Source organism: Sporacetigenium mesophilum DSM 16796 (assembly GCF_059569055.1).
The window spans coordinates 1-57,671 of sequence record NZ_JCANUR010000015.1; the positions used below are offsets into that span (position 1 = coordinate 1).

The window sequence follows — 57,671 nt, forward strand, 5'->3', positions numbered from 1 at the left end:
ATTATGTGGTTACTATAGCAAAGAGGATACACCTGTTCCCATTCCGAACACAGAAGTTAAGCTCTTTAGCGCCGATGGTACTTGGTGGGAAGCTGCCTGGGAGAGTAGGACGTAGCCGCGTAATTTTTTTTTGCGTGTAAAAAAATATTTACAAGCTGTCACTATTTTAAGATATTTTTAATAAAATAATTAAAAGGCCTAAATTTATAGGTTGAGTAGAAGGTGACAGCATGGTAAAGATATTAGACATAGGTGGAAACTTATTTTTTAGAATAGTAGAGTTGATATGTTTAGCAACAATATATTTTTATGTATTTCCAGCTAGTTCTATTATGATCAACATTGGTTTTATATTTGCAATAGCATTTTACAGTATGTTTTTCTATTACGGATACAAATCTAAAATGGGATTTAAAAAAGGAATATTAATTGGAGCAGTAGGATCTTTAGTTGCATTTACATTTGGTTTCTTTGCTTTATACCTTTATTTAGTTTCAGAACAACCATCAACTGCTATATGGCTTATGGGTCCATGGATAACTCCAACAATATCAATAACTAAAATGTTACCTAATAATATAAATAATTTTTATCCTGTAATATCTACTTTTATAACTATATTATTAACTGGTATAGGAAGTTGGATAGGAAAAATAAAATATAAAAATACCTAGGCTCTTTAAAAAGGGCTTAGGTATTTTTTATTGTAAAATAGTGGTAATATATAGATATTATGAAAAAATTATAAATTCTATTAAATAAAAAGAGTTCTATAAACCGAAAGTATGTTCTGGTAGTATGTTATAATTAAATAAGACAATAATCAATATAGGTGATAATAATGAAATGTATAATAGAAGGAAAAACAAGAAGTGGCAAAACAAGAAATGCCATAAACAAATATAAAGAGCTTATAGATAATAAAGTTCCAAGTGAAGATATACTAGTATTAATAAATAATAGAAACTCAAAGTTAAGATGGAGTAGAGAATTTGACTTTGAAATTTCTAGTGCTTTAAATGTATATACATACACAGGTTTTATTCAAAAAGAGGTAGTTAAATATTGGCCTATAATATGTTCTAATTGTAACTTAATAAAAAAACATAATATAAGACCTAAGTTTATATCAAACAATTTGAGTGAATATATAGTGCAAAGTTATATTGAAAATCACAGAGATTTAAAAGGATATTTTGGAGAAGTTACAGCTTCAAACTACCATATAACCAATAGTATATTGTTTAATATAAATAAAGCTTCACAAGGACAAATACCATTTGAAGAAATAGGAGACAGAATATATTACTCTAAAGAAAATAAAGAAACTATATCAAAGTCTACTTATAGAGAAATGGATGAGATGATAAACTTATATATTGAAGAAATGCTAAGAAATGGAATAATAGATTATTCTCTTAGTGTTTATTTGTATAACAATTATTTATTAGAAAATGAAATATATAAGATCAATTTAAATAAAGATGTAAAGTATCTTATAGTAGATGACTTAGAAACATCTTCAGTATCTCAAGTAGATTTTATAAATAGCATTATGGATAATTTAAAGGTCGCATATATGTATATAAATCCAATGGGAGACTATACAAGTTTTAGCGGTGTAGATATTAACTATATAAATAAAACATTATATAGTAAATGTGAATTAATGAAGTTAGAAGATGTAGATGATAAAGTTTTTAATAATATATCAAAGATATCATATGAATTAGCATTAAAAGAAGATATAGACTATGAATTATTTAAAAATATAGATATACAAAACTATATAGAATTAGATGTATCTAACCAATTACATAGCGAAATGGTATCTAATATATGTTCTAAAGTTATAGAATTAATAAGCAATGGTACAAATCCAAATGATATAGCTATAATATCTCCAGTCAATGATATAACCCTAGACTATCAATTAGAAAATACTTTAGCCAAAAACAATATAAATTTACACAATACTAAAAAGGATAGAAGAATAATAGATTATCCTTATGCTCATGCATTAATGGTAGGGGGTTGTCTATTTTATAATTGTGAGGACTTATTAAATGAACAAGATTTAATAAACTTTTATTCCTTAATATTTAATATAAATAAAATTAAAGCTTCAAAGATTATTAGAGGCGAATTAAATATAAAAGAATATGATGATTTTAAAACTTGGATTGAAAATAAGAAAAGTGATGATTTAAATATATATGAATTTCTAAGACGATTTTACTTAGAAAAACTAATTATGCTTAAAGATGGTAGAAATAACATAGAAGTTTGTAAAAAGTTAATAGAAGAAAGCGAAAAGTTTATAAGTATATTAAAAAATTTAAATATAAAACAAAACAATAGTTATGAGTATATTTTTATAGATTGTTTAAAGCGAAATATAAAGGATTATTATACAATTAGCGATATTGAAGAATTAGAAACTAAGGAATGTGTTATTTTAACCACTCCATATAGTTACTTGAGCTCTAATATAAATAGCGATATTCAAATATGGGTTGATATAACTAACAATACATGGAATATGAAAAATGAAAAAGAATTATCTAATGTTCATGTATTAATGAAAACTCATAAAGAAAAATCTGTTTATAGTGAAGAAATGGAAAATGAATATAAAAGATACTATTTAGCCAATACATTAAATTGTTTGCTAAGAAAATGTAATAAAAAAGTATATGCCTATGGAAGTGAATATACAGTAAATGGGTATGTGCAAGAAAGCTTATTATATACAGTTTTACTAAGACTTATAAATAAAGGTGAGTAATATGAGTGTTATAAATTATAGAGAAGATCAAATACCAATTATTAATTATAAAGGTGGAACTATGGCAGTTCCAGCTGTTCCTGGCGCTGGAAAAACATTTATAGTTACAAACTTAGTAGCTAAACTTATAGAAGAAAAAAAGCATAAACCTGGTAAAATACTTATACTTACTTATATGAATAGTGCGGTTAATAACTTTAAGGGTAGAATAGCTAAAATACTTAATGAAAGAGATATAAAAGAAAGTAACTCCTATGAAGTAATGACTATACACTCCTTAGCAGTTAAGATAATAAAAGAAAAACCAGATACAGTTATGTTAAATGAAGAGTTTAGCATAGTTGATGATCTTAAGAAGTATTTGATACTAAATGAATGTATCCAAAATTGGAGAAGTAACGGTGGAGATAGAATATTTAAATGGTTTCTCAAAGAGCAAAAAGATGCTAAATGGGTACAGATATCTTATGAAAGTTGGGAAAAGGGGTTTTTCGATGTAGTAGGTGCTATTATAAGTGCTCTTAAATACAAAGACATATCACCTCAAACACTAAAAGAAATAGCGTGGGATGATAATAGTTATAAGGGATTTTTAAGATGTATAGCACCTATTTATTATGAATACGATAAAAAGTTAAAATCTCAGGGATTACTAGATTATGATGACTTACTTATGTTAGGATACAAGGCATTAAAAAATGATAGTGCACTTCTAGAAAAATTCCAAAAAAGGTATACATATATATTTGAAGATGAGTGTCAGGACTCTAATGAAATACAAGGGAAAATATTAAAGTTAATATATGAAAAGAATAACAACTTAGTTAGAGTTGGAGATGTAAATCAAAGTATAAACGGAACATTTTCATCATCAGATCCAAAATTTTTCAAAGAATTTATGGAAAAGGCAGATGTTTGCTATAAGATGGATATGTCTAATAGAAGCTCAAAAGACATAATAGAACTTGCCAACAATCTTGTAACTTATGTTAGAAGTAGTTTGCCTGAAATAAAATGTAGTGATGCGCTTCAGGATATGAACATAAGAACTGTACCTAAAGGTATGGGGTATAAAGAAAATCCTGAGCCAACGCGATATGGAGTAAACTACAAGTGGTACAAGTCATGGGAAGATGAAATAATAAAAACTGTTAAAAATATAAAGTGGCTTAAAGAAAACTATGAAACTAAAAGTATAGGGATATTGGTTCCTTATAACTCGCAAATAAAAGAAATCGGAGAAATTTTGACCAATGAAAATATTGAATTTGATGAACTATCATCAAGTTCTGCCGGGAGAAGAAAAGTAATAAATTATGTTGGATATATACTAGATTTTGTATATAACTGCTATAACATAGAAAAATTACTTTGGGTTCTAGATAAAATATTTATAAATACTGAAAACAAAATAAGCAAAGAAGAATTATTAAAATTTTTAAATGAATATAGTACTGAAGATATATTATATGATTTAGATAATATACTAAAAAACATAGTATTAGATCCAAATGAAGAAATATATAAAGACTTAGTAAATGGAGTAAATATATTACGTGATATATTAGAATATCCTTCAATAAAGATAGATGAATTTGTCCTTTATATAGGAAGCAAATTAGATATAAATATACAAGAAAAGGCTATGGTTGATTATTTATCTTATTATGTTAAGTATTTAAGCTTAGACAACTTAAATATAAGTATTAAAGATGTTTATGAAATACTTTTAGATGATAGAAATAGGGTATTTAATTATATAAGCGATATAATATATGAAATGAATGGGTATGAGCCTAAGCCTGGTGGAATAACTGTTTGCACATATCATAAATCAAAGGGAATGGAATGGGACTGTGTATTTCTATTGGACTTAACAGAATTTAAATTCCCTGATAATACTAATCAAAAATTCCAAGGAGAACATTGGTATCTAAAAGATAAGTGGAAAAACCCTGTTGCCATAGGTAAGTCAGAAATAGACTCTATAAACACAGGGGATAGCCATGAGGATTACTTACAAAAACACAAAATAGAAATAATAAGTGAAAAAATAAGACTTTTATATGTAGGGATAACAAGGGCAAAGGAATTTTTAATATTGTCAGGCCATGAGCTAAGCAACCAAAAGAAAAAACAAAACCCTTGTATATACTATAGAAACTTAAGTAGATATATAAACATAAAAAGAGGGGGCGCTAATAATGGATAAAAGAAAATTAAACAGTTTTTATTATAGCCAAAATTCAATTAACACATTTAAAAGCTGTCCTCTTAAGTTCAAATATAAGTATATAGAAAACATAAATTGGAAAAGTGATGATATAGAAAATAGAGATTACTATGAAAGTTTGGAAATGGGAACTGAATTTCACCTTGTTTGTGAAAGATACTTTAGCAATATACCTACAGGACTAAACAATGAGGATAAATATAAAAAGTTCAATGAATGGTTAAACAAAATAAAAGAACTTATTCCAATAGATGATAGTAATAAATATATACCTGAATATGAAATAAGATACAAAAAAGATGATATAAAATTACAGGCAAAATACGATTTAATAGTTATAAAAGAAAATGAAATAGAGATTTGGGATTGGAAAACAGAAAGCAGAAAACTAACATATAAAAATGCCGAAAGTAGAATTCAAACTATTGTATATTTATATGTTTTAGGAGAGTCATTAAAAAGTTTGTTTAATATTAATATACCCTATGAAAATATAACTATGAACTATTACCAGCCTGATTATATGGACGAACCTATATCAATAAAATATAGTTTACAAAAAAGAAAATTTTATGAAGATAAACTTAAATTTTATCTAAATACAATAACATATAGCGATTTTTATATCCAAGATAATGAACTTCAAAATAATAAACATTGTAGTTTTTGTGAATTTAATAAACTTTGTAATAATCAAGATATAAGTTACAACTATAGTGAGGATGTGATAGAGTGAGTTTGAAATTTATATATGGTAGATCGGGAAGCGGAAAAACTACATATTGTATAGAAGAAATAAAAAATAAATTAAAAGAAGATAAAAAAACACCTTTAATATTATTAGTTCCGGAACAATACACATTTCAAGCAGAAAAAAGGCTTAGTGAGCATATAGATAAAGATCCTTATTTTAGAGCTAGAGTACTTAGTTTTAAGACAATGAGCAATATTGTATTTACTGAATGTGGTGGATTAACACATGTATATATGGAACCTGGTGGAAGGGTTATGCTTATATACAAAATAATAGAAAAGTTAAAAGATGAATTAAAAATATTTTCAACTGCTGCATCTCAACAAGGATTTGTAAGCAATATATCAGATATTATATCAGAACTTAAGCAATATAAAATAAGTCCTGAAGAATTAAGAATTGCATCTGCTGATATGGAAAATGAATTTTTAAAATCAAAATTACAAGATATAAGTAAAATATATGAGGAATTTGAAAATAGATTACATGAAAAATATATAGATTCCCAAGATGCATTAGATATGTTGGCTAAAAAATTAGAGGACTGCACTTACTTTAATAATGCAGAAATCTATATAGATGAGTTCACTGGATTTACTCCAAGTCAGTATAGTGTAGTGGAAAAATTACTACAAAAAACCGATGTAAATATGACATTAGTAACAGATGCACTACATAATGGGGCAAGTTATGATAAAACTGAAGTTTTTGCTCGTACAAATTTTACTGAAGAAAAACTAGTGAAGCTTTGTTCTAAAATAAATGTAAAAATTGAAAAACCTATAAACTTAAATGAAAACTCTTTAAAAAGATTTAAAGATAATATAGAACTTAGTCATTTAGAAAAATACTATCATGCTTATCCATATAAAGCATATAAAAATGAAACAAATAATATATGTATATTCGAGTCTACGAACTTATATAGCGAAGTAGAGGAAACTGCAAAGGATATAATAAGACTTGTTAGAGAAAAAAACATAAGATACAGAGATATAACTGTTGCCACTAGAGATTTAAATAGATACTCAAATCTTATAGAATCAATATTTAATGAATATGATATACCTTCATTTATAGATGAAAAAAGAGAAGTAAAAAGCAATCCAATAGTAGTTATTATTGTATCAGCTTTAGAGATGTATTCTAAAAGGTATAACTATGAATCTGTATTTAGATATCTAAAAAGTGGACTTATAGGTATTGATAGAGACGACATAAGTTTAATAGAAAATTATGTACTTGCAAATGACATAAAAGGTAAAAAGTGGCTTGAAGATAAGTGGAATTATAGACTAGATTATAACCTAGAAAATGATATAAGTGAATATGAATCATATGTTATAGAAAAGGTAAATGAAACAAAAAGCCAAATAATGCCTCCAATACTCAAGTTCCATGGGAAACTAAAAGGAAGAAACAAAGTAAAGGATATATGTAGATATGTATATGAATTTTTAATAGATGCAGATATTCCCAATATACTAGAGTTAACTATTGAATATCTAAAAAGTAAAGATGAACTAGATACAGCAAACCAGTATTCACAAGTTTGGGATATTGTTGTAGACATATTAGACCAAATGGTTGAAATAATGGGAGATGAATGGATACCACTAGATCAATACATAAAAATTATAACTTCAGGATTTGAAGAATATGAAATAGGGGTTGTACCTCCTACACTAGACCAAGTACTTGTAAGTAGTGTAGATAGAATGAAAAACACTAATACAAAATACTTTTACTTATTAGGAACTAACGATGGTATTTTTCCACTTGCAGCAAAGGACAATGGGTTATTAAACGATATGGACAGAGAAAGACTAAGTCAAGCTGGAGTTGAAGTAGATATAGACAGCAAGACAAAAACCTTTGAAGAACAATTCTTAGTATATAAAGCGCTGACATTAAGTAGTGAATATATGAGAATTAGTTATCCTATAGCTGACCATGAAGGAAAAACCCTAAGACCATCTATAATAATATCTAGGCTTAAGAAGCTGTTTCCAAATATAAAAATAGAAACAGATATAATAAAACCAGATATAAATAAAGATGAAGATATACTAAAACTTATTACTAGAGAACTACCTACTTTTAATGAAATGATAAAATCTATAAAGTCATGGGATGAAACTGATTATATAAATAATATATGGTTAGACGTTTATAAGTACTATATAGACAGCGAAAAATACAGTGATTTAACTAGTAGAATTATTGAGGGAATATATTATACAAATCAAGTTGAAAGTGTAGATGTAGAAAAACTAAAGAAATTATATGGAGATAAAATGTACTTTAGTGTATCAAGACTTGAAAAATACGCTCAATGCCCATTTGCTTATTTTGTTCAATATGGGCTTAAGGCAAAAGAAAGAAAAGTATATTCATTTTCAGCACCTGATTTAGGTACATTTATGCACAATGTATTAGATAAATTCTCAAACTCAATTAAAGAAGACAATTCATCTTGGAAGGATATAGACAATAAATATATAGAAAATAAAATATCAGATATAGTAGATACAATGATATCCAAAATACCTGGATATATTTTAGAAAGCTCAGCTAGATATAAATACTTATCTCGTAGACTAAAGACAATATTGATAAGTGCCATACAAATAATAGCAGAGCAAATTAAAAAGGGATCATTTGAGCCATTAGATTATGAGGTTGGATTTGGATATGAGGAAAAATACCCTCCTATAAAAATAGTGCTAGAAACAGGAGAAGAAATAGACCTAAGGGGTAGGATAGATAGAGTTGATATATTTGAGAAAGAAGATGAAAGTTATATAAGAATAGTTGATTATAAAACAGGTAACAAATCATTAAGTTTATCTGATATATACTATGGACTTCAATTACAGCTATTGGTATATTTAGATGCAATAATTGAAGGTGCAAAAGAAGAGGAAAATAACTTAAACCCAGCTGCAATATTATACTTTAGAATAGATGACCCTATCATAACTGCAAAAGAAAACATGGAAGATGAATCTATAAAAGAAGCTATAATGAAAAAGTTAAAAATGAAGGGGTTAGTAGTTAAAGATGCTGACATAGTAAAGGAAATGGACCACGATTTAGAAGAAAATTCGTCTACGTCATCAATAATACCAGCATCTATAAAAAAGGACGGAACTTTAAGTAGTAAAACCCATGGAGCAACTTATGAAGAGTTTGACATACTTAGAAAATATGTAAAATCAACTATAAAAGATTTATGTGAAGAAATGTTAAGTGGAAATATTATGATAAAACCATATAAGAAAAATAAATCCACATCTTGTGAGTACTGTGAGTATTCAGCTATATGCCAATTTGATGGATCAATAAAAGATAATAAATATAGAAATATGAATGATAAAAAAGACGATGAAGTGCTAGAACTTATGAGAAAGGCGGTTGAGTGCTAATGAGTGCCCCTAAATGGACAAGAGAACAACAAATGGCTATAGATGCTAGAAACAGCAACTTATTAGTAGCAGCTGCTGCTGGTTCTGGTAAAACAGCAGTATTGGTTGAAAGAATAATAAAAATAATAACTGACACTGATAATTTAGTTGATATAGACAAGCTTTTAGTTGTGACATTTACTAATTCAGCAGCATCAGAAATGAGAGAAAGAGTAGGAAATGCTATATCAAAGGAATTAGACAAAAACCCAGAAAGTAGACATTTACAAAATCAACTTGTTTTACTTAATAAAGCAAATATAACTACTATACATTCATTTTGTCTAGAGGTTATAAGATCTAACTTTCATAAAACAAATTTAGATCCTAATTTTAGAATAGGAGATGAAACTGAAAATACTTTATTAAGGCAAGAAGCAATATCAGAGCTATTTGAAGAATATTACGAAATAGAAGATGAAGATTTCTTAAACTTAGTTGAAAGCTATGCAGAAAGAAGAGGAGATAGTGGCCTTCAAGAAATGGTACTTAGTATATACAACTTTGCAATGGCATCTCCATATCCTGAACAATGGCTAACTGAATCTGCAGAGAAATTTAATATAAATGATGATTTCGATTTTGGAAAATCAATTTGGGCAGAAAATATAATTGAAAATATTAAGATGGAAATATACGGTATAGAAGCTCAAATGTCAAAGGCCTTAAGATTTATAGAAAATATAGAAGAACTAGAAAAGTATATAGTTAAATTTAGATCTGAACTTGAAGGAATAAGAAGTATACTTAGAAGTTGTGATATATCTTGGGATAGTTTATATGATTCTATGACAGATATGAAGTTTGAGAACTTTAGGGGTGTTAGACTTCCATCTGATACATCAGAATATATAAAAGAAATTAGAGATAAAGCAACTGCAATAAGAAAAAGAGTAAAAGAAAAATTAGAAAAAACAATAAAAGATACATTTAATAGAGATAAAGAAGAAATAAAAAAAGAAATACAACATCTTTATCCACTTATGAAGACTATTAGCAAGGTAGTACTAGGATTTAATGAAAAGTACTCAAGTAAGAAAAGAGAAAGAGGAATAATAGACTTTAACGATATAGAACATTTTGCTCTAAAAATACTTATAAATAACGATGAAGAAGAAAGTAAGCCATCAGACATTGCACTTCAATATAGAGAAAAATTTGAAGAAATATTTATAGATGAATATCAAGATAGTAACCTAGTACAAGAAGTATTATTAGGTACTATTGCTAAAATAGATATTCCAAATAGATTTATGGTTGGAGATGTTAAACAAAGTATTTATAGATTTAGACAGGCAAAACCAGAGATATTCTTAGATAAATACAATAGATACAGTGAAGATGAAAGTGCTGACAGTAAAAAAATAATGCTTTATAAAAACTTTAGAAGTAGAAAAGAAGTTATACAAAGTGTAAATTATATATTTGAAAATATAATGAGTAAAAATGTAGGAGAACTTGAGTACACAGAAAATGAAAGATTAAATCTAGGCGCAAGTTTTAAAGAAATAGATGATACATATACAATAGTAGGAGGGCCTACTGAAATACATATAATAGAAAAAACTAAGGGTAAAGGCAGTAACGATGAAGAATCTAAGGTCGATGCAGAAGATAGTATAGATGAAAATTTAGATGAAAACGAAGATGAAGAAATAGACAATATGCAACTTGAAGCTAGAATGATAGGAAATATAATAAAGGACTTAATGAAATCAAAAGAAGATGGAAAGATATTTAAAGTATATGATAAGAAAATAGATAACTATAGACCTGTTCAATATAAAGATATAGTTATACTTCTACGTGCTACATCTAACTGGGCTCAGGTATTTGTAGAAGAACTTACAGCACTTGATATACCTACTTATGCAGATACATCAATAGGTTACTTTGACACTATAGAAATAAAGACTATAATATCATTACTTCAAGTTATAGACAATCCTATGCAAGATATACCTCTACTTTCTATATTAAAATCACCTATATTTGCATTTACTCTTGAAGATATGATTGATATAAGAGTTGAAGTACCAGAAAAGAGTTTTTATGAGGCTATTTTAAGTTTTTCACAAGGTGAAGACGATAGAGCTTATAAATCAAGGGAATTTATATCTAAAATAAAAACTTGGCAAGAAAAGTCACTTTACATGGATACAGATGAATTCTTATGGCATCTTTATAAAGAAACTGGGTACTTTGGATATGTAGGGGCATTGCCTGGTGGATCTCAAAGACAAGCTAATTTAAAAGTATTATTTGAAAGAGCTAAACAATTTGAAGAGACAAGCTTCAAGGGATTGTTTAACTTTATAAACTTTATAAATAAGCTAAAAAATGTAAGTGGAGATATGGGTAGTGCTAAAACATTAGGAGAAAATGCAGACGTTGTTAGAATAATGAGTATACATAAAAGTAAAGGTCTTGAATTCCCAGTTGTAATATGTGCGGGAATGGGAAAAAACTTCAACCTTCAAGATATAAGAAAAAATATTTTATACCATCATAAATTAGGATACGGTCCACAGTTTGTAGACTTTGAAAGAAGAATAGCTTATCCTAGTATAGCTAAAGAAGCTCTTAAGAAAAGATTAAACGTAGAGAGTTTATCTGAAGAAATGAGAATATTATACGTTGCATTTACTAGGGCAAAAGAAAAGCTTATAATGACTGGTTCTGTTAGAGATATACAAAAAAGTGTAGACAAATGGTCTGAAAATGCAGAAAGTAAAAATCCGCTTCCAGAATATGAAATATTAAAAGGTAGAAACTTCTTAGACTGGATTGGGCCTTCAATAATGAAGCACAAAGACTGTAACAAGCTTAGAACTATGGCAAATTTAGATTGTAATGAGTCTATTCACGAGTCTAGATGGGAAGCTAGGTTATGGTATCCTGATGAATTAATAAAAATTGAAAAAACAAAAGAAGAAGAAAAAAAGGATATAATTGAAATTTTAGATAATATGGACTTTAGTAATGACAAAAGTGACTACGGAGATATTATAAGAACTAGATTGTCATATGAGTATCCATATAAAGAAGCTATAGATCTTCCTACATCACTTGCAGCTACTGAAATAAAAAGGATACAAGAAAGTGAAGACACTGTTGAATATAAAAACATGTTTAATAAAGTTACAAAACTTAAAAAGCCATTGTTCATACAAGAAGGTGAGGCAATAAGTAAAATAAGTGGTATGGAAAGAGGTACTATAACCCATTTAATTATGCAAAAGTTAGACTTAACTAAAGTAGGAAATATAAGTGATATTAAAGATCAATTAGATAATTTAGTAAAAAATGAAATAATAACAAAAATACAAAGTGAAGTTATAAATCCATTTAAAATATATAATTTCTTTAAATCAAACATTGGAAAGAGAATGTTAAATGCAGAGTTTTTAAAAAGAGAGCAAGCTTTTTATATTCAATTTAGAGCTAATGAAATATACAAAGAACTAGAAGAAAAATATGAAGATGAGTATATAATGGTCAGGGGTATAATAGATGCTTATTTTGAAGAAAATGAAGAGATAGTTCTAATAGACTATAAAACAGATTATGTAGATTCTAGTAGCAAAACGGAAATTATAAATAAATACAAAAAACAACTAGATTTATATTCAAATGCACTACAAAATCTTACAGGAAAAAAAGTAAAAGAAAAATATATATATTTATTTGGAATTGATGAAGAAGTAAAATATTAGATTTGTTGGAGGATATAATGAAATTTATTCATACATCAGATTGGCATCTAGGGAAACACCTAGAAGGCCATTCAAGATTACCTGAACAAGAAATGTTTTTAGAAGACTTTGTAAATACAGTAGAAGAAAAAAATATAGATATGGTTATAATAGCTGGAGATATTTACGATACTAGTAATCCTCCAGCTCAAGCTGAGAAATTGTTTTATAAAACTATAAAAAGACTATCTAACAACGGAAAAAGACCAGTTTTGATAATAGCTGGAAATCATGATAATCCTGAAAGGCTTGCAGCTGCAAGTCCTTTAGCATATGAACATGGAATAATGATAATGGGAAATCCTAAAAGCAAGGTAGAAACTGGAGGATATGAAGGGTTCAGCATATTAGAAAGTGGAGAAGGATATATAGAAGTAGATATAAAGAATGAAAGGGCAGTAATTTTAACCCTTCCTTATCCAAGTGAAAAAAGGTTAAATGAAGTTTTAAGTGAATCCACTGACGATGAATCTAGACAAATAGGATACTCACAAAAAATAGGACAAATATTTGATACACTATCATCTAAATTTAGGGACGATACTATAAACATAGCAGTATCACATTTATTTGTATTAGGTGGAGAGGGGTCAGATTCAGAAAGACCTATAGAGCTAGGTGGGAGCTTGATTGTAAACAAAGAACATTTACCACAAAATGCTCAATATATAGCACTTGGACATTTACATAAACCACAAAAAATATCTGAAAGATTAAATATATATTATTCTGGATCACCACTTCAATACAGCAAAAGTGAAATAAATTATTCAAAGTGTTCTTATATAGTAGACATACATCCTAAGGAAAAAGCAAATGTAGAAGAAGTATACTTTAAAAACTACAAACCTATAGAAGTATTTAAATGTAACTCTATAGATGAAGCAATAAGTAAATGTGAAGAAAATAAGGATAGAGATATATGGGCTTATTTTGAAATAAAAACTGATGAAGTAATACCTCAGTCTATAATTAAAAAAATGAAAGAATTACTTCCAGACATAATAGAAATAAAACCTATAATAGATGGTATTGAAGACTTTGAAGAAGATATAGATATAAAAGAAAGATCAATGGCTGAGTTATTTAAAGAGTTTTATAAAAATACAAGAGAACTAGAACCAAAGGGCGAATTAATGGATTTGTTTTTAGATATAACTAACGAAGAAGGAAGTGAATAGAATGAAGCCCATTAAACTAAGCTTAAGTGGATTGAATAGCTATATAGAAAATCAAGAAGTTGACTTTGAAAAGCTTATAGAAAGAGGTCTGTTTGGAATATTTGGGGCTACAGGTAGCGGTAAGTCTACAATATTAGATGCTATAACTATAGCTATGTATGGTCAAATACCTAGAAATACAAAGGAATTTATAAATTCATTGGCTGATACTGCAAGTGTTAGTTATGAATTTGAAATAGGTAGAGGAAGCTTAAGAAGAAGATTTATAATAGATAGAAATATAAAAAGAAAAAAAGACGGTGGATTCCAAACTACATTATGTAGAATTGTTGAAGTATACAGCGATGGAACTAAAGAAGTGTTAGCTGATAAATCTACAGAAGTTAATAAAAAAGTAGCAGATATAATTGGACTTACATCTGAAGATTTTACTCGTTCAGTAGTTTTACCTCAAGGTAAGTTTAATGACTTTTTAAAACTTACAGGGTCTGATAGAAGAAATATGTTAGAGCGTATATTTGGTCTTGAAAAGTATGGAAGAAACTTAACTGATAAAATAAGAAGTAGAAAAAATAAACAAAATGAAATATTAACTGAGTTAAAAGGTAAGTTAAGCCAATATGATAATGTAACTGAAGATTTATATAAGGAAACTGAAAATGAGTTAAATAATTTAAAAACAGAAGAATCAAAACTAAAGATAGAAAGTGCTTTACTTGAAAACGAGTATGTAGAAAGTAAATCTATATATGAAACACAAGTTGAGCTAAGTAAATATATAACTAAAAAAGAAAGCCTAGATACGAAAGGTAATGATATAAACAATAAAAAAGAAAAATTAGAAAATGGAAAAAAAGCACTATCTATAAATCCATATATAGAAAGTATGAGTAAACTTGAAAAAGATATAAGTTCACATGAAAATAATATAGAAAATATAAAAAGTGAACTTAAACTGATACAACAAAGTATAACAATAACACAAAAAAAATATGACGAAGCATATGCTAAGAAAAATAATGAAGTTCCAGTTCTTCTTAAAAATCAAGAAAGATTAGAAAATGCTATAAAGTTAGAAGAAATAGTTGAAAAGTTAGAAAGTGAATTACAAGGCTTAAGAGATAAATACAATATAGAAATAACACAAAAAACTAAGTTAGAAAATGAGTTTAAGGATTTAGTTAGCAAAAGAGAGATAGTAATAAGAAAAATAAAAGATATAGAAAATAGTATTAGTGAAATAAATATAAGTGCAGACTTTAAACAAAGTGTATATGAAGGTGCAAATATAGAAAATGAATACAATAAATTAGTTAAAGATAAAAAAGAAAAAGAAACAAAGGTAGAGAGTATAAAAAAGGAATTACAATCTACAAAAACTAACTACGAAAGAGTATCTACAATTAAAAAAGATATAGATACAAAAGTAAAAGAATTTGTAGAAAAGCAAGAAAAACTTGAAAAAAACTGTCCTGGAGATAGCAACTTAATATTAAGTAAAAACGAAGAATTAATGAATTTAAAAACAAAATTACAACAGACAAAGGAAAACCAAAGTAAAAAAGATGAACTACAAAAATCTTTGACTGAAATATTAGATGTAAGGTATAAATTCGATAGAGAAATACCAGTGTTATCTTTAAATGTAGAAACTAAAGAAAATAATATATTAGAATTAGAAAAAGATTTGGAAAAGCTAAGATATTTAAACTTGGCAAGTGGATTGGCAAAGGAGTTAAAAGAAAGTCACCCATGTCCAGTTTGTGGGTCTACCCACCATCCAAATTTAACTTCATCTAATAAAGATATGGAAATAGCACACAAACAAGAAAGATTGTCTATTTTTAAAGAAGAGTTAGGTAGTTTAAAAAGTAAATTAGATCAAATAAAACCTCAAAATGCTGTATATATGTCTCAAGAAAAAGAAAAAAGAGAAGAATTAGAGGCTATAAAATCAAAGCTAGAAGGAATAGATATAAACGAACTAAGCAATTCTGTTAACTTACTGCAAAATGAGGTTATATTACTTAAAAATAAAATAGTTGAGTATGATAATTCTAAAAAAGAAGTAGATAATTTACTTGTCAAGTATAGAGAAGAAAAGTCTAAAATAGATCAAGAAGAAGTAAAATTACATCAAAATATAGATAGTTCTAGTAAGTCTTTAAATGAATTAAAAAATGAACTTGAAAATATAAATAAAAAACACGATGAAGTTAGAAATGCCTATAATGGGTACAAGCATAAACTACAAATAGAAAATATATCTCAAAAATTAGAAGTAATAAATAAAAATGAAAAGAAACTAGAAGAACTTAGAATTACTTTTAATGACTTAAGTAAACAAAGAGAAGTTTATGATGAAAATATAAACAATACTCAAGAAAGTATACAAAAGCATAATACAGAAGCTATAATGCTAAAAGAAGTAGGATCTGAAAAAAGAAAACAAAAAGACCAAAATCAAAATGAATTGCTTAGCATCACTAAAGGAATTAGTGCTAAGTATTTATTAGAAAAACTTTTAGAAGAAATAAATGTTATAAATAAAAATGAAGAAAATTTAAAAGTAAAGCTAGAAAGTGAAAAAACACAAGAAAGTACTAAAGCTACTGAAAGAGATAAAATAGAAGAAAGACTAAATGCTTCTAAAGAACACCTAAAAACTCAAAGTGAAACTCTTCATAAATTGTTAGTTGAAAATAAATTTAGTGATATATACAAAGTTATGCAGTGTTTAATGGATAAAAACATAATGGAAGAAATGGAAAAAGAAATAAAATTATATGAAGAAGAGTATCAAGCTATTTCTTTAAATATAGTTAACTTAAAGGATAGGTTAGATGGAAAAAATATAACAGAGGAAAAATATAAGGAATTAGAAATTAAATTAAAAGAGTTAAAAAATAGTTTAAATGAAAAAACACATGAAATTGGAAGTAAACAAGAAAGGTTAAACAATATAAGACAATCTTTAGATAAAGTTAAGGATATAAGTAAGAGCTATGAAGAAGCTGATAAGAAAATGGATTTACTAAACGAACTTGATAAAGTGACTCAAGGTAATAAGTTTGTAGAGTATGTAGCTACAAATCAATTAAAGTATATAGCCATAGAAGCTTCTAAAAGATTAAAAAATATTACAAAAGGCAGATATGCACTTGAACTAGATGGAAGTGGTAACTTTATAATGAGGGATGACTTTAATGGTGGAGTTAGAAGGTCTGTAGATACATTATCTGGAGGAGAAACATTCTTAACATCATTATCACTTGCACTTGCATTATCATCACAAATACAGCTAAAGGGAAGTGCCCCACTTGAATTCTTCTTCTTAGATGAAGGATTTGGAACATTAGACAGCGATTTGTTGGAGATAGTTATGCAATCACTAGAAAGACTTCACAGTGATAAGCTAAGCGTAGGTATAATAAGCCATGTTGAAGAACTTAAAAATAGAGTACCTGTAAAACTTATAGTAACTTCAAGTGAAGGTGGGTATGGATCAAAAGTTAAAATAGAATATAGTTAAAAAAAGAAGCGTCTACAGGGGGAGTGTAGACGCTTCCTTTTTTATATTGTTCAGGGGGAGAGATGTTTCTTCCGCTCTCATATTTTAATTATTAACAAAACAGAAAAAGTTATACATAAATAATAAAGTATTTTATAAAAAATTAAGTTGCTTGTACTGATTTTTCACGTATTTCTAAAGAGCAAATTCCACAAGTAGGGTATATAAAAATCCTATTGCTTCTAATAGCGAACACTATATCAGTATTGGCTTTTATTATTTGAGCTCTAGTAAAGCAGTTGGTGTTAGAAATTGGAAAATTAATATCAGTATCTAGGGTAAAACAAAGTAAATCTGCATTATCCGTTTCTTTAAAGCAATTTATAACTTCTGATATGCCGTCTATGCAACTGCAGGGGTTTATACTACAATCTGAACTTATAAAGTTACTTATTTTTTCACTGAGTTGCATAATAGTGTTCGAATCAGTAATTGCATTCATAGTATTAAGTCTAACTATATTACATATAGAAATAAAAACATTAGGTTTAGATATCATATTATCAGAAAGATATACTGTATCTTTAGTTATCTCATATATATAACCCCTAAAGCTTTTATTTTTAGCAACTACTATCACTAATATATCTTTTTTTTCAAATAATTGTAATATTTTTCTCAATGTTTCTACGCTAGAACCGTTGTCACACCGAGAATTTCTATCACAAAAATCATAATATTTTATTGAATTTTCATCCATTTAATAGCCTCCTTCCAATTATAATTTAGCGTAGAGAACAATCTCTATACTAAATTATATGAGAAATTGGATAAGTTGTTACATACTGCTAGTTATATCCTTTTTCTTAAAAATGAAGCCACTATGATTTTAAAATCATAGTGGCTTATGTATTATCTATGCAGTTGGGTTTTCAATTAATGTAGCAAAAACTGCTTTATGGCAATGGCCATCATCAAATGAAGTTTGTACTTCTACAAAGTGTACATGTTTTCCATCGCAAACAGGAATAGCAGGACCTGTTCTTCCAACAACTTGATGGTAATGTCCGCACTTATCACCATATTCTTTGAAGTAATCAGTATTTACACAAAAATCATGTACATGGGTTTTACATCCATCTACATATACATTAATTTTTTCACTAGTAACTCCAGCAAATCTATGATTATGTCTGTCGCTACATCTTTCAGCTAATCTAGTGCTACCTAAAAATTCATGGACATGAGTTTGGTCACATGAGCAACCACATGAGTGATTAAATGCACGGTCATCAGAACATTCACCACAACATTGATCTACAGTTTCAAGAGTTAAATCTTTTTCTTCCATAAACAAATCCCCTTTTCACATAAATATATTTTTATTACTTATAAAATATATTTATAAAGTGCAAAATATATGCCATAAAAAATACGGCTAAAATTCTATAACTAAATATAAAAAAAGAAGTATTTAGAGCTTATAAATAAGCTCTAAATACTTCTTTATGAATACCTATACTATATCACAGGTTCAAACCAAGCTATTCTACATAGTGGTATTGCAACAAAATCTCCATTACATTGTGGAGGATTCTGAGCACCCACACATTGTTGAATCCATACTAGATCGTCACAAACTAATCTAACAACACCAATAGTATCATTTAGGTTTGCATTTGCATCATCTAAATTTATTACAACTTCTTCACCTAATCTATCTCGTAATCTTCTTCTTAAACCTCGATTACAACAGCAGTTAGTATCTGTATTTCCGCAAGCTGCATTATTTAATCCATCAGGTAATTCATCTGCATCAACTCTTATTTGAAATATAGCACATAAAGATATTACTCTTTCAGGATCCCCATCAAGAATAACTATATCTCTATTTAGTTCTACTATTCTTCCTTCTCCTAATATACCTGGATTACCAGGTCTAAAACCTCTTATTACTATTTCTGCATCTTGATTTCTTAAAAAGCGTAGTGCTTCGAATATACCTTCTTGGCAGCAACATTGGCCTTCTGCAACATTATCTTTACAATTATCATCATGTGGACAACAAGGGTCACATTCACAATCCCAATTTTTAGACATAACTAACATCCCCTTTTATTAATTAAAATGATAGAAGGATTCTTGTCCTTCTAATACAATATATGTGGACAAGGTTAAATTGACACAAAAAATTACAAAATATTATAATTTAATTATTATAAATTAATTAATATTAATGATTTATTTCTATTAACTAGAAAAGTATAGCTACTAAGTAAAAGCTACATTCCACAAAAAATACCGCTAAGTATATTAACGGCATTTTTTACGAGATATAATCTATAGTTTTATTGACACACTACAGGTTTTATCATTGATACATAACATATAGAGGCAACTGTTAAATCATAGTTGTTAGGAGGGAAACGGTCATCATCCAACCAAACTACATCTTTATCTGATGCTATAATTTCTCCAGAAACATCGCTATGTTCAGGGGTTTGATTATTTAAATCTAATTCAACACATGTTCCATTTAATTCATCTAATTTTCTAGCTATGGTATCTTTACAACAACAGTCAGGATTGTCTAGAAGAACAAATTCGTCCTTAATTAGTTCAATTATTTCATCAAGATTAATATCACTCTCTGGGTTCAGCTTAATTCCTATATAATATATAGCACATGTAGATATATATCTAAATTCACTAGGATTATCTGATTGCTCTCTTACCTTAACTATATCTATGTTACCTACATCAGTTGGATCAGGATCTAAAATTATAGCATTGCCAGCTAAAGGGCTAGAATTTATACCAAATATATCAACTTGAGGTATGTGCTGTGGATCTGCTGGATCTTGTATATTAGTTCTTATAAAGTCTAAAACCTTAGACATACCCTCGTTGCAACAACAATTAATATTCTCTGGAGGTGGAGGCTCAGGACAACAACAATTTACATTTATATTTATATCTATAGGTTCACACGATGATTGACAATTACAATTTCCAATTGAATTATGGCACTTACTACAAGTATTAATATCATAAGCCCAATCAGGTAACTTTTTAGCCATTTAATTTATCTCTCCTTTCATTAATAATATATTAAAAGTCATACAAGTTTGTGATAACATTTAACATCGTTGATATGTATTTACCAACGATGTTTTTGTATTTATAATTCTTGTTCATCAGAATCGCGCCAATAGTACTTTTTGTTTGGCGAGAATTTACTATGATCACAATCACAAGGATTTTTATCGCAAGAGCATTTATTATGGTCACAGTCCCATGATTTTTTATGTTTTGTAGGATGAACATTAGTAGTACAAGTAGTACAGATTATAATTTGTTGTGATGCTATCTCTAAAACTAAACAAGCAAGCTCATTAATTAAAACTTCTAAGTCATTTATATTTTTAATTAAATTACATAATATACATTCAAAAGTTTCATCTCTACATTCAAATCTACATGATGCACATAACGTTTCTAGCGCTATTAAATCTAAAATTATACTTATTAAATTTTCTATTATTTGTAGAAGTAAGCATAGTAACTGAGATAAAAATTCACATTTTATATTTTCAAAATCAAAGCACTTTAATTGACAAAGGAATTTTTTGAAATTTTTTAATATACAGCATAATCTTTGTCTTTGAGCTAAATAAGCGAAATTATTTTTACAGCAAGTTAAATCTGTGTCACATATAATGGCTATTAGAAAATCTAGTAGATGTAAACCTTTATTAACGTTGCAATTAGAAAAATCTCTAGATGAATCACCTACAAAATCTGATACAACACTCTCTATGAAGTTTAATTCTTCGCTTTTATTTGAATTTAAGCTACTCATACTTAAATTTAACCTTATTTCCATTAAGTCACTAACAACCACTTTAAGGTTATCTTGTAATGGCATATTACACCTCCTATATTTTTATAAAGGAATTACATGTTTTATACTAGCTATTGATATTGCCGTAGGTACGACACATTTATCATCAATGATAAATATTGTATTATCAGTTACTGTACATATTGTTCCTTGAATTACTTTAGTAGTTTTGCAAATTTCAATTAGTAGTTTTACTTTTCTTTTGGACTTCATCAATGATATCATATGGTCATTTAAATCTTTAAATGAGTTGCAGTTAGAAGATAAACAAGATTTTGGTTTTTTGTCACAGCATCCATTTTCCCAACTATGACACCAATTGGATTTGCATATACCAGAAATCATAGTGCCACATCCTTTATTTACAAAAAGCCCCTGATTAACAGGGACTTTTATTTAGATTACTAGTGTTTCTTGCAGCTACATTCATTCTTAGAGTTACAAACATTCTTGTTGATGTTTACTCTAGGTCTTTTGCCAGCAGCAGTTGGAACGAAGCAAGGTGTACATTCTTCAATATCACAAGATATTAACGCTATTATTAAGCAAGATAAATCTCTTACAGATTCTTCTAAACAAGTTATTTCTCCTATTAAGCTACATACTAGACATTCAAAGAAGTTGTCGTCGTCGCCTAAGAATGATAATAATACTATAAGTTTTATAACTATGCCTATTAGGATAGCTAATGCTTCTACTAATACACATAATACTTCATTTAATATTTCTAAACAGTCAGCAGCGTCAGGGCAAGTTATAGCTCTTACTCTGTTAGCTAAAAGTCTTATTATACAAACTAATCTTTCTATTTGAGCTCTAAATCCAAGTGGAAGAGCAGTGTTACCTGCAGGGAATTCATCTAATATACAATTTGCAAGACCATCAAGTAAATCTGCTAATGCTTCTGTAGCTTCTGTAGTTACTATTGTACATAAACCACCAGCTGGAGGATCAGCAGGTAAAGCAGCTAAAAAATCTTGTATATCGTCAATAAAATCATTTAAACATCCTTGTCTCATCATATTTTTTTCCATATTCAAAACACTCCCAATAATTTAATTTTTTAGAAGGTTATATTCCTTCTGATATCAATATATGAGGACAAGACAAAATTGACACAAAAAATAAAAAATATATAAATTAAATATTTGAAAACTTATAAGTACAGGCAGTCATAATAAAAAATAGCTGTATAAGGGATTTTATACAGCTATTTTTAAAACTATATTAAGTTATTTATCTTTATTTTTATCTCCTTTTTTATTATCTTTTTTATTATCTTTTTTATTATCTTTATTTTTATCTTCATTTTTAGATTCTTCTTTACTTTCTTCTTTACTTTCTTCTTTTTCTACGCTACTTTCAGAGCTAGATTCTGTGATGTTTTCAGAGCTAGATTCTGTGCTGTTTTCAGAGTTAGATTCTGTGCTGTTTTCAGAACTAGATTCTGTACTATTTTCAGAACTATTTTCTGCATCTTTTTGTTTTTGTTTTTCTTCTTGCTCTTTTTTATGTTTTTCATGAGGTTTTAAGTGCGGTCCATGATGTTTTCCAGGTCCTCTTAGATTTTTTATCATTTAACAATTCCTCCCAGTAATTTATGGATTTATCGAAGAGATGTTTATCCCTACACTTAAATATATGAATCAGTAGAACGTAATGTTACGTAAATCATAAAAAAAGCTGTACAAGATACCTTATACAGCTTCTTAATATTAGTCATTCTTCTGAAACCTCAGAATCGCTAGATTTTTGAGCTTGTGTAGAGTTTTCTTCTTCTGAAATCTCAGAATTATTAGATTCTTGAACTTGTGTGGAGTTTCCTTCTGAAGATGTAGAATCATTAGAAGATTTAGCTTTACACAGGGAAACAGAGGTTATTGCACAAGTAACAATTATACTATAATTATTTTCATTAATAATGAATATAACATCTTTATTAACTTTTGCTATATCACCTATATTAATACAGAAGAATCCAGAAGATATAGTAAATAGAGTATCTAAATTAAAGCATAAATGAGTTTTAGAATCATTAAATCTTCTAATAGAACTTATTACATTAGCCATTTCATTTGCGCAACAACATGGAGTTGAGTCGCAAGTCGAATTCATAAGGTATTCTATTTTTTCTTTAAGTTTATGGCATAATGGTTTTGGTACAATTTTATCTGCAAATACTGCAACTATATTGCATATTGGAATAAATTCATGAGGCTTAGAATTTTTTTCTGGAGAAATATATAATATGTCTTCTGTTAAATCAAAAATATATCCTGTGAACTTATCTGTTTTAGTAACTATAGACACCTTTATATCTGTTTCTGCCGCTGCTCTAAAAAATTCTAATATTGTTCTTAATGTGCTTGTATCACAGCAACAAGCTTTATTTATTAAATTAGAATAATTGACTTTCTCTTCATTCACTGAATCACAACCTTTATCTTTATCTTTATCTTTATCTTGTTCTTTGCATTTATTTTTAAAAGGCCATATGTTTTTATTTTGATAACATATTTTGTGTGTGCACGAATTTGATTCACAGTGACAATCTTTATTATAATTATAAATTTGTTTACACGTATCTGAACTACACCAGTTATAGTTTGTTCTTAAACCTTCACCCATTTAACAATTTTCTCCCATAATTCATATCTCTATTAAGGAATTTTTTCTTCTATAATCAGATATATGAATTAATAAGATACAATGATACAGACTATAGATAAACATCACCGTATAATTCTATACGGTGATTGATTTTGCTCCTTTAGATTTTTTACAAGTATTAAGGAACTGGAAACTCTAAGTGCAGATAGTTTATTGCACAAGTAGGGAATATAAAAAAGTTATCTTCAAATATAGCAAATACCACATCATCATTGGCTTTTACTATATCATCTATCTTGAAGCAATTATCTTCATTTTTTATATTTTTGACTATCGTTATTAACTTAGTCACAATTTTTATTTTTATCATTACTCACTGAATCACAAGATTTGTCTTTATCCTTATCTTTATCAGGCTTTGGATGTTTTTTAGGTTTTGGATGTTTATGAGGCTTTGGATGTTTATCTTTATTTTCTTTTTTACATTTATTTTTAAAAGGACATATATTTATATCTGCAAAAACTACTTTAGTGCATGACTTACATATACAGTGACAATCTTTATTACACTTAACACATTTATCGCACTTATCTTTTTCATTACATTTAACACACTTATCGCACTTATCTTTTTCATTACATTTATCGCATTTAGCACATTTGTCCCACTTATCTTTTTCATTACATTTATCGCATTTAGCACATTTGTCCCACTTGTCTTTTTCATTACATTTATCGCATTTATCACATTTATCCCACTTATCTTTTTTATTACATTTATCGGAATCACACCAGTTAGATTTTTTTCTTGAACTTCTACCCATTTAACAGTTCCTCCTATTAATTTATTGATATTTTAAGAGATATTTGTCCCTTTATATAAGCTATGAATTAGTAAGAAGTAATGATACAGGCTATAAAAAAAATCACCATATAAATTTATACGGTGATTGATTGTATTACTTTAAATTATTTACAAATATTAAGGAACTGGAACCTCTAGATGCATAGAGTCTATTGCACAAGTAGGGTATATAAAAAAGTTATCTTCAAATATAGCAAATACTACATCAGCATTAGCCTTTACTATGTTACCTATTTCAAAACAGTTATCTGGATTTATTGCAAAATCAACATTAGTATCTAAATTAAAACATAATAAGTTATTAGAATTAAATTTTCTTATATCATTGATTGTATCTGCTAGTCCATCGGTGCAACAACATCTATTTAGGTTGCACGTAGATCGTATAAGGTCTTCTATTTTATCCATAAGTTCTTGGCGTACGTTATCTTCAAGACCATCAACTTCAGCAAAAACTCTAACTATATTACATAGTGGAACAAATTCAGTAGGGTTAGCATTTGCAGCATTAGAAATAAATACTACATCATTTGCTATATCAATAATAAACTCTCCAAAAATATCGGCTTTAGTAGCTATAGCTACTATGATATCTGCTTCTTGCAATATTTTTAATATTTTTCTCAATGTATCTATATCACAGCAACAATCATCGTCACATTTTTTACACTTATCATGTTCACAAAATATATCTTTTTCTTTACCTGAATCACACCAATCACAATTTTTTCTTGAATCATCACTCATTTAAAAGTTCCCCCTATTAATTTAATATTTTTCCCTTCAATATAAGCATATGAATTAATAAGAAATAATGATACAAGAGGTATATAAAAATAAATCAGTAATAACTAAAATACAGAGGTGATAAGTTCACCTCTGTATTTTAGTCATTACTTCTTACAATTACAATTAGATTTCTTTTGGTTTAAAGAGATATTTATAGAAGGTCTAGGTCTTTTAGCAAAATTAGTTGCTACATAGCAAGGTGTACAAGTATCTGTTTCACATGATATTAATGCTATTATTATGCAAACTAACTCCTTTACTAAATTTTCAAGATCAGTTATTTTTCCTATTAAGTCACACAAGTAGCATTCAAAGAATACAGAAGCATCTCTAAATTCAACTGAAACAATTAATAAAAGGAATATTGAATCTATTACACTGTATAACTTAACTAATATACAGTATAATTCTTCTAGCAACTCTGGACATCTTTCATTACAAGGTAATGATTCTAATCTAGATAGTAGTAATTCTAATATACATCTTAATCTTTCTAGTTGAGCTAAATAAGAGAGGTTTGGAGATACTCTAGATTCTTCTTGTAATATTAAAGAATTTACAAAAGATATAACAGCTTCTGTTAAGTTAATTACAGCGGATGTTAAAAATTCTATATTACTGCAGCCAATAACTAGCTCATCTTGTTGAGTAGATATAGGACCTTTTATTTCTATACCCAGTTGTTTTGTAAGTTCTTGCATTTGAGAAAGTATATTTTCAATTGACATATCTTAAAATGCACACTCCTTAAATTAATATAGAAGGTTTGTCCTCCTTCTAATATCAATATATGTGGACAAGGAAAGAAGAGTGCAAAAAAATATAATTTCTTACAATATATTTGCATATTAGGAAGAGACAATTATTACAAGTAAAAAATCACCGTATAATTTTATACGGTGATAGGTTATTACATAAATTTTTCTATATTAACTTGTTTTTTAAATTCTTCAATACCAACTCTGTCTATATAAGCTCCTAGTCTTTCATGTTTATGAGTATTTTGTTCATAAACTTTAACTATTTCTTCGGCTAATGGATATACATCTTCATCATCAACATTATTTAATAATACATCGCCTATTCTAGGCTTAATGCCACCTTTTCCTCCTACAGTTACAGTCCAACCTTTTGGAGTTCCCATAAGACCTATATCTCTAAAGTGGTTTTCTGAACAAGAGTTGGCGCATCCACTAACTCCTATTTTTAACTTATTAGGAAGGTTTCTTCCATGGAATGCATCATCAAACTTAAGTCCCATGCTAACTGCATCTTGTTGTCCACGTTTACAGAATGTAGTTCCTGGACAAAACTTAACACTTCTTACACATAATCCTACAGCAGCACCTGGTTTCATATCAAGTTCTTTCCATATCTCATCTAAATTTTCTTCTTTGAAACCTACCATAGCTATACGCTGTGAACTAGTTAACTTCATAGCCTGTGCACCGTATTTATCAGCCACATCAGCTAATTTTCTAAGTTGAGCAGAAGTTACAAGTCCACCTGGCAAGTGTGGGGCTATTGCATAACTTTCTTTGTCTCTTTGTAATACGGCACCTTTGTCTAATAAATCTGGCATAATATTACCTCCTTTTATGTAAACAATTAAATTTTTGAGGGTAGAGAATTTTTTATTAAATACAAAGTATATTATTTACTAAAATTAATAATATTAAACAAAATAAAAATAAGTTGACATTATTTACACAATACGAATATAATATAATATAAACTATTTTTAAAACAACTTAATAAAAGGGGAGTAGCTTACACATAAGTGGTAATCAATCGTCATCTCAGTGCATCGCACTCGGTTGATTAACAAGAATTTTCTTGGTAGCAAGACCTTAGGAATATATACTTTATTCATGTTATATATTCCTAAGGTCTTTTTATGTTTATTAAAGTTAATTAATTGGCAATAATAGAGATATTCTTGAAGCAAGACCTTTTAAATTAAAGGAAAGGGTGTAGTTTAGTGAAAAAAATATGGCATGCAAAGAAAGTAGAAGAAGTAGCCAGTGAGCTGAAGGTAGATACCAAAGCCGGTTTATCTGGTGAGGACTTCGAAAAAAGACTAAGTGAGTACGGAGAGAATAAGCTAGCTGAAGGAAAAACCAAAAGTATGTTACAAAGATTCTTTGAACAACTAAAAGACTTTATGGTTATAGTGCTTATAATAGCAAGTGGTATATCATTAGCGCTGGGTGAGTGGGAAGAAGCTATAATAATAGTAGCTATAGTTTTACTTAATGCATTACTTGGAGTTATTCAAGAAAGTAAAGCAGAAAAATCTCTAGATGCTATTAAGAAGATGTCATCTCCAAATGCAAAGGTAATTAGAGATGGAGTTCAAAGAATTGTAAGCGTTGAGCAAGTAGTTCCAGGAGATGTAGTAGTTATAGATACTGGAGACTATATACCAGCGGATATAAGAATAGTGGACTCATTTAACTTAAAAGTTGAAGAATCTTCACTAACAGGGGAGTCAGTACCAGTTGAGAAAATAACACATAAACTTGATGATGAAGGTCTTGGAATTGGTGATAGAACTAACATGGCTTTCATGGGTAGTGTAATTACCTATGGTAGAGGAACAGGTATAGTTGTAGAAACAGGTATGAATACTGAAATAGGTAAAATAGCTGATATGATAAACAATGCCGAATCTACTCAAACACCACTACAAAGAAAGCTTGAACAATTAGGAAAAACTCTAGCTGTAGTAGCACTTGCTATATGTGCCGTAATATTTGCTATTGGATTATTTGAAGCAGGAGAAATAAATGGAGAAGTTATACTTGAACTATTTATGACTGCTGTTAGTTTAGCTGTTGCAGCGATTCCTGAAGGATTACCTGCTATAGTTACAATAGTATTAGCACTTGGTATGCAAAAGATGGTTAAGCGTAATGCAATAATGAGAAAGCTGCCAGCTGTTGAAACACTAGGTTCAGCTAGTGTTATATGTTCAGATAAAACAGGTACTTTGACACAAAACAAAATGACAGTAAAAAAAGTTTATACTGATGGATTTATAACTAATGTTGAGAATATAAACAACTCAGACAATACAACTAAAATGCTTATAGATTATGGAGTATTATGTAATGATACTAAGGTAAATAAGGAAACTGATGGAACATTTACAAAAATAGGTGATCCAACTGAAATAGCATTAGTAGATTTAGCTCTACAAGTTAAATACAATCCTATAGATATAATAAATGAATATGACAGAAAAGCAGAGATACCATTTGACTCAGAAAGAAAATTAATGACTACTGTAAACAATCTAAGAGGAAAATATGTATCTATAACTAAAGGAGCACCAGATATATTAGTAGCTAGATGTAATAAGATATATGTAAATGGTAGCGTTCGTGATATAAATGATAAAGATATAGAAAATATTAATGCATCAAATGCAGAAATGGCAAATAGTGCACTTAGAGTATTAGCTGTTGGATATAAAGAATTAAATGAAGTTCCAAATAACCCAAATAGCAATGAATTAGAAAACGACTTAATATTCTTAGGGTTATATGGAATGATAGACCCACCAAGAGAAGAAGCGAAGGATGCTATAAAAGTAGCAAAGAATGCTGGTATAAAAACAGTTATGATAACTGGAGACCACAAGAATACTGCTATTGCAATAGCTAAGGATTTAGGAATAATAGAAAATGAAAATCAAGCTATGACAGGGGCTGAACTTGCTAAAATAAGTGATGAAGAGCTAGCAAAAACTGTAAAAAATTACTCTGTATATGCAAGGGTTGCACCTGAGCATAAAGTTAAAATAGTTAAAGCATGGCAAGCAAATGGAAATATAGTTGCAATGACAGGTGATGGTGTAAATGATGCACCTGCACTTAAAACTGCTGATATAGGTGTTGCGATGGGTATAACTGGAACAGAAGTTTCAAAGGGCGCTTCAGATATGATATTAACTGATGATAACTTTGCAACTATAGTTTCAGCTGTTGAAGAAGGTAGAAGTATATTTGCTAACATTAAAAAAGCTACTCACTTCTTATTAAGTTGTAATATAGGTGAGATAATTACTATATTATTGGCGTCTTTACTTGGACCATTTATATTTGCAAGCACAGCGGACTATATGCCTCTTAGTGCAACTCAAATACTATGGGTAAACTTAGTTACAGACTCATTACTAGCAATAGCTCTTGGACTTGAGCCTGCAGAGCCTGATGTAATGGATAGAAAACCAAGAGATCCTAAAGCTTCAATATTTAGTGATGGATTAGGAATTAGAATAACGTATCAAGGTATATATGTAGGTATAGCAACTTTTGTAGCTTATTATATAGGTGTACAAGTAAACCATACAGTAGGAAGCACAATGGCATTTATGACACTTGCGTTTACACAGTTATTCCACGCATTTGATGCTCGTTCAGATAGAAACTCTATATTTAAAGTAGGTTTATTTAGAAATAAATATATATGGGGAGCATTTTTAGTATCTGGGATAATACAATTATGTACTTTATTCCCAGGAATAAGAGACTTATTTGGTATAGTTATGTTAAACACTAACCAATGGTTAACAGTTCTAGGATTAGCATTCTCAATAGTTATTGTAGTTGAAATAGAAAAAGCTATAACTAAAGGTATGAGAAAAGAATAAATTTAAATTCTTATTGGCTGCTAATATTAATTAGTAGCCAATTTTTTTATTCAAGTGAATACTTATGCCATAATATTTAGAAATTATGGTAATAATAAAGTATGATGAATTTAACAGAAATATAATTTTTATACAATATTAATTAGAAATTAGGGGCGTGATAGATTTTGGATTCGGCAATTGTTATACAAGTCATAATATTAATAGTACTTCTTATGTTCTCAGCATTTTTCTCAGCTTCAGAAACAGCACTTATGTCATTAAGTAAAATAAGATTAAGACATATGGTAGATGAAGGGGTAAAAGGATCTAAGACGGTATCAAATGTAGTTTCCGATTCAAGTAAGTTATTAAGTTCTATATTAGTTGGTAATAACGTTGTAAATATAGGTGCGTCATCTCTTGCTACATCTTTATTTATAAGTATATTTGGAAATGAAGGGGTGGCTATTGCAACTGGAGTTATGACTGTACTTGTTCTTATTTTTGGAGAGATAACTCCTAAAACCATAGCTGCACAAAAATCGGAAGGTGTAGCTTTAAAAGTAGCTAAGCCTATTAAATTTATTATAATGATACTAACTCCTGTAGTTATGATATTTAATATAATAACTAAAGTTATATTTAAAATAATTGGAATAGATTCTAGTAAAATTCAGCCGTATATAACTGAAGAAGAATTAAAGACTATGGTAAATGTAAGCCATGAAGAAGGGTTACTAGAAAAAGAAGAAAGAATAATTATAAACAATGTTTTTGAATTTGGAGATATGCAAGCTAAAGAAGCCATTGTTCAAAGAATGGATATAGTAGCTATTAATGTTGAAGATAGTTTTGAAGAAATAATAGATACTTTTAAAGCAGAACAATTTACACGTATGCCTGTTTATGAAGAAACTATAGACGATATAATAGGTATAGTAAATATAAAAGATGTAGTTTTCTTAAGAGATGAAGAAGTTAAGAATTTTGATATAAAAAATTACATGAGAGAACCTTTCTACACATATGAATTTAAAAAAATTACTGAGTTATTTGAAGAAATGAAAAAAGAAAAAGTTCAAATGGCAGTAGTTTTAGACGAATATGGTGGAACTGCAGGAATAGTTACTATGGAAGATTTAGTTGAAGAAATAGTTGGAGAAATAGAAGATGAATACGATGAAGAGGAAGCAGAGATAGTAGTAATAAAAGAAGATGAATATATAGTAGAAGGAAGTACAAAGATAGCTGATGTAAATGAAATGATAGGTACCAAATTAGAATCAGAAGAATTTGATTCAATAGGTGGATTTATTATAGGTCATCTAGGTAGATTGCCAGAAGAAGATGAAGTTATAGAAGTTGATCAAATAAAATTTTGCATAGAAAGCATAGACAAAAATAGAATAAAAAAAATCAGAATACACACATAAAGCGCTGCAAAAATGCAGTGTTTTATATTTTTTAGAAAAAGGCATAATAAAAAGGGGTGTATGTAATGGTTTTAGATAAGATTTTTTTGAATAAACTCAAAAACAATGCTATATATTTTGGGATATATACCTTAATTTTTATAGCAATATATGCCACATTTCCATATGTTGCCCCATTTATTATAGGCGGTGTAATAGCCTTCTTTATAAAGCCTATATCTAAAAGATTAAAAGAAAGATATAACATAGATAAGGGACTATCTACCTTAATTTTGAGTTTTTTATCTGTAATAATACTATTAGCTTTATTTACGATATTTATAGTTAATGGAATAAAACAAACACTGTATATAATAAGTGCTTTATCTTTAGACTCTAATGAATTATATAACAATATTATGAGATTGATAAATCAAGCCAATATTTATATAGGATATGTGCAAGATATAGGAAGTTTTAGTCTAGAAAGCACAATTACTAAGTATAGCAATAATATAGTTAATTTTGCTAGGAATTTTCTAGAGGGAATATTAGCTTTAGTAGTGTCCATACCTTATATAGCAGTCTATACTATAACAATATTTGTATCTACATATTTTATAGCTAAAGATACAGATGATATAGAAGATTGGTTTTATAATATGTTTTCACCTCAGTTTAGACCTAAGGTAAAGAATATAAAACATGAGATAGGAGTAACAACTCTAGGTTATATAAAAGCCTATTCAATATTAATGGGAATTACATTTTTGGCTACATGGATAGGATTTACAGCTCTTGGAGTTCCTTATGGATTTATATTAGGCATTATAGGTGCATCACTTGACCTTATACCATTTTTGGGATTAGTAATTATATATGTTCCGGTGATAGCTTATTATTTAATAATTAATGATTATTTTTTATCAATATCTGTTATAATATTGTTTGCAGTGCTTTCCATATCTAGGCAAATACTAGAACCTAAACTTGTTTCTATGAATGTAGGAATTGCTCCACTTGCAAGTTTAGCAGCTATATTTATAGGTGTTCAGGTTTATGGAGTACTAGGAATATTTTACTTTTTAGGTTTAGTAGGTATGCATCAAATTTTAAAAAAATCAGGCATACTATAACAAATATCAAAAGAGAGGGAGATAAAATTATGAGAAGCAAAGTTGTAGAGAGATTTTTAAGATATGTGACTTTTGATACAACTGCAAATCCAAGTTCTGAAACTTGTCCTTCAAGTCTTGGACAAATAGTGTTTGCAAAGTATTTAGAAGAAGAACTAAGAATATTAGGATTAGATGATGCATCTGTTGATGAAAATGGATACTTATTTGCTACATTAAAAGGGAATGTAGAAGGTGTAGATACTATAGGATTTGTAGCTCACTTAGATACAGCACCAGACATGAGTGGTGAAAACGTAAAACCTCAAATTATAGAAAATTATGATGGAAAAGATATAGTATTAAACAAAGAATTAAATATTGTACTATCAACTAAGGATTCTTCTGAGTTATTAAATTTCGTAGGAGAAGATTTAATAACTACTGATGGAACGACATTACTTGGAGCAGATGACAAAGCTGGTATAGCTGAAATAATTACTGCTATAGAATATTTAATAAATAATCCAGAAATAAAACATGGAGACATAAGAATAGGATTTACTCCAGATGAAGAAATAGGTAGAGGTGCTGACAAATTTGATGTTGAAAAATTTGGCGCTAAATATGCATATACTATGGATGGAAGCACAATAGGCGAATTAGAATATGAAAACTTCAATGCAGCATCTGCAGTTATAACTGTAAATGGTACAAATGTACATCCAGGATATGCTAAAGGTAAAATGGTTAATGCACTACATATAGCAGCTGAATTATCAGAAATGTTCCCAGTAAGTGAAAGACCAGAAACTACATCAGGATATGAAGGATTCTATCATTTAAATGACTTAAATGGTAATGTTGAAAAATGTACTATGGTTTATATAATAAGAGACTTTGATATGAAAAAGTTTGAAGAAAGAAAAGCTTATGTAAATGAAGTTATAAGTAAGATGAAAGACAAATATGGTGATGAGAGAATAGAATTAAATTTAAAAGATCAGTACTACAACATGGTAAAACAAGTTGAGCCAGTTAAATTTGTTGTTGATATAGCTAGGGAAGCCATGGAAGAAGTAGGTATAGTTCCAAATATAAAACCTATAAGAGGCGGTACTGATGGAGCAAGATTATCTTTTATGGGATTACCTTGTCCAAACATATTTGCAGGTGGAATTAACTTCCATAGTAAATACGAATACATACCAGTAACATATATGGAAAAAGCTACTGAATTAATAGTTAAAATAGCACAAAAATATACACAAAGATAATAAAGCAAAAATATCCTAGAGAAAATATCTCTAGGATATTTTTAATTATAAGGAAACTATAATTTATCCGGTCTATGGATAAGTTATGGTTTCCAACTTATAAACTTGAGCAACGTATCTGCTCCTCAAGATCGTTGGCGATATGAGTGTAGCGAATTTTTTGAAAAATTTCTAAATAAATAATATACAATCTCGTTATATTAGTAAACATTTTAGCACTACTGAATATAATAAAATAGAAACTGTATATATTTAGATATATGAAACAATTTTGGAAGGGGGATTTTATATGTTGGATAAGAATTATGTATCTGTAGAAAACAAAAAGGTTGGAGAGGGAGAAGTTAGACAATTAATAGAAAAAAAGATACTATTTAACCCACCTAAACAGGATGTAGTTATTGGCGTAGGTGAGATACTTAAAACTGTGCAAATTAAAGATACAGACGTATTTCCTAATTATGTAGTTGTTAATGGATTTTTGAACAAGAGTATATTATATAAAACAGCAAAAAGACCTGATGCTGAGCAGTTTATGGGTGAAGAAGAGCCAGAAGAAATGGATGAAAATGGAGAAAGAGAAAGAGAAGGTAATAGAGATAACAGAGATAATGATAGAAAAGAAAAATACAATAACAAATCTAGAGATTTATACAGGGGCGAAGATAAGGAAGATAAAAAAGAGGAAAAAGAAAATAACAAAGAAGAAGACAAGAATAAAGAAAATAATAAGGATGACAAAAAAGAAGATAATAAAGGAGATAAAAATAACGGAGATAAAAATAAAGGGGATAAGAAAGAAGATAAAAAAGGTGCTAAATGTGAATCTCTTGCACCTGAATGTGCTGCTATAGACGGAGTAGTTAGACATATAACAACTTGGATACCATTCGAAAGCTTAGTAAGAATTGATGGAGCTCTTCCAGGGGATGATGTTGAGATTGTATCTGTAGAAGTTTTAGATTCATTACAAGAAGATATTATAGAATGCGAAAACTTTATTATAGGAATAATAGAAAAAGATATTGTAAAGATAAAAGTAAAAGTTACAAGAGCAAGATAAAATAGAATTCATTAAGTTATAAAAATTTAAAAATATATTTAATAGTGTATATCTCCTAATTTTGATTTATATTAATAATCATTTTAGGAGATATACTTTTTTGTGATTCAATATAAAATATTAAAATTAAAATATTATAGTTGATATAGTATTTAAAGCTTGTTTTATTAAATTTATGAGTTTTCTAATTTAGTAACAATTCAAGTTATACATGAATAGAATATAGAGAACATTAATTAATTAAGGAGGAATATAAATGGCATCTAAAACATATTGGTATGAAAATAAATGGGAAAAAGACAAAAAAGTAGCTCCTAAAGTAGATAAAAAAGTAGCTTCTAAAGTAGATAAAAAACCAGTTCCAGAAGATCTTGCTGTAGCTCCTATAGTGGAAATTAATGCAGCTCCTGTAATAGAGGAAGTAGAAGATAAATGGAAAGATGATGAAAAAGATATTAAATGGAAAAACAAGGAGAAAAATGTTCAAAAAGACATTCAAGGAGAAGGACAGCTTTTAGTAGAAAGAAGAATAGTTTTCAACCCTCCTGACAATGATGTTGTGCTTGGAGTTGAAACTGTATCTAAAGATGCAGAAATTACTGAAGTTGAAATGGCTGATGGTATAGCTATTGTAAGAGGAATTCTAAGCAAAAACATTATTTACAAAACAGTAAAAAGAGAAGATATAGAAAAAGCTTTTAATTTAGAAAAAGAAGAAAATAATGAAGATAATGCAAATGAAGATGAAAATAATGAAAACAATGATAAAAACGATAGAAATGATAAAAACGATAATAATGATAAAAATAATAAAAAATGTGCAGCTTGCGAATCTGTTATGCCAGAAAGTATAGCTATTGACGGTGTAGTACGTCATACAACAGTAAGAATTCCATTTGAATTCATTGTAGAATTAGCAGGTGCTAAATCTAACTATGATTATGAAATTATGTCAGTTAACATAAAGAATGATTTAGGTGGAGTATATCTTTATGATGAAGAAACTGTATATAAAACTTCTGATGGTAATATAAGCAATCAAAACTTTATAGCAGCACTTACAGAAAGAGATATAGTTAAAGTAGCTATAAAAGTTTTTGAACCAAAAAACTAGTTAAACTAAAGGCCTCCTCAAATATTAATTAGAGGAGGCTTTTTAATTTATAATATTCTTGAGCAACGGACAATTTTTTCAATGTCGTTGGTGACATGAATATAGTGAATTTTTATTTGTTATACAGTAACTATATGGATAAAAAAACATATTATAGTACAAACATATAAAAGCGAACTTTCTTATGTATATAACGGGAGGAATTAATCACAATGGAGGGAATATAAATGCTAGTTATATTGACATTAGTATTGATAACATATATAAGTATGATATTTTCTACAAGATATCGTACTCCTATTGCAATATTAGGATCTGGGATACTTTTAATATATGGAAGTGTTACAAATGCATTTCCTTATGATAAAATTTTTGAAAAATTTCCATATGAAATAATTATCCTTATTATAGTTTTGGCTTTATTTGCTAGAATATTTGAGGATAATAAAATATTTGATTATATTGGACATTCCTTTATTAACATTACTAAAGGAAATAAGGTATTAGTTGTAATATTAATGCCATTTACAATATATGCAGCATCATTATTTATGAATAATCTAAGTGTAGTTCTAATATTTACGTCGATATGTTTGGGATTATCCCTAAAACTAAAGCTACCAACTACACCTTTACTTGTATCAACTATTATAGCATCTAATATAGGTGGGGCACCCCTTCCATGGGCTGATACTCCAGCTGTTATTATTACTCTATACACGGACTTTAATTTAATAGACTTTCTAAATAAACTATTTTTACCATGTTTGGTTTATATAATTTTACTAGCTGCATATACACTGATATGGTTTAAATGCTCGAATACGGCGGTTATTGAATCGGATACTACTGAAGAAGAAACTCAGAACGAAACAAATAATTCAACAAGTAATGAAAAAGAACAAGTACAAGATAAGCCACATAAGCCACCACACCACAAAAAAGAACATGAACATGATAAACCACATAAACCACCACATAAACCACCACATAAACCACCACATCATAGAAATGAATATGAGAAGTCTCATAACCCGTTTAATAATAAATTCTATAGATGGAATGATCACACTAGTCCAAGAAGAGTAAAATTATCAATATTACTATTCATACTATTTATTCTAAGTGTTTGTATAGGTCCATTTTTAGATATATCAATAGCATTTGTTTCGATGTTTTTTGGTGCTATTCTTCTGATTACGAACACAAGTAAACCAGAAGATATAATAAATACCATACCTATTATGGATTCGGTTGTTTTTATTTCTACCTTATTTTTAATAGGTGGAGTTTTAGAATATGCTGGTATTTTAAAAGTAGCTGTAGATTATATTTTGGCATTTACAAGTGGAAATAGCTTTTTAATTGTACTATGTATAATGTTATCAGCATTTGTTATAGCAACATTTTTATCAGCAGGTCCTGCAGCAGCAACATTAATGCCTATATGTATACAAGTAGCCCCAGTTGTTGGAGATAAATTAGTATATGCAGCTCTTGCACTTGGAATCCTAGCAGGAAGTAGTATGCTTCCTTGGTCAGCAACAGGAGGTCCTATAATGTTAAGTGAAGTAAATAGATTCCTAAAAAAATCTGAACTAAATTCAGGAATAAAAAATTCTATTAATGATATATTTAACCTTAGGTCATATATAGCATTTTCATTTCCATTTTCTTTCTTAATGGTTATCCTAAGTGTTATATATTTTTATATAAAAGTAGGGTAAAACATATAAAAAAATAGACCATTGATAAAAATCTTATCAATGGTCTATTTTTTATTTATAAGCAAATTTTTGAGCAAGGTCCCATATGCTAGTTGGCGACATGAGCGTAGCGAATTTTTTTTATTCATTTACATGTATTATCTCTTTAGTGTTTATGTCTATATGATTTATTTCTAAATCTATTTCATCATCATCTTGCGATATTATATCTATAATTGCCACAGAGTGAGTATTGTCTTTTGGAAGTGACATACTACCTGGGTTTAAAACTATTAAGTTCTCATCTGCATATAATTCTTTTACATGAGTATGACCAATTATAAGTATATCTGCATTGTACTTCTTTGCAGTTTCGATTGTATCTTCTTTTGACTGAGTATATCCATGTGTAAGTAATATTCTTATTTCTCCAAATTGAGTAAGAATATAAGGTGACTGTATAGGATGACTTATTACCATTTGATCTACATCGGCATCACAGTTACCCCTTGCTATTAATATATTTCCTATTTCATTTATTTTATTAGCTACTTCCTCTGGATTATATCCATCTGGTAGAGGGTTTCTTGGGCCATGGTATAAAATATCTCCACCATGTAATATTACATCACAATCACCTAGTACATCTAATGCTTTTTCTAAATAAGTTAAACTTCCATGAGTATCACTCATTACTCCTATTTTCATATGTATATCCTCCTAATTATTATAAGAATTTCTCAGAAACTCTACTCCAAAACTCATAGTTTGAAAGTCTAAGTAGTTTTATTCTAACTGAAGATGAAACAATAACTATTTCTATTATTTCATTAAATTTATATTCAATACCATCTATAACCATTAAAATAGAATTTTCAAATCTATATTCAGGTGCAATTTTTACTGTAGAGTTATAAGGAAGTATCAAACTAGATGTAAATGATCTATAAGCAGTTGTATTTATAGGAGCTAGTGGAGTTAATTGAATTAGTTTCAAACTAGGATCCACTATACTTCCACCTGCAGAATAGTTATATGCAGTAGAGCCTGTTGGAGTAGATATAAGCATTCCATCTCCACTAAATTTCTCTATAAAATGATTATTAACCTTTAAATTTAAGTGAACTACCCTTGATCTATTGCCTCTTACAACTACCTCATTTATAGCCATAGCTTCTATACAACTGTCTTTTGTACATGTTGTGATTTCAAGAGGAGCCATGTCTTGAACATAATAGTTACCATTAATATAATCACTTATAAAATAATCAATTTCATCAGGATTTATATCTGTAAAAAACCCCAAGTGTCCTGTATTTATTCCCATTATTGGTATATCAGGAAAATCAAAATCGTGCACTGTTTTTAAAAATGAACCATCTCCACCTATTGATATAATAAGTTCTGATCTAGGATCAAATTCATAATATACCTCAAAACCTGCATCTATAAGTTTTTTAGTCAGTATATCTCTAGTAGATAAAGATCTTTCAACATCATTGGAATTTATAGTTATTACTCTTGCCATGTATCTTCACCTCTTTACAATCAAAATTATATCATAGATGGCAAACAATTAACATTTTGCATGATTTATAAATTTATAAAAAATTATAAGTTTGAGCAACGGACCTGTTTTTTAGGTCGTTGGCGACATGAGCAAAGCGAATTTTTTTTATTAATATATAATTACTTGTAGGTAAAAAATATAAAGGATATAATATATTTATTATATCATCAGAAAGAAGGTGTGTATATTTGCTAATAAAAGAGAATCAACGTTATAACTTAATATCTTATGTAAGCGATGATGATAATGTTACTCTTAAAGAATTATTATTAAATAAATTAAATTTATCATCAAGGTTTGTATCAAAAGCTAAAAAAGACAAAAATGTATTTGTAAATAAAGTACATAGAACTCCAAGTTATATAATACAAAAAGGCGATTTAATAGAAATAAAAATAGATGAAGAGATGGGAAATTTTACACCTCAAAATCTTAATCTTAATATATTATATGAAGATTTTGATATTATTATGGTAAATAAACCTCCTTATATTGTAGTTCATCCAACTAAAAGTCACAATGACAACACTGTTGCTAATGGACTTACTTATTATCTATTAAACAAGTGTGAATACCCTAGAATAAGATTTGTAAATAGACTTGATATGAATACATCAGGGTTATTAATAGTGGCTAAAAACGCTTATGCCCATCATATAATATCTCAAGATATGAGCGAAGATAAAGTAACTAAAAAATACTTAACTGTTGTTAAAGGCATTGTTAAAGATGATGAAGGTACTATAAATGAACCTATATATAGGCCAACTGAAGATAGTATTAAAAGAGTTGTAGATGAAAAAGGACAACCATCAATAACTCATTATAAAGTAATAGAAAGATTAAAAGATGCTACAGTTCTTGAAGTTATTTTAGAAACTGGAAGAACTCATCAAATAAGAGTGCACATGAATCACATTGGTCATGGTATAATAGGTGATGAACTTTATGGATATGTAGATGAAGGTTTAATTAATAGACAAGCATTACATGCTTACAAACTAGAATTTGAACAGCCTAGAACTAAAGAGAAATTATCCTTTGAGGCAGAGATTCCAAATGATATAAAAGAACTTATAGACAACTTGAGATAGGGGGAATTTAAATGGTAATACATAAGCTTATAGTCCATGTGCTAGATAAAAATAGTGATGTGCCTATACTTAATGACTTTGAAGGAAGAGTAAATGAAGGTGTAGAAAAGTTTTTCCAAAAAATAATAAATAAAGTATCAAAAGATGATGATATGAGAAAAGGTGTTTTTAAAGATTACAATAATAATATCGTTAGAACTTGCTGTGAACAAATAATATACGATGAAAATACTTTTTTAGAAAACTCTAAGGAAATAGCAGCGTATTTATTTGATGTAATGCAAAATTCTGGTCCAGAGATGACATCTTGTGATCTGGCTATATGTTTATATACTGTAAAAGATGAAAAATATGTAGCTATTTTAAAACTTGATTATAAAAAGTTATATACTCATTCTATAGAGTTTGTTGATGACAAATTTAATATACAAATGGTTCCAAACGAAATAGGAATACCAGAAACTCAAAAACCTAAGCAATGTGCATTAGTTGGTGTAACCGGAATGAACGATGAATATCACTTAAGACTATTAGATAAAGATGGTGAAAAAGAAGGTAGTGATACTAGGTTTATAACTGATTTTTTAAATTGCGAAAAAATAATAGATGATAAATATAGAACTAAGTTGTTTAAAAATAGTGCAGAGCAGTGGATAACTCATGCATTAACTAAAGATGCAAGACAAGCTGAAGATGTAAGATCAAGACTTACTTATACACTAAAAGAAAAACAAGAAGTAGATTTAGATGATTTTGTAGATAAGTCTATACAAGATAATGAACTTAAAGAAAGTTTTAAAGAACATATATATGATAAAGGTATAGAGCCTACTTTTACTATAGATAAAAAGTGGGTAGAAAAGAAGTTAAAAAAGAGAAATATAAAAACAGATACTGGATTTGAAATAAGATCTAATTTAACGGACTTTGAAGATCAAATGAAGTACTCTATAAAGCAAAATGAAGATGGAAGTATGGATATAACAATAAAAAATGTTAATTTTTACGAAGAAAAATAATAAGAGAGCCAATTGGCTCTCTTATTTTAATTTATAAAGTTTATTTATTTTCTTCTATATATTTACAGATATCACCTATGTTTTTGAAGTTCTCAGCTTCTTCATCTGATATCTCTACACTGAACTCATCTTCTAAAGCCATTATTATTTCAACAGCGTCTAGTGAGTCAGCTTCTAAATCCTTCATTAAAGATGTAGCTGGAGTTATAGAATCTATATCGTCTACTCCTAATTGATCTGCTACTATTTCTTTTACCTTATCAAATACCATAATATGTACCTCCCTACATAAAAAGTTCTTATGATTTAATTTTAATAGTAGTTTAATATATATCAATTAAATATTCAATAGATATTTCTATAATAAATATGAATAATATATTTTTTATAGAATATATATTATTATAAGCTTGTACAAAGGAGGAATTTTATGAAGTATATTATATCAGTGGTAGTTTTATGTTCAATTAGTGTTATGTTGCTTGTAGGATCGTATTATAAAACATTAGAATATGATATTGAAAAAATAAAACCCTATATAACAGAGATGAATTTTATATTAGATGAGTATTACGATAATGCTAATTATGTATATAACCATAATGATGAATATATAAGTAGAATAAACAAAATAAACAAAGGAATTAAAAATACAAAGGTATCTATATTAATAGATGATTATGTAAAATATAAAATACTAGCAATAGAAAGTTTTAAAAAACATTTAAAAGATAACAGCGGAAAAAATAAAGACAATAAATATTTAAAAGAATTTAATAATTATAATGTTTTAGCTAATAAAAAATTAAAAGGTGTTATAGATAATAATTTTATAAAAGTAACATATTTGTCTACCAATTCATACTATAAATAAATGAAGGAGTAATTCTTCAAATATCATGAAGGGGGTAGACTTTATGGCAAAATTAGATAATTTATTAAGAGGTAGTGGATTTGGTAACTTGTTCGGTGGAAAACATGGTGGTTTATTTGGTGGAAATAACAGTATATTAATAATAGTATTAGTTTTATTAGTATTATGTACTGATTTATTAGAAGACTTATTCTGTGACGATAATATGCTAATATGGGTAGTATTAATAGTATTGTTATTATGTAACTTTGATGATAACGACTGCTGTTGCTAATGATGAAAGAGCCAGTTTTACTGGCTCTTTTTTAATTGAAGGAAATTATAATTTCCAACCTATAAACTTGAGCAACAGACCTGTTTCTCAAGGTTGTTGGCGACATGAGCAAAGCGAATTTTTGATTTAAAAAATATTTTAAAAAATTTATAAAAAATAATAACACATTTTATATCAATTACATAGTATGGATTATAGAGGTTGAAGCTTCTAAGTAATAATATTAATACATTCAAGGAGGATTTATATGAGTAGATTCTTATGTGATTTCGACGGTTGGTGGATAATAGTATTATTTTTCTTATTCTTAGTATTCCAAGACTGCTGGCAAGAAATATCATTATGTGATTGGATACCATTCTTAATATTATTATTAATACTTGTAGCGTTTGATGACGACGAATGTGGATGCTAATAACTAAATAAAGGGGGATTTAATATGAGTAGATTTTTTAAAGATTTTGATGGTTGGTGGATAATAGTATTATTCTTCTTATTCTTAGTATTCCAAGACTGCTGGCAAGAAATATCATTAAAAGATTGGATACCGTTCTTAATATTATTATTAATACTTGTAGCTTTTGATGACGACGACCATGAGGTTTGCTGTAAATAATAATTAAACATGAAAGGGGAGCTAAATTATTAGCTCCTTTTTTTATTTTCAATTGAGCAAATCGAATTTTTTATATTTAATTAAAATTGGTAACACATAAATATAAGTTTTCATAGTATATGATATAAGGTATAGATGCCTTAAATATTTTTAAAATGGAGGATTTAATATGAGTAGATTCTTTAGCGATTTCGATGGATGGTGGATTATAGTATTATTCTTCCTATTCCTAGTATTCCAAGATTGCTGGCAAGAAATATCTTTAGGCGACTGGATACCTTTCTTAATATTATTATTAATACTTGTTGCATTTGAAGACGACGACGACGGATGCTGTAAAAGATAAGTATAAATAAAAAAGGTGAGTTACCCTTAGGGGTAACTCATTTTTTTTGAGCAAGGTCCCTGTTTTTCAATGCCGTTGGCGACATGCGTAAGCATTTTTTATCTAAAATAGTAACACAAAAATATGAGCTTTCATAATATAAGGTATAAGGCATTGAAGCCTTTAAAATATTTAATACATCGAGTAACACATTTTTAGCATCGACATATTATATATTACACGGTGATTTAAACTATAAAGACATAATTAATAGGAGGATTATTATGAGTGGATTTTTAAATGGTTTTGATGGATGGTGGATAATAGTATTATTTTTCTTATTCTTAGTATTCCAAGATTGCTGGCAAGAAATATCATTATGTGACTGGATACCATTCTTAATATTATTATTAATACTTGTTGCATTTGATGATGATTTAGATCATTGCTAAAAAATAATTTCATTATAAAATTTATTATGGAGGTTCATTATGAGTAGATTCTTTGATGATTTTGATGGATGGTGGCTAATAGTATTATTCTTCTTATTCTTAGTATTCCAAGATACTTTAGATGAAATATGTTTAAGTGATTGGATACCATTCTTAATATTATTATTAATACTTCTTGCATTTGATTTTGATGATAATCATTGTGGATGCTAATAGTATACAGCTTTATAAAATAAAGAGCCTTGTGCTCTTTATTTTTTTTTACCATTATGATACAATTAAAATTTAATATCTCATAGAATAATTTTTGGCAATATAGGCAAAAATTGAAATAAAGGAGGGACCGGATTATGAAAAGTAGTATTACAATAAAAGATGTAGCGAGAAAAGCGGGCGTATCTATATCTACAGTTTCTAGAGTTATAAATGATTCTAAACCAGTTACGGATGAAATAAAGCAAAAAGTACTTGATGTTATTAAAGAAACAGGTTATATACCAAACCCATTAGCTAGAAGTTTGGTAACTAAGAAAAGTCAACTTATAGGTGTAATAGTACCTGAGGTAGCGGACTCTTTTGTAAGTGAAATTGTAAATGGTATTGAAGAAGTAGCTAAGATGTATGACTATGACATATTACTAGCTAATACTTACTCGGATAAGGAACAAGAACTAAAAAGTATAAACCTACTTAGAGCTAAGCAAGTAGAAGGTATAGTAATGATGTCTTGGTTAATAGACGAAGAACATATAGATTTTATAAACAAATGTCAAATACCTGCAACATATATAAGTAAAACAGCAAGAGGATTTGATGTTTACTCAGTAAGTATAAGTAATACAAAGGCTACATATGATATGACAAAGTATTTAATAGAAAAAGGACACAAAAAAATTGGCTATATAATGACTAGTGAAGACACTACTGTTATGGAAAAAGAAAGATACATTGGATACGAAAAAGCTATGAATGAAGCTAACTTAAAAATATATGATGAGTTAGTACAATCAGGCGATACAGAGTATGAAGGCGGATATAAAGGTATGAATGAAATACTAAAGAGTAATAATATACCAGACGCTGTTTTTGTAACAGGAGATGAATCTGCAATAGGGGCTATAAATGCTATATTTGATGCTGGATATAAAGTTCCTGAGGATATTTCTGTAGCAGGATTTAATGATGTTAGATTAGCTTCTATATATAGGCCAAAGCTTACAACTGTACATCAACCATTATACGATATGGGCGCAGTTGCAATAAGAATGGTTATAAAAATGATAAATGGTGAAGTACTAGATGAAAAAAAGGTAGAACTACCATATAGAATAGTTGAAAGAGAAAGTGTTATAGAAAAGAAGTAAATTCACATGAATTTACTTCTTTTTGTTTTTCAATGCCGCTTAAAACATGAGCATAGCAAATTTTAAAATTGATTTTAAAAGGGGAATTTTGTAGTAAATTGAAATTTTTTGGAATAAAACAAAAATTCCGCAAATATAAAGAAGGATAAAAATAAGTTATGTTGAATATTTAGTAAACAAAGAGGAAAATTTTTATGAGGAGGACGAAAAATGAATAAGATACTTATAGATGGATGTAGTCTGACTATTGATGATGTTATTAAGGTTGCAAGAGAAGGGCACAAAATAGAGCTTACTAATGAAGCTTGGGAAAAGGTTATCACCGCTAGGAATTTAGTAGACAAATTCGTTGATGAAGAAAAAGTAGTATATGGAATAACTACTGGATTTGGAAAATTCTCAGATGTAGTTATATCTAAAGAAGAAACAGCACAATTACAAAGAAACTTAATAATAAGTCATGCATGTGGTGTTGGGGAACCATTTGCTGAAGAAATAGTAAGAGCAATGATGTTACTTAGAATAAATGCATTATCAAAAGGTCACTCAGGTGTAAGAGTTGAGACTTTAAATACATTAATAGGAATGGTAAACAATGGTGTTCATCCAGTTATACCAGAAAAAGGGTCACTTGGAGCATCAGGAGACTTAGCACCACTTTCTCATATGGTACTTACAATGCTTGGAGAAGGTGAAGCATTTTATAATGGAGAAAAAATGCCATCTAGAAGAGCTATGGAGTTAGCAGGAGTACCTGTTTTAGAAAACTTACATGCTAAAGAAGGACTAGCTTTAATTAACGGAACTCAAGCTATGACTGCAGTTGGAGCATTAACAGTATATGATTCTATAAATTTATTAAAAACTGCTGATATAGCAATGGCTCTAACAGTAGAAGGATTAAATGGTATAACTACTGCATTTGATGAAAAAGTACATGCAGTTAGACCACACAAAGGACAAATAAATACAGCAAGAAACTTATTAAATATATTAGATGGAAGTAATATGACAACTAAGCAAGGAGAAGTGAGAGTTCAAGATGCTTATGTTTTAAGATGTACTCCACAAGTACATGGTGCAAGTAAAGATGCTATAGAGTATATAAAAGATAGAGTAAATATAGAAATAAATGCTGTAACTGACAATCCAATAATATTCCCAGAGGTTGAAGAAGTTATATCGGGTGGGAACTTCCACGGTCAACCAATGGCATTAAGCTTTGACTTCTTAGGAATAGCACTAGCTGAAATTGCAAATATATCTGAAAGAAGATTAGAAAAATTAGTTAACCCAGCAATAAGCCATGGGCTTCCAGCGTTCTTAATTGAAAATGGTGGATTAAACTCAGGGTTTATGATAGTTCAATATAGTGCTGCATCATTAGTATCTGAAAACAAGGTACTAGCACATCCAGCAAGTGTTGACTCTATACCATCTTCAGCTAACCAAGAAGACCATGTTTCAATGGGAACAATAGCATCTAGAAAAGCTAGAGAAATACTTAAAAACGCACAAAGTGTAGTAGCTATGGAAATACTAGGAGCTTGTCAAGCTATAGATTTAAGAGGAAACAGTGGCTTAGGTAAAGGTACAAAAGCTGCATATGAATTAGTAAGAGAGCACACTGCTAAAATAGAAAATGACTTAGTGATGTATAGAGAAATAAACAAGTGTGAAGATTTAGTAAGAAACCACAAAATAGTTGAGGTAGTTGAAAAGGCATTAGGCCACGCTATAATCACAGATGAGCAAAGTAGACGTACAATAAAAATGTCTATTCATTAATATATTTAAAGGCTATAAAGGAGGAGATTCGATGAATAAATTAAATCAAATATCTAATTTAGATAATATAGATATAGGAAGTGGAATGACTATAAAACTAGATACAGTACCAGATAGTATACCACAATTTATAGATGGTATAAGAAGAGCACCAAAAAGAGAAGCAAAGCTTTCAAGATCTGATATAGAATTAGCTTTAAAAAATGCTCTGAGATATATACCAAAAGAGTATCATGAACAAATGGCTCCAGAATTCTTAGATGAATTATTAACTACAGGAAGAATATATGGATATAGATTTAGACCAGAAGGAAATCTAAAGGCTAAATCTATAGATGAATACAAAGGAGTTACTGTTGAGGCTAGAGCTTTCCAAGTTATGATAGACAATAACTTAGATTTTGATATAGCCCTATACCCATATGAACTAGTTACATATGGAGAAACAGGACAAATATTCCAAAACTGGATGCAATATGTGTTGATTAAAAAGTATTTAGAAGTTATGACTCAAGATCAAACTTTAGTTATACAATCAGGACATCCACTTGGACTTTTCAAATCTCATCCATCTGCTCCAAGAGTTATAATAACTAATGGATTAATGGTTGGAATGTTTGATAATCAAGAAGAGTGGAAAAGAGCTGCTGCAATAGGTGTATCTAACTACGGTCAAATGACTGCTGGTGGTTGGATGTACATAGGGCCACAAGGTATAGTTCATGGAACTTATTCTACTATATTAAATGCAGGTAGATTAGTACTTGGAATACCAGCTGATAGTGATTTAAGAGGTAGATTATTTATAACTTCAGGCCTTGGTGGAATGAGTGGTGCTCAAGGTAAAGCTGTTGAAATAGCTAATGGAGTTGGTATAATAGCAGAGGTTGACTATTCAAGAATAGAAACTAGATATACTCAAGGATGGGTAAGTAAAATAGCTAGAAGTCCTAAGGAAGCTTTTGCACTTGCTAAGGAATGTATGGATAAAGAAGAGCCATGTGCTATAGCTTTCCACGGTAATATAGTTGATTTATTAGAATATGCTGTAGATAACAATATTCATATAGATTTATTGTCTGACCAAACTTCTTGTCATGCTGTATATGACGGAGGATATTGCCCACAAGGTATAGATTTTGAAGAGAGAACTAGGTTATTAGCAGAAGAAAAACCTAAGTTTATAGAAATGGTTGATGAAACACTTAGAAATCACTTTGAAGTAATAAAGAAATTAACTTCAAATGGTACTTATTTCTTTGACTATGGAAACAGCTTTATGAAGGCGGTTTACGATGCTGGATGCCAAGAAATATCTAAAAATGGTGTAGATGAAAAAGATGGATTCATATTCCCATCTTACGTTGAAGATATATTAGGTCCACAGTTATTTGACTATGGATATGGTCCATTTAGATGGGTATGTTTAAGTGGTAAAAAAGAAGATTTAATAAAAACTGACCATGCTGCTATGGATTGTATAGACCCTAACAGAAGATATCAAGATAGAGATAACTGGATATGGATAAGAGATGCTGAGAAAAATGGATTAGTTGTTGGAACTCAAGCAAGAATACTATATCAAGATGCTATGGGAAGAACTAGAATAGCTCTTAAGTTTAATGAAATGGTAAGAAAAGGAGAAATAGGTCCTGTAATGTTAGGTAGAGACCATCACGACGTATCAGGTACAGATTCTCCATTTAGAGAAACTTCTAATATAAAAGATGGAAGTAATATAATGGCTGATATGGCTACTCATTGTTTTGCTGGTGATGCTGCAAGGGGCATGAGTTTAATAGCACTTCACAATGGTGGTGGAGTTGGTATTGGTAAGTCTATAAATGGTGGATTTGGTATGGTACTTGATGGATCACATAGAGTTGATGAAATATTAAGAATGGCTATGCCATGGGATGTTATGAGTGGAGTTGCTAGACGTGCATGGGCTAGAAATGAAAACTCTATAACTACTGCTATGGAATACAACGAAATGTGTTATGGAGAAGATCATATAACATTACCTTTTATAGCTGATGAAAATTTAGTGAAAAACCTTGTAAGTGATAGACTAGGAGAATAATTATATAAAAACATATTGGCTCATCTATAAGATGGGCCAATAATATGATAAAGGGGGAACTTAAAATGGCTATAGTACAATGTGTACCAAATTTTAGTGAAGGTAGAGATTTAGAAAAAATTGAAAAAATAGTTACTCCACTTAGAGGAAAAGAAGGAGTTAAATTATTAAATTATGAAGCAGATAAGGATTACAATAGAGTTGTTGTAACTGTTATTGGTGAGCCGCAAGCTGTTAAAAATGCAGTTCTTGAAGCTATAGGGGTTGCAGCTCAAGAAATAGATATGAATACTCATAAAGGACAACATTCAAGATTTGGAGCTACAGATGTGTGTCCATTTATACCTATAAAAGATATGACTATGGAAGATGCAGTTAATCTTGCTCGTGAAATGGGACAAGAAATAGGTAATAGATATGATATACCAGTATTTTTATATGAAAATGCTGCATCTAAGCCAGAAAGAGAAAACCTAGCTACAGTTAGAAAAGGTGAATATGAAGGATTAGATGCAAAGCTTGCTGATCCAAATTGGTATCCAGATTTTGGACCAAATGCTAAACATCCAAATGCTGGTGCTATAGCAGTAGGGGCTAGAAGACCACTTATAGCTTACAATATAAACTTAGATACACCAAATATAGAAGTAGCAAGTAAAATTGCTAAGGCTATAAGACATTCTAGTGGTGGATTTAGATTTATAAAAGCAGGTCCAGTTGAAATACCTGAAAAAGGAATAACTCAAGTTACTATGAATTTAACTGACTATACAAAAACAGCTATGTATAGAGCATTTGAAACTGTAAAAATGGAAGCCAGAAGATATGGAGTAAATGTAACAGGAAGTGAAGTAGTAGGATTATGCCCTATGGAAGCATTAATTGACACTGCTGCTTATTATTTAGGTCTTGAAAATTTTTCAATGGACAAAGTACTAGAAACTAGTTTAATGGAGTAGTGATAATATGAAAGCACAATTAATAATAAAAAATATTGGTCAACTAGCTACAATGGCAGGAAGTGCCCCAAGGGTAGGAACTGACATGCATGATATAGAAATATTAAAAAATGCATATGTAGCTATAGCAGATGGAAAGTTTATAGATTTAGGATGCGGTGATTATTCAAATCTAGTAGACGAAAATACTATTATACATGATGCAAATGGATTAACTGCAACTCCTGGACTTGTTGATGGACATACTCATATAGTTCATGGTGGGTCTCGTGAACATGAATTTGCAATGAAATTAGAAGGTGTTCCTTACATAGAAATATTAAAAAAAGGTGGAGGAATATTAAGTACTGTTAATTCTACAAAAGAAGCTAGCTTTGAAGAGTTATACAATAAAGCTAAAAAAAGCTTAGATATAATGCTTAAGTTTGGTGTTACAACTGTTGAAGGTAAAAGCGGATATGGATTAGAGCTAGATACTGAATTAAAACAACTAGAAGTTGCTAAAAAGTTAAACAATGACCATCCAGTAGATTTAGTTTCTACTTTTATGGGTGCTCATGCAGTTCCTATTGAGTACAAAGAAAATCCAAAGAAATACATAGATATAATTATAAATGAAATGATGCCTAAGGTTAAGGAATTAGACCTTGCAGAGTTTTGTGATGTGTTTTGTGAAGAAGGAGTATTCTCAGTTGAAGAAACTAAATTAATATTAGAAGAAGCCAAAAAACTAGGATTTGGTGCAAAAATTCATGCTGATGAAATAGTATCTTTAGGTGGAGCAGAACTATCTGCAGAAGTAGGATGTATATCAGCAGATCACTTAATGGCAGCTAGTGAAGAAGGCATGAAGATGATGGCAGATAAGGGAGTTATAGCAAATATACTTCCAGGTACATCATTTAGCTTAATGAAAAACTATGCAAATGCCAGAAAAATGATAGAGCTAAAAGTACCTGTAGCTTTGTCTAGTGATTATAATCCAGGAAGTTGTCCTAGTGAAAATATGCAGTTTGTAATGCAATTAGGATGTTTAGGTCTTAAAATGACTCCAAATGAAGTACTAAGCTCAGTTACTATTAATGCTGCTTGTGCTATCGGAAGAGAAAAAGAAATAGGGTCTATAGAAGTAGGCAAAAAAGCTGACTTAGTAATATTTGATGCTCCAAATGTAGATTATTTAATGTACCATTTTGGAATCAATCATACTAAAAAAGTTTATAAAGAAGGAAAGTTAGTTGTAGATAATCAAAACCTGGTATATTAAGAATACTTGTACATATAATTATAATCGGGGGGGATACATATGAAACTAATAGAAATGACTTTAAACCAATTTTCAAATGAGGTAGATTCAAATTCTCCAGCTCCTGGAGGCGGATCTGTTGCAGCACTATCTTCAAATATAGGAGTAAGCCTTGCTCGTATGATGGCTAATTTAAGCTTTGGAAAGAAAAAATATGAGGCTTTAGATGAAGATATAAAAGCTGAGTTTAATAACAGATTCAATAAATTAGGAGATATAAGAAATGAATTAATGGAATTAGTTGACAGAGACACTGAGTCTTTTAATGAAGTTATGAAGGCTTTTAAAATGCCAAAGTCAACGGATGAAGAAAAGAACCTTAGAGGTAGAGCTATACAAGAAGCAACTTTATTTTCTATAGAAGTACCATATAAAACTGCAGAGTTATCTCTAGAAGCTTTAAGACTTTTAGAATATTTTGTAGGCTATGGTAACCAAAATGCTATAACAGATGTTGGAGTAGGAACACTTCTTACATATAGTGGTATGGAAGGTGCAATATTAAATGTAAAAGTTAACTTAATGGGACTTGATGATACAAAAGTAGTTGAAGAGTATAGTAATAAATGTACTTCTATGATAAATGAAGGAACTGAAATAAAAGATAGAATTATGAATAACATACATAAAAATTTAGATCCAGCTAAAGCATAAAATTCGCTTTGCTCATGTCGCCAACGGCCTAAAAAACAGGCCCGTTGCTCAAGTATTAAAAAAAGGGTGTCTCTTAAATAATTTTGAGACACCCTTTTTAAATGCTATTTTTGTGTTTTTTTAGCTGCCTTTTTTTCTTGAACCTTTTTCTGAGCATCAGAACTTGCAAGTTTACTCATTATATTATCTAATTTCTTTTTTTGCTTATCATCAAGGAACATTTTAAATTTTTCCATTATTTCTTCTTTTCCCTTAAGGTTCTCGCCTATTTTTGTTAGTTCACTCATTAATTCTTCTTGGGATTTATCTTCATATTTCTCAAGATTTTCCTTTATTTTATCCTTGTCTATATTTTTTTCTTCAGCCATTTTTTCTACTTTTTCTTTACTAACCTTTTTCATATTAAAATACCCCCTCTCATATAATAATGTATATGCAGTGTTATAAAAAAAAGTAACAAAAACTATAAATTATACATATTTTATATATTATGGAGTAGTATTTAATATAAGGTATTTTTAAGGGGGGAAAAGGCGTGGGTAATAAATTATTATTCTTACTGGGGATAGTAGCCTTAAGCAACGGGAATATAAATATAGGTAACTTACTTAATAACAATAAAACAAAAAATAAACCAGCTTTAGTTAAAACTAACAAAAATAAAACTAACATAAAAAAACATAAAAACAGAAGCTCAGATAAAAATAATACCTTTAACTTTAATATGTCAGATATAAATAAAGGAATTAGACTTTTAGATTTAAGTGAAGAAGATTTAGATAGAGGTCTTGAAGTCATAAGTAGAAGCAAAAAATATGTTACTCCAGACGAGCAAGTATTTTTAATTAAAGTAGAAAGTATGTTAGATTTAGTTCGTGGAATAAAAAGATTAAATGGTGTAGATTTTAGCAATGATATAAATGAATCGGATTTCTTTAGAAGTATGGATGAAGAAGATAAAAAAAATATGATGATAAAAGAAATAATAGAAGTGTTCCCTGAAAACAAAAAAGAATCTATAGAAAAAGCTATGGATATGAAAAATAAAATAGAATTATTTGCAGAATTATTCTTACCTGATGATATAGGAGAAAGTGGCGAAGGATTTAACTTAGGATCCATATTAAATTTAAATAACTTAGGAAGTTTAGGTAATTTAGAATTGTTAAGTAGTTTATTTAGAAGTAATAAAGATGAAGATGAAGATGAAGATGATGAAGACACATTTGAAGACGAAGAGTATGAAGAAATAGATGAAGATGATGAATATGAAGAGTATGATGAAGAAGAAGAAGAATTTGATGTCGAAGATGAAAATTAAAAAGTAGAAAATATAGATTTTATTAGAAAAATTGGAAATTAAAAATGCTTTTAAAAAATAGATCCATGGGATATAATATTATTAACAAAGATCCTAGAACATTCGAGATAACTTATAAATTCAACCTACAGTATTTATACGGGAACCGAGTTTTTCAGCAGATAACAAGCCCTCAGTGCGCAGGGGAAGTTAGAAACTGACATCGAGGTACCCACCTGGGTGAACTCAGGTATGAATTTATAAGGAAAAAACGGTGTTTCGGGATTTTTGCCTTTTTTGGAAATAAAAAACACTTTAAAAAAATGAAATAATCATATATAATAACATTATAGAAATTACTAGAGCATTCGAGATAACTTATAAATTCAACCTACAGTATTAATACGGGAGTTGAGTTTATCAGCAGATAACAAGCCTCCATTATGCAGGGGAAGTTAGAAACTGATATCAAGACACCCACCTGGGAGAACTCAGGTATGAATTTATAGGGAAAAACGGTGTTCCGGAATTTTCTTTTTTTTTGCCAAAAAAGTGTGTGAACTTAAGTTCACACACTTTTATTATTTTTTGAGCAACGGGCCTGATTCTCAAGGCCGTTGGCGACATGAGCTCAGCGAATTTTGAGCAACGGGCCTGCTAAAATCCTAATATTCCAAATGGTTCTTTAGTTCCAAAAACACTATCTGTATTATAGTCTTTGTCGTTTATGCAATTAGATCTAAATGAAAATCTTATAAATTCTTCTTCTATACTATGTTCATCTATATTTCTATCGCTCCATGTGTTTCCTAAGTCATTTGATATAGATGTACAAAGTTTATTATATTGAATCCAAGATAAATATAAATCTGAATTTACTTGAGTCAAGCTAGGGAAAGAGCAAGTAGAAGCTCCAGTTACAAAATTTGATCTAGTTGTTTCAAATGAATTTTCTTTAAGATAACCATTTACATATTTTACAGCATAGCCTAAATTAACATTTTCTGAATAAGTTATATGATAAAAATTCATAGAATCTTTAATAATTGATAAATATATCTTTGGACTTTGGGAATTAGTTATTTGTATAGGATTAGACCATACTTTAGTAGCATTATTAAATCTACAAGCAAAAATTTCTTCAGCTCCATTTATACTATTGAAATAAAATAAAGTAGGAGTGTCTCCATTCCAAGTAACTACGAAGTTATTAAGAACAATGTGGTTTATAAAGTCTATTTTGTTTTCAAACCATTCTCCATCTCTATTATAATGGTGAAATAATGCCGATACACTATTACCAGCTTTATTACTTAAGTAGTATATAAGATGTTGATCTTTATTAATATTTTTTATATATGGATATGATATATTAAATTTATTATGATCGTAGTTTAAAATTGTTGATGTATCGAAGCTTGTATCCTTAGGGTAAATATATAATAAATGACCTTCTTTGTTATTTACTACTCCATATACATTGTCATTATTATCTATATCAAAGCAAGTATCAATAAAAGATATATCCCCATGTGCTAATCTTTTAGAATTAGCTATATTCCCATCTTCTGTTATGTAGTCTGCAACAAGACCCTTATCGTATTTGAAATTTATCATGTCTTTGTTGGATTTCCTTATTAAACCTTCACAGTTATTTACAAATGCCATAACTATCCCTCCTTAAAAAATATCCTACTAATATATATATTTTAGTAGTAAACATTTATACATAGTTTTCATAGTATAAATTAGTAAATGTTATATTTATAAATCTACTGTAATTATTTTACTTGTATCGCTAAGGTAGTAACATTTATTACTACAAAATCATATTATAGTGAGAAGATGTAATTTTAATCTATCTTAATAATTCTTAGTTAGGAGGATGTATATATGCAAGATTTAATGAGAAAAAAATGTGGATGTAAGAAAAATGAGTTTTGCAACAAATGTTCTGATATGAAACACGACAAATGCCATGATAAGTGTGATGATAAATGCCATGACAAGTGTGATGACAAATGCCATGACAAATGTGATCATAAACATGATGACTGCTTTAATCCATGTACTGGAAAATGCGAAAAACCATGTGATATACATGGTGATGAATGTATAGTTTGCCCAGATTCATGTAATGGAGATGTAGGTGGAGTAGCAGGAGCAAATTGCTGTGAACCATTAACAGTTACAGATAACACTATAAACGTAAGAAATGCTGTTTTATTCCCTGTAGAAGTAGATAGAATATTTGATAGCATAGTATTAAGAGATGAAGATGACCATCCGTTTATATTTGGTGAAGATTGTGAAGAACGAGGCGTAGAATTTGAACTTGAAGAATTATGTGGAGATAAACCACATGGAGACTGTATAGAAGTTACTATTGAGAAAGTTTGCTTATCATTTGATTGTATAGACTACAATGTAGGTGGCGGCAGAACAACAGTAAATGGATGTGAAGTAGACTTAATAACTGAAAATGAAGAATGTAATGATGAATTTGAATTTAATCTTACAGGATGTAATGTAAGTGATGACTGTGAAGACGATGGATTAGGTACTTCTGTACGATTTGTTCAAAGAAATGTAAGAGCAGTAGTTAGAAATCTAAAAGTAGAAGTAAAAGGTAGATTTGGTTGTTCAACATTTACAGCAGTTGCTTGTTTCGATGATGAAGTAGATTTTAGATTAAGATTTGGTCCAACTAGAATATGCATACCATCTAGAAATACTAGATTAACACAAAGATTTGACGCAATATTCACTATAGATTGTATAGGCGATGCAAGATTAGTTAGAGATCGTCATGGATGCTTCCAATTATGTATAGATGAAATAGACTTCGTATTATGTGCAGAAACTACAGTAAACGTTATATCAAGAGAACAATTAGCTTTATTAGGTTCTGCTCAACCAGTACAATCAAGAGTATTAGGAACAACTAGTATATGTGAAAACATACAAGGAGTAAGCAATAACAACAATAAAAAGCATAAATGTGGATGTAGATCAGAAGAATAAGTTCAAAAAAACCTAGGCAGAAAATTGCCTAGGTTTTTTTAAATATATAAACATTTTTGCACATTATTTCATATTGTAGTATAGAAGCATTTATAAGGGGGGAACTTTATGGCTAAAATATATGTGAATAAAGATGACATATGTAAAATTAACACAAGTACTAAAAAAAATAAATATGAAGATAAATTTAATAATAAGTACATCAAAAATAAAGAACCTATATTAATAGACAAAGTATACGATAGTATAAAAACTGTTGAAAATGAAAATAGCCCGAGATGTATGGAATTTGAAATAAAAGGTGAGTGTGAACTACCATTTAATTGTAAAATAGAAATTCTTGAAACAACAATTACAACTAAGGTAAAAAAATTAGGTAATAAAATATTTATACAAGGACATGAAATAGACTTAGATAGTGATTCATTTTGTAATGAACCTAATATAATTAAATTAGACGAAAGTTTAATAAATATATGTAAATCAAAAAAATATCCAAAGTTTGCTCTAAAGGTAAATGAATGGGTAGAGGCATGTGTTGAAATAGACGTTTGCATACAGGCAGTGGCTTATGTTGACGACTGTGATGATGAAATATGCTTTGAAGCTGTAAGTTGTATAGATGATGAACTTTGCATTCCGCTTATGTATACTATAAGTGTTCCAAACTTTATAGAAGATAATAATAAACCTTATTTAAAACAAACTGATGATTTGCTTGGAATAATAGATCAAAGTTTTATATTTTTGTCTCCACTTCCAGATTGTGATGGTAATATAGAAAAG

The 57,671-nt window shown here is 28.9% G+C and carries 52 protein-coding genes, 1 rRNA gene and 2 other RNA genes (1 of these 55 running past the window's edge); 36 read left to right on the forward strand and 19 right to left on the reverse strand.

Annotation, left to right across the window (positions count from 1 at the left end; genetic code table 11):
- Positions 1 to 4 precede the first annotated feature (4 nt).
- The 9 genes from rrf to BS62_RS11560 all read left to right on the forward strand — a co-directional run bounded on the left by rrf (position 5) and on the right by BS62_RS11560 (position 17,710).
- Positions 5 to 121 (forward strand): 5S ribosomal RNA (gene rrf / locus BS62_RS11520).
- A 109-nt stretch (positions 122 to 230) separates the two neighbouring features.
- The gene (locus BS62_RS11525) at positions 231 to 674 is read left to right on the forward strand and encodes a hypothetical protein (RefSeq protein WP_496491429.1); all 444 of its coding nucleotides are present in this window, start codon (positions 231 to 233) and stop codon (positions 672 to 674) included.
- A gap of 167 nt (positions 675 to 841) precedes the next feature.
- Positions 842 to 2,788 carry a hypothetical protein gene (locus BS62_RS11530; RefSeq protein ID WP_496491430.1) on the forward strand — a complete coding sequence of 649 codons (1,947 nt, stop codon included), beginning with the start codon at positions 842 to 844 and terminating at the stop codon, positions 2,786 to 2,788.
- 1 nt (position 2,789) lies between these two features.
- A complete protein-coding gene (locus BS62_RS11535) occupies positions 2,790 to 5,000 on the forward strand; it encodes an ATP-dependent helicase (RefSeq protein ID WP_496491431.1) in 2,211 nt (736 codons plus the stop codon).
- Positions 4,993 to 5,757: a PD-(D/E)XK nuclease family protein gene (locus BS62_RS11540; protein WP_496491432.1), complete on the forward strand. Its 765-nt coding sequence runs from the start codon at positions 4,993 to 4,995 to the stop codon at positions 5,755 to 5,757. Before BS62_RS11535 ends, BS62_RS11540 begins: the two co-directional genes overlap by 8 nt.
- Complete coding sequence (addB, locus tag BS62_RS11545; RefSeq protein WP_496491433.1) at positions 5,754 to 9,203, forward strand: helicase-exonuclease AddAB subunit AddB; 3,450 nt, start codon at positions 5,754 to 5,756, stop codon at positions 9,201 to 9,203. Before BS62_RS11540 ends, addB begins: the two co-directional genes overlap by 4 nt.
- Entirely contained in the window at positions 9,203 to 12,958 is a 3,756-nt protein-coding gene (gene addA / locus BS62_RS11550) for a helicase-exonuclease AddAB subunit AddA (protein WP_496491434.1), read from the forward strand. The genes addB and addA overlap by 1 nt, the downstream gene beginning before the upstream one ends.
- A gap of 17 nt (positions 12,959 to 12,975) precedes the next feature.
- Positions 12,976 to 14,178: an exonuclease SbcCD subunit D gene (locus BS62_RS11555; RefSeq protein ID WP_496491435.1), complete on the forward strand. Its 1,203-nt coding sequence runs from the start codon at positions 12,976 to 12,978 to the stop codon at positions 14,176 to 14,178.
- Between the two features lies 1 nt (position 14,179).
- Positions 14,180 to 17,710 carry an SbcC/MukB-like Walker B domain-containing protein gene (locus BS62_RS11560; protein WP_496491436.1) on the forward strand — a complete coding sequence of 1,177 codons (3,531 nt, stop codon included), beginning with the start codon at positions 14,180 to 14,182 and terminating at the stop codon, positions 17,708 to 17,710.
- Between the two features lie 142 nt (positions 17,711 to 17,852).
- On the opposite strand, the gene BS62_RS11565 is transcribed toward BS62_RS11560, so the two are convergent.
- The 14 genes from BS62_RS11565 to BS62_RS11630 form a co-directional block, all read right to left on the reverse strand.
- A complete protein-coding gene (locus tag BS62_RS11565) occupies positions 17,853 to 18,449 on the reverse strand; it encodes a hypothetical protein (protein WP_496491437.1) in 597 nt (198 codons plus the stop codon).
- 156 nt (positions 18,450 to 18,605) lie between these two features.
- Entirely contained in the window at positions 18,606 to 19,040 is a 435-nt protein-coding gene (locus BS62_RS11570) for a YmaF family protein (RefSeq protein ID WP_496491438.1), read from the reverse strand.
- Between the two features lie 170 nt (positions 19,041 to 19,210).
- Positions 19,211 to 19,789, reverse strand: coding sequence for a hypothetical protein (locus BS62_RS11575; protein WP_496491439.1), 579 nt, complete (start codon positions 19,787 to 19,789; stop codon positions 19,211 to 19,213).
- Between the two features lie 248 nt (positions 19,790 to 20,037).
- Complete coding sequence (locus tag BS62_RS11580) at positions 20,038 to 20,769, reverse strand: hypothetical protein (protein WP_496491440.1); 732 nt, start codon at positions 20,767 to 20,769, stop codon at positions 20,038 to 20,040.
- Between the two features lie 101 nt (positions 20,770 to 20,870).
- Positions 20,871 to 21,617, reverse strand: coding sequence for a hypothetical protein (locus BS62_RS11585; protein ID WP_496491441.1), 747 nt, complete (start codon positions 21,615 to 21,617; stop codon positions 20,871 to 20,873).
- 18 nt (positions 21,618 to 21,635) lie between these two features.
- Positions 21,636 to 21,938, reverse strand: a complete 303-nt coding sequence (locus BS62_RS11590) for a hypothetical protein (protein ID WP_496491442.1) — start codon at positions 21,936 to 21,938, stop codon at positions 21,636 to 21,638.
- A 59-nt stretch (positions 21,939 to 21,997) separates the two neighbouring features.
- Complete coding sequence (locus BS62_RS11595; RefSeq protein ID WP_496491443.1) at positions 21,998 to 22,627, reverse strand: hypothetical protein; 630 nt, start codon at positions 22,625 to 22,627, stop codon at positions 21,998 to 22,000.
- Between the two features lie 198 nt (positions 22,628 to 22,825).
- Complete coding sequence (locus tag BS62_RS11600) at positions 22,826 to 23,170, reverse strand: hypothetical protein (RefSeq protein ID WP_496491444.1); 345 nt, start codon at positions 23,168 to 23,170, stop codon at positions 22,826 to 22,828.
- A gap of 142 nt (positions 23,171 to 23,312) precedes the next feature.
- Complete coding sequence (locus BS62_RS11605; protein WP_496491445.1) at positions 23,313 to 24,221, reverse strand: hypothetical protein; 909 nt, start codon at positions 24,219 to 24,221, stop codon at positions 23,313 to 23,315.
- Between the two features lie 160 nt (positions 24,222 to 24,381).
- On the reverse strand, positions 24,382 to 24,555 hold the full coding sequence (locus BS62_RS11610) for a hypothetical protein (RefSeq protein WP_496491446.1): 174 nt from the start codon (positions 24,553 to 24,555) through the stop codon (positions 24,382 to 24,384).
- Positions 24,548 to 25,027, reverse strand: coding sequence for a hypothetical protein (locus BS62_RS11615; RefSeq protein ID WP_496491447.1), 480 nt, complete (start codon positions 25,025 to 25,027; stop codon positions 24,548 to 24,550). The genes BS62_RS11610 and BS62_RS11615 overlap by 8 nt, the downstream gene beginning before the upstream one ends.
- Before the next feature lie 158 nt (positions 25,028 to 25,185).
- On the reverse strand, positions 25,186 to 25,815 hold the full coding sequence (locus BS62_RS11620; RefSeq protein WP_496491448.1) for a hypothetical protein: 630 nt from the start codon (positions 25,813 to 25,815) through the stop codon (positions 25,186 to 25,188).
- 146 nt (positions 25,816 to 25,961) lie between these two features.
- A complete protein-coding gene (locus BS62_RS11625; RefSeq protein ID WP_496491449.1) occupies positions 25,962 to 26,585 on the reverse strand; it encodes a hypothetical protein in 624 nt (207 codons plus the stop codon).
- Positions 26,586 to 26,767: 182 nt separating this feature from the next.
- A complete protein-coding gene (locus tag BS62_RS11630; RefSeq protein ID WP_496491450.1) occupies positions 26,768 to 27,439 on the reverse strand; it encodes a ferredoxin-like domain-containing protein in 672 nt (223 codons plus the stop codon).
- Positions 27,440 to 27,838: 399 nt separating this feature from the next.
- Between BS62_RS11630 and BS62_RS11635 the strand changes: the two genes are divergently transcribed.
- From BS62_RS11635 to BS62_RS11665, 7 genes are all read left to right on the forward strand, one after another.
- Positions 27,839 to 30,514, forward strand: a complete 2,676-nt coding sequence (locus BS62_RS11635; RefSeq protein ID WP_496491451.1) for a calcium-translocating P-type ATPase, PMCA-type — start codon at positions 27,839 to 27,841, stop codon at positions 30,512 to 30,514.
- Between the two features lie 167 nt (positions 30,515 to 30,681).
- Entirely contained in the window at positions 30,682 to 31,929 is a 1,248-nt protein-coding gene (locus BS62_RS11640) for an HlyC/CorC family transporter (RefSeq protein WP_496491452.1), read from the forward strand.
- Positions 31,930 to 31,994: 65 nt separating this feature from the next.
- Positions 31,995 to 33,044 (forward strand): sporulation integral membrane protein YtvI, encoded by a 1,050-nt coding sequence (gene ytvI, locus BS62_RS11645; protein ID WP_496491453.1) that lies wholly within the window; start codon positions 31,995 to 31,997, stop codon positions 33,042 to 33,044.
- 29 nt (positions 33,045 to 33,073) lie between these two features.
- Positions 33,074 to 34,300: a peptidase T gene (gene pepT, locus BS62_RS11650; protein WP_496491454.1), complete on the forward strand. Its 1,227-nt coding sequence runs from the start codon at positions 33,074 to 33,076 to the stop codon at positions 34,298 to 34,300.
- Positions 34,301 to 34,589: 289 nt separating this feature from the next.
- Positions 34,590 to 35,363 (forward strand): hypothetical protein, encoded by a 774-nt coding sequence (locus BS62_RS11655; protein ID WP_496491455.1) that lies wholly within the window; start codon positions 34,590 to 34,592, stop codon positions 35,361 to 35,363.
- Positions 35,364 to 35,619: 256 nt separating this feature from the next.
- Positions 35,620 to 36,477 carry a hypothetical protein gene (locus BS62_RS11660; protein WP_496491456.1) on the forward strand — a complete coding sequence of 286 codons (858 nt, stop codon included), beginning with the start codon at positions 35,620 to 35,622 and terminating at the stop codon, positions 36,475 to 36,477.
- 227 nt (positions 36,478 to 36,704) lie between these two features.
- Positions 36,705 to 38,204: an ArsB/NhaD family transporter gene (locus BS62_RS11665; RefSeq protein ID WP_496491457.1), complete on the forward strand. Its 1,500-nt coding sequence runs from the start codon at positions 36,705 to 36,707 to the stop codon at positions 38,202 to 38,204.
- A 120-nt stretch (positions 38,205 to 38,324) separates the two neighbouring features.
- Here BS62_RS11665 and yfcE read toward each other — a convergent pair whose 3' ends face one another.
- On the reverse strand, positions 38,325 to 38,891 hold the full coding sequence (gene yfcE, locus BS62_RS11670) for a phosphodiesterase (RefSeq protein WP_496491458.1): 567 nt from the start codon (positions 38,889 to 38,891) through the stop codon (positions 38,325 to 38,327).
- 19 nt (positions 38,892 to 38,910) lie between these two features.
- Entirely contained in the window at positions 38,911 to 39,711 is an 801-nt protein-coding gene (locus BS62_RS11675) for an NAD(+)/NADH kinase (protein ID WP_496491459.1), read from the reverse strand.
- A gap of 230 nt (positions 39,712 to 39,941) precedes the next feature.
- Between BS62_RS11675 and BS62_RS11680 the strand changes: the two genes are divergently transcribed.
- Both BS62_RS11680 and BS62_RS11685 read left to right on the forward strand, forming a co-directional pair.
- Entirely contained in the window at positions 39,942 to 40,847 is a 906-nt protein-coding gene (locus BS62_RS11680; RefSeq protein WP_496491460.1) for an RluA family pseudouridine synthase, read from the forward strand.
- A gap of 11 nt (positions 40,848 to 40,858) precedes the next feature.
- Positions 40,859 to 41,866 (forward strand): nucleoid-associated protein, encoded by a 1,008-nt coding sequence (locus tag BS62_RS11685; protein ID WP_496491461.1) that lies wholly within the window; start codon positions 40,859 to 40,861, stop codon positions 41,864 to 41,866.
- Positions 41,867 to 41,906: 40 nt separating this feature from the next.
- Here BS62_RS11685 and acpP read toward each other — a convergent pair whose 3' ends face one another.
- Positions 41,907 to 42,137: an acyl carrier protein gene (gene acpP / locus BS62_RS11690; RefSeq protein WP_496491462.1), complete on the reverse strand. Its 231-nt coding sequence runs from the start codon at positions 42,135 to 42,137 to the stop codon at positions 41,907 to 41,909.
- Between the two features lie 159 nt (positions 42,138 to 42,296).
- Between acpP and BS62_RS11695 the strand changes: the two genes are divergently transcribed.
- From BS62_RS11695 to BS62_RS11755, 13 genes are all read left to right on the forward strand, one after another.
- Positions 42,297 to 42,740 (forward strand): hypothetical protein, encoded by a 444-nt coding sequence (locus tag BS62_RS11695; RefSeq protein ID WP_496491463.1) that lies wholly within the window; start codon positions 42,297 to 42,299, stop codon positions 42,738 to 42,740.
- A 43-nt stretch (positions 42,741 to 42,783) separates the two neighbouring features.
- Entirely contained in the window at positions 42,784 to 43,014 is a 231-nt protein-coding gene (locus BS62_RS11700; RefSeq protein ID WP_496491464.1) for a hypothetical protein, read from the forward strand.
- A 247-nt stretch (positions 43,015 to 43,261) separates the two neighbouring features.
- Positions 43,262 to 43,429 carry a hypothetical protein gene (locus BS62_RS11705; RefSeq protein ID WP_496491465.1) on the forward strand — a complete coding sequence of 56 codons (168 nt, stop codon included), beginning with the start codon at positions 43,262 to 43,264 and terminating at the stop codon, positions 43,427 to 43,429.
- A 24-nt stretch (positions 43,430 to 43,453) separates the two neighbouring features.
- Positions 43,454 to 43,630, forward strand: a complete 177-nt coding sequence (locus BS62_RS11710) for a hypothetical protein (protein WP_496491466.1) — start codon at positions 43,454 to 43,456, stop codon at positions 43,628 to 43,630.
- Positions 43,631 to 43,799: 169 nt separating this feature from the next.
- Positions 43,800 to 43,976: a hypothetical protein gene (locus tag BS62_RS11715; RefSeq protein WP_496491467.1), complete on the forward strand. Its 177-nt coding sequence runs from the start codon at positions 43,800 to 43,802 to the stop codon at positions 43,974 to 43,976.
- Positions 43,977 to 44,239: 263 nt separating this feature from the next.
- On the forward strand, positions 44,240 to 44,407 hold the full coding sequence (locus BS62_RS11720; RefSeq protein WP_496491468.1) for a hypothetical protein: 168 nt from the start codon (positions 44,240 to 44,242) through the stop codon (positions 44,405 to 44,407).
- 39 nt (positions 44,408 to 44,446) lie between these two features.
- Positions 44,447 to 44,620: a hypothetical protein gene (locus tag BS62_RS11725; protein WP_496491469.1), complete on the forward strand. Its 174-nt coding sequence runs from the start codon at positions 44,447 to 44,449 to the stop codon at positions 44,618 to 44,620.
- A gap of 137 nt (positions 44,621 to 44,757) precedes the next feature.
- Positions 44,758 to 45,771, forward strand: a complete 1,014-nt coding sequence (locus tag BS62_RS11730) for a LacI family DNA-binding transcriptional regulator (protein WP_496491470.1) — start codon at positions 44,758 to 44,760, stop codon at positions 45,769 to 45,771.
- Positions 45,772 to 45,981: 210 nt separating this feature from the next.
- Complete coding sequence (gene hutH / locus BS62_RS11735) at positions 45,982 to 47,559, forward strand: histidine ammonia-lyase (protein WP_496491471.1); 1,578 nt, start codon at positions 45,982 to 45,984, stop codon at positions 47,557 to 47,559.
- A gap of 31 nt (positions 47,560 to 47,590) precedes the next feature.
- Complete coding sequence (gene hutU, locus BS62_RS11740; RefSeq protein WP_496491472.1) at positions 47,591 to 49,642, forward strand: urocanate hydratase; 2,052 nt, start codon at positions 47,591 to 47,593, stop codon at positions 49,640 to 49,642.
- A gap of 65 nt (positions 49,643 to 49,707) precedes the next feature.
- Positions 49,708 to 50,601: a glutamate formimidoyltransferase gene (gene ftcD / locus BS62_RS11745; protein ID WP_496491473.1), complete on the forward strand. Its 894-nt coding sequence runs from the start codon at positions 49,708 to 49,710 to the stop codon at positions 50,599 to 50,601.
- Positions 50,602 to 50,608: 7 nt separating this feature from the next.
- The gene (hutI, locus tag BS62_RS11750; RefSeq protein WP_496491474.1) at positions 50,609 to 51,868 is read left to right on the forward strand and encodes an imidazolonepropionase; all 1,260 of its coding nucleotides are present in this window, start codon (positions 50,609 to 50,611) and stop codon (positions 51,866 to 51,868) included.
- Positions 51,869 to 51,907: 39 nt separating this feature from the next.
- Positions 51,908 to 52,561: a cyclodeaminase/cyclohydrolase family protein gene (locus tag BS62_RS11755; protein WP_496491475.1), complete on the forward strand. Its 654-nt coding sequence runs from the start codon at positions 51,908 to 51,910 to the stop codon at positions 52,559 to 52,561.
- A 104-nt stretch (positions 52,562 to 52,665) separates the two neighbouring features.
- On the opposite strand, the gene BS62_RS11760 is transcribed toward BS62_RS11755, so the two are convergent.
- Positions 52,666 to 52,962, reverse strand: coding sequence for a hypothetical protein (locus BS62_RS11760; RefSeq protein ID WP_496491476.1), 297 nt, complete (start codon positions 52,960 to 52,962; stop codon positions 52,666 to 52,668).
- A 134-nt stretch (positions 52,963 to 53,096) separates the two neighbouring features.
- Between BS62_RS11760 and BS62_RS11765 the strand changes: the two genes are divergently transcribed.
- The 3 genes from BS62_RS11765 to ssrS (BS62_RS11775) all read left to right on the forward strand — a co-directional run bounded on the left by BS62_RS11765 (position 53,097) and on the right by ssrS (BS62_RS11775) (position 54,395).
- Positions 53,097 to 53,882, forward strand: coding sequence for a hypothetical protein (locus BS62_RS11765; RefSeq protein WP_496491477.1), 786 nt, complete (start codon positions 53,097 to 53,099; stop codon positions 53,880 to 53,882).
- A gap of 87 nt (positions 53,883 to 53,969) precedes the next feature.
- A non-coding RNA gene (gene ssrS, locus BS62_RS11770) (6S RNA) lies at positions 53,970 to 54,151 on the forward strand.
- Between the two features lie 63 nt (positions 54,152 to 54,214).
- Positions 54,215 to 54,395: non-coding RNA, 6S RNA (gene ssrS / locus BS62_RS11775), on the forward strand.
- Between the two features lie 123 nt (positions 54,396 to 54,518).
- On the opposite strand, the gene BS62_RS11780 is transcribed toward ssrS (BS62_RS11775), so the two are convergent.
- A complete protein-coding gene (locus tag BS62_RS11780) occupies positions 54,519 to 55,529 on the reverse strand; it encodes a hypothetical protein (protein WP_496491478.1) in 1,011 nt (336 codons plus the stop codon).
- A 225-nt stretch (positions 55,530 to 55,754) separates the two neighbouring features.
- Between BS62_RS11780 and BS62_RS11785 the strand changes: the two genes are divergently transcribed.
- Both BS62_RS11785 and BS62_RS11790 read left to right on the forward strand, forming a co-directional pair.
- Positions 55,755 to 56,885 carry a hypothetical protein gene (locus tag BS62_RS11785; protein WP_496491479.1) on the forward strand — a complete coding sequence of 377 codons (1,131 nt, stop codon included), beginning with the start codon at positions 55,755 to 55,757 and terminating at the stop codon, positions 56,883 to 56,885.
- Positions 56,886 to 56,993: 108 nt separating this feature from the next.
- Positions 56,994 to 57,671, forward strand: the 5' portion of a protein-coding gene (locus BS62_RS11790) for a hypothetical protein (RefSeq protein WP_496491480.1). It continues 168 nt past the right edge of the window; the window shows 678 of its 846 coding nt (coding positions 1-678); the start codon lies at positions 56,994 to 56,996; its stop codon lies beyond the right edge, outside the window.

Excerpts from the sequence above, each read along its gene's own strand:
- BS62_RS11525 (WP_496491429.1), top strand. The coding sequence starts at position 231 with ATGGTAAAGATATTAGACATAGGTGGAAACTTATTTTTTAGAATAGTA.
- BS62_RS11530 (WP_496491430.1), top strand. The coding sequence starts at position 842 with ATGAAATGTATAATAGAAGGAAAAACAAGAAGTGGCAAAACAAGAAAT.
- BS62_RS11535 (WP_496491431.1), top strand. The coding sequence starts at position 2,790 with ATGAGTGTTATAAATTATAGAGAAGATCAAATACCAATTATTAATTAT.
- BS62_RS11540 (WP_496491432.1), top strand. The coding sequence starts at position 4,993 with ATGGATAAAAGAAAATTAAACAGTTTTTATTATAGCCAAAATTCAATT.
- addA (WP_496491434.1), top strand. The coding sequence starts at position 9,203 with ATGAGTGCCCCTAAATGGACAAGAGAACAACAAATGGCTATAGATGCT.
- BS62_RS11555 (WP_496491435.1), top strand. The coding sequence starts at position 12,976 with ATGAAATTTATTCATACATCAGATTGGCATCTAGGGAAACACCTAGAA.
- BS62_RS11560 (WP_496491436.1), top strand. The coding sequence starts at position 14,180 with ATGAAGCCCATTAAACTAAGCTTAAGTGGATTGAATAGCTATATAGAA.
- BS62_RS11565 (WP_496491437.1), bottom strand. The coding sequence starts at position 18,449 with ATGGATGAAAATTCAATAAAATATTATGATTTTTGTGATAGAAATTCT.
- BS62_RS11570 (WP_496491438.1), bottom strand. The coding sequence starts at position 19,040 with ATGGAAGAAAAAGATTTAACTCTTGAAACTGTAGATCAATGTTGTGGT.
- BS62_RS11575 (WP_496491439.1), bottom strand. The coding sequence starts at position 19,789 with ATGTCTAAAAATTGGGATTGTGAATGTGACCCTTGTTGTCCACATGAT.
- BS62_RS11580 (WP_496491440.1), bottom strand. The coding sequence starts at position 20,769 with ATGGCTAAAAAGTTACCTGATTGGGCTTATGATATTAATACTTGTAGT.
- BS62_RS11585 (WP_496491441.1), bottom strand. The coding sequence starts at position 21,617 with ATGCCATTACAAGATAACCTTAAAGTGGTTGTTAGTGACTTAATGGAA.
- BS62_RS11590 (WP_496491442.1), bottom strand. The coding sequence starts at position 21,938 with ATGATTTCTGGTATATGCAAATCCAATTGGTGTCATAGTTGGGAAAAT.
- BS62_RS11595 (WP_496491443.1), bottom strand. The coding sequence starts at position 22,627 with ATGGAAAAAAATATGATGAGACAAGGATGTTTAAATGATTTTATTGAC.
- BS62_RS11600 (WP_496491444.1), bottom strand. The coding sequence starts at position 23,170 with ATGATAAAAAATCTAAGAGGACCTGGAAAACATCATGGACCGCACTTA.
- BS62_RS11605 (WP_496491445.1), bottom strand. The coding sequence starts at position 24,221 with ATGGGTGAAGGTTTAAGAACAAACTATAACTGGTGTAGTTCAGATACG.
- BS62_RS11615 (WP_496491447.1), bottom strand. The coding sequence starts at position 25,027 with ATGGGTAGAAGTTCAAGAAAAAAATCTAACTGGTGTGATTCCGATAAA.
- BS62_RS11620 (WP_496491448.1), bottom strand. The coding sequence starts at position 25,815 with ATGAGTGATGATTCAAGAAAAAATTGTGATTGGTGTGATTCAGGTAAA.
- BS62_RS11625 (WP_496491449.1), bottom strand. The coding sequence starts at position 26,585 with ATGTCAATTGAAAATATACTTTCTCAAATGCAAGAACTTACAAAACAA.
- BS62_RS11630 (WP_496491450.1), bottom strand. The coding sequence starts at position 27,439 with ATGCCAGATTTATTAGACAAAGGTGCCGTATTACAAAGAGACAAAGAA.
- ytvI (WP_496491453.1), top strand. The coding sequence starts at position 31,995 with ATGGTTTTAGATAAGATTTTTTTGAATAAACTCAAAAACAATGCTATA.
- pepT (WP_496491454.1), top strand. The coding sequence starts at position 33,074 with ATGAGAAGCAAAGTTGTAGAGAGATTTTTAAGATATGTGACTTTTGAT.
- BS62_RS11655 (WP_496491455.1), top strand. The coding sequence starts at position 34,590 with ATGTTGGATAAGAATTATGTATCTGTAGAAAACAAAAAGGTTGGAGAG.
- BS62_RS11660 (WP_496491456.1), top strand. The coding sequence starts at position 35,620 with ATGGCATCTAAAACATATTGGTATGAAAATAAATGGGAAAAAGACAAA.
- BS62_RS11665 (WP_496491457.1), top strand. The coding sequence starts at position 36,705 with ATGCTAGTTATATTGACATTAGTATTGATAACATATATAAGTATGATA.
- yfcE (WP_496491458.1), bottom strand. The coding sequence starts at position 38,891 with ATGAAAATAGGAGTAATGAGTGATACTCATGGAAGTTTAACTTATTTA.
- BS62_RS11675 (WP_496491459.1), bottom strand. The coding sequence starts at position 39,711 with ATGGCAAGAGTAATAACTATAAATTCCAATGATGTTGAAAGATCTTTA.
- BS62_RS11685 (WP_496491461.1), top strand. The coding sequence starts at position 40,859 with ATGGTAATACATAAGCTTATAGTCCATGTGCTAGATAAAAATAGTGAT.
- acpP (WP_496491462.1), bottom strand. The coding sequence starts at position 42,137 with ATGGTATTTGATAAGGTAAAAGAAATAGTAGCAGATCAATTAGGAGTA.
- BS62_RS11695 (WP_496491463.1), top strand. The coding sequence starts at position 42,297 with ATGAAGTATATTATATCAGTGGTAGTTTTATGTTCAATTAGTGTTATG.
- BS62_RS11700 (WP_496491464.1), top strand. The coding sequence starts at position 42,784 with ATGGCAAAATTAGATAATTTATTAAGAGGTAGTGGATTTGGTAACTTG.
- BS62_RS11705 (WP_496491465.1), top strand. The coding sequence starts at position 43,262 with ATGAGTAGATTCTTATGTGATTTCGACGGTTGGTGGATAATAGTATTA.
- BS62_RS11710 (WP_496491466.1), top strand. The coding sequence starts at position 43,454 with ATGAGTAGATTTTTTAAAGATTTTGATGGTTGGTGGATAATAGTATTA.
- BS62_RS11715 (WP_496491467.1), top strand. The coding sequence starts at position 43,800 with ATGAGTAGATTCTTTAGCGATTTCGATGGATGGTGGATTATAGTATTA.
- BS62_RS11720 (WP_496491468.1), top strand. The coding sequence starts at position 44,240 with ATGAGTGGATTTTTAAATGGTTTTGATGGATGGTGGATAATAGTATTA.
- BS62_RS11725 (WP_496491469.1), top strand. The coding sequence starts at position 44,447 with ATGAGTAGATTCTTTGATGATTTTGATGGATGGTGGCTAATAGTATTA.
- BS62_RS11730 (WP_496491470.1), top strand. The coding sequence starts at position 44,758 with ATGAAAAGTAGTATTACAATAAAAGATGTAGCGAGAAAAGCGGGCGTA.
- hutH (WP_496491471.1), top strand. The coding sequence starts at position 45,982 with ATGAATAAGATACTTATAGATGGATGTAGTCTGACTATTGATGATGTT.
- hutU (WP_496491472.1), top strand. The coding sequence starts at position 47,591 with ATGAATAAATTAAATCAAATATCTAATTTAGATAATATAGATATAGGA.
- ftcD (WP_496491473.1), top strand. The coding sequence starts at position 49,708 with ATGGCTATAGTACAATGTGTACCAAATTTTAGTGAAGGTAGAGATTTA.
- hutI (WP_496491474.1), top strand. The coding sequence starts at position 50,609 with ATGAAAGCACAATTAATAATAAAAAATATTGGTCAACTAGCTACAATG.
- BS62_RS11755 (WP_496491475.1), top strand. The coding sequence starts at position 51,908 with ATGAAACTAATAGAAATGACTTTAAACCAATTTTCAAATGAGGTAGAT.
- BS62_RS11760 (WP_496491476.1), bottom strand. The coding sequence starts at position 52,962 with ATGAAAAAGGTTAGTAAAGAAAAAGTAGAAAAAATGGCTGAAGAAAAA.
- BS62_RS11780 (WP_496491478.1), bottom strand. The coding sequence starts at position 55,529 with ATGGCATTTGTAAATAACTGTGAAGGTTTAATAAGGAAATCCAACAAA.
- BS62_RS11785 (WP_496491479.1), top strand. The coding sequence starts at position 55,755 with ATGCAAGATTTAATGAGAAAAAAATGTGGATGTAAGAAAAATGAGTTT.